A 57,671-nucleotide genomic window follows, 5' to 3' on the forward strand; every position below is an offset into this window, starting at 1 on the left:
ATCTGGCCCAAGCCATGAACGAAAGCTGCCGCGCAGTCGCGCCTGACGTGGACGAGTTCGCATTGGCAGGGCTGACGCCACTGCCCTCGGAGCAGGTTGCGCCGCCGCGTGTGGCGCAGAGCCCGGTGAGCATGGAATGCCGCTGCACACAGATCGTGCGCCTGCGCGATGCAGCCGGTAGCGACACCAATGGCTGGCTGGTCCTGGGAGAAGTGGTCGCGGTGCATATCGATACGCGACTGCTCGTCGACGGTGTCTACGACACTGCCGCGAGCGACACCATCCTGCGCGGCGGCGGACCGGCCGACTATTTCCGGATCAGCGCCGAGCAACGCTTCCGCATGCCGCGCCCCGCCTGAGCCCTCACCCCGCCGCCCCACGGGACAGCAGCAACGGCAACGACGAGGCCAGCATGGCAACGCCGGAAGCCGTCAACAGGCCGAGGACGATCTGCCGGAAACGCGCCTCACTGATGCCGATGTACAGCTTCGCCCCCAGCAGCGTTGGCAGCAGCATCGCCGGCGCGACGATGGCGAAGTACGGCAGCATCTGCCGGGTGACCATGCCGGTGCCGACATAGATGGCCATGGTCACCGCCAGCATCGCCAGGTTGAAGTTCTGGATGACCGCGCGCTGCGCGTCCTTGCCGAAGCCGCGCAGCGTGCTCCACAACGTCGGTACCGGCCCGGCGAAACCACCGATGCCGCTGAGCACGCCCCCGGCCATGCCGGCCAATGCATCGCCAAAACGACCACCCACGGTGACAGGCGGCAGCGAACGCGCCATCAACATCACAGGGCACCACAGCGCGAGGAATCCTCCCAGCAACGCCTTGAACCAGACCATGTCCAGCTGCGGCAGCACCAGCACCCCCAGCGGAATGCCCGCCAGGCCACCGAGCACGAACGGCAGCAGCAGGCGCAGGTTGAAGCCACGGCGAACGGTGAACACCGCCAGCAACTGGCCGACCAGCGCACCGAACACCGACAACGTTGCCGCGAGCCGAGGATCCAGCCCCCACGCCCAGAACGACATCGCGACCATGCCGAACGCGAACCCCGACAGCCCCTGCACGAAGCCAGCGACAACGGCGCCCAATGCAACCAGCAGATACACCGACTCCATCCCCGCTCCTCGCCGCTGTCGTGCAACTACTCTGCCGCACCCGATGGTGCAGCGTAGTGGGCGGCCAGGTGATCGACCAGCGCGCGCACTTTCGGCGCCAGCGCGCGTGCATGTGGGTACAGCGCGAAATAGCAGCGTGGGCCGCCGTGCCAGTGGGGCAGCACGCGGATCAGGCGACCACTGCGCAGATCCTCCTGCACGGTAAGTGCGGTGAACAGGGTGATGCCCAGGCCCGCCAGTGTGGCGGCGTACAACGCCGGTGTCGCATCCACACGCAGACGTTGACCGGCCTCGACTGCAGCGATGACGCCTTTCGGCCCGTGCAGTTGCCACGGCACGGTCGCTGCGGTCGGGCTGAATGCCAGCAAGGCGTGCCGCTGCAGATCAGCCACCTGCCTCGGCAATCCCTGGCGCGCGAGATAGGCGGGTGCGGCGACGAGAATGCGCGGACAACGCGCAAGCTCCCGAGCGACCAGCTGACTGTCCGGCAGCGCAGGCGCGATGCGCAGGGCGAGATCGAACCCGCCCCCGACCACGTCGACGAGTTGATCGTCGGCGGACAGATCCAGCGCCACCTGGGGGTAGCGCTGCAGGAACGAAGGCAACCAGTGCGGCAGCTCCTGGCTGGCGACCACCTGCGGCACGCTGATCCGCAATCGACCGCTGGGCTGCGCCTGACCGGCGCGTGCGCGGTCGTCGGCGGCATCCAGGCGATCAAGCAACGCTACCGCCTCCCGATGGTAGTCGCGTCCGGCTTCGGTCAGCGACAGGCGCCGGCTGTTGCGATCCAGCAAGCGCACCTGCAGGTGCTCCTCCAGTTGCCGCAGTTGCCGCGATATCGCCGAATGGGTGGTGCCCAGGCGCTCAGCGGCTGCGGTGAAGCTGCCAGCATCGACGATCGCACGCAATGCACGCAGGGCAACGAAATGATCCATCGGCGGGCAACTCCGGTTGGCGGGACCCGCTGGGTGCGGACCCCGCCAGCTTATCAAGCACCATCGGCAGCCTTGTGCACCGGCAATGCAAGCAGCGCATCGGTGGTCATGACATCGCCAAAGACATCGTCGATCTGTGCCAGCGATGCCTCATGCAGCGCCCGATGACCGATCGTCTGGCCATTGGCCAGGTCCAGATCACGGCTGGCAACGGCATCGGAGGCCACGATCACCCGGTAGCCGCGCGGCGCCGCAGCGGCATCGCGTGCAGCACCGGCAACGCAGGCATGGGTCTGCAGGCCGGTGACGATCAGGGTATCGATACCGGCATCCTGCAGCGCCTTGTCCAATACCGCTGCCGAAGCGCCCGCGAACACGCTGACGTTGTCCTTCTGCACCACGGCTTCGCCCTTGCGCGGCTGCATGTCACGGTGGAAGGCGGCATTGACGCTGCCCTGCGCGAACAGCGGCGCGCCGGCCGGCAGCACATGCTGCACATGGATCACGCGGATGCCGTGGGCATCGGCGAAGTCGACCACGCGGCGCGCCTGGCGCAGCGCGGCCACGCCGTCGGGAATGACCATGCGGCCACCGGCAAACCCCGGTGCGGCGCTGGCATCGAAGTACTCATTCTGGAAATCGATCACCAGCACGGCGGTCTTTGCCGCATCCAAGGAGGCGATCGTCGGAGCGCCAGCCATGTGGCGGATGGTGGGATGGGCCGGTTCGGCAGCGACGACGGGGGCAACGGCGGCCATGCCGATCAGGCTGGCCAGCCCAAAGGCGGTGAAGTTCATGCAAGAGCTCCTGTGCGATGGAAAGTGGACACAGGATGCGGAGCACAGGACGCACGAACCAGCCATGTGCGGGAACATGATCTGTGCGGAACATGCACAGACAGTTGGTTGTAGAGTCGAGGCTACGAGGTCAGCTTTGCGCCATTGAGACGCACGATCATCGCGTGGTCTCGCCCCAGCACGACTTCGGCGGCGTTGTGGCCTGCGCGCACGGCACGCTTCAGGCCCACCGGGTACTTCACCGGTACCCCAGCCAGCGTATGGACGTGCTGGGCAGGAGGATGCCGGCTCCTGATGACGAACTCCGCGCAGAAGCCTTCCAACACATACACAGGCGCGCCTGCCGGGAACTCGATCAAGCGCAGCGACCGCGCCTCGGACTGCCGCAGGGTCCGGACCGGCGCCCCATGTTTCCGCAGCCGGCGCAACGCGCGCTGCGCACGGGACCAGGGCCAGTAGAAGACGAAGTAGGTGACCACACCCAGAACGTAAACGGCGGCCGCCGACAGGATCCACACAGCCGTTTCAGGCATCAACAAAACCCCGTCGGTGAAAAATGCGCGACTCGAAACGCAGACGGGCCGTACAAGGACGGCCCGTCTGCACCTACTACCGTCCTGCATGGACATCGCCTGCGGCGACATCCAGCAGCCGGCGCCTTACAGGCGGCTGGCGATCGCGCGGGCGAAACCCATCGTGTTGCCAGTGCCGCCGAGGTCGCCGGTCAGCGAATCCTTGGCTTCCAGCGTGGCGACGATGGCCTTGCGCAGACGCTCGGCATTTTCCGGCTGGCCGACATGGTCCAGCATCTGCGCGGCAGCCAGCAGCAGCGCGCACGGATTGGCCTTGCCCTGGCCGGCGATGTCCGGCGCGGTGCCGTGCACGGCTTCGAAGATCGCCGCGTCCTTGCCGATGTTGGCACCCGGGGCCAGGCCCAGGCCACCGACCAGACCGGCGCACAGGTCGGAAATGATGTCGCCGAACAGGTTGGTGGTGACGATGACGTCGAACTGTTCCGGACGCATCACCAGCTGCATGCAGCAGTTGTCGACGATCATTTCCTGGAACTCGATGTCCGGGTACTGCGCGGCCACTTCACGGGCGACATTCAGGAACAGGCCCGAGGTCGACTTGATGATGTTGGCCTTGTGCACGGCGGTGACCTTCTTGCGGCCGGTGCTCTTGGCCAGCTCGAAGGCGTAGCGCACGATGCGCTCGGAGCCCTTGCGGGTGATGCGGGTGCCGGAGAAGGCGGTCTCGCCGTCGGCCGACACTTCCTGGCCTTCGGCCAGGTACGCACCTTCGGTGTTCTCACGAACGGTGATCAGGTCGACGTTGTCGAAACGCGACTTGGTGTTCGGGAAGGTGTGGGCCGGACGCACGTTGGCGTACAGGTCGAAATGGCGGCGCAGGCTGACGTTGATCGAGGTGAAGCCACCACCGACCGGCGTGGTCAGCGGGCTCTTCAGCGCGACCTTGTTGCGCGCGATCGATTCCAGGGTCACCGCCGGCATCAGGTCGCCGTGCTTTTCCAGGGCCACCAGGCCGGCGTCGGCGTCTTCGTACTCCAGGCCAGTCTTGAGCTGGTCGAGCACGAACAGGGTGGCGTCCATGATTTCCGGGCCAATGCCGTCGCCGCGGATGACCGTAATTTTCTGCGTCATTGATCGATGTTCCGAACAGGGGGAAAAACGCCGTCCGGACGTGCCCGGAAACGCCGGCGCAAAGGAAGTTTCACCCGCAATTATGCCTTAGCCGGGCCCGGCTACCCAAGTAGACCATGGTCCTGACCCCGGCAAAGGCATAATTGCCCGCGCATTCCTCCTCTACCCCCGCCTGTCGGCGCGCCCCTTCAACAAGAAGGGGCTCCTGGACTGTTGGATTGCGGGGAAGGCCCCCCCCCCCCGCGGCCGGTAGTGCCGGGAAGGGCGCAAGGTCCCGGTTCCCGGTGTTCGTCAGGGTCAGTGCTCGTGCGCGGCCGGGGCGGCGGCGCCGCCTTCCAGCTGGTCGAGGAAGTCCACGGCGCGGCGCAGGTGCGGGATCACGATGGAGCCGCCGACCACCAGGCCGACCGAGAAGGTCTCGAAGAACTCCTCACGGGTAACCCCGGCGTCCTTGCACTGGGCCACGTGGTAGCTGATGCAGTCGTCGCAGCGCAGCACCATCGAGGCCACCAGCCCCAGCAGTTCCTTGGTCTTCACATCCAGCGCGCCGGCCTGGTAGGTCTGCGTGTCCAGCGCGAAGAAGCGGCGCACCACCTGGTTCGGCTCGCCCAGGATGCGTTCGTTCATGCGCTTGCGGAAGTCGGTGAACTCGGCAATCCGGTCCTTGCTGCCGTCGTCGGCCGCGCTCATGCCTGGCCCTGCCCGGCCAGCAGCGGCTCGAGCTTGCCTTCACGGTGCAGGGCCATCATGTCGTCGTAGCCGCCAACGTGGACGTCGCCCACGAAAATCTGCGGAACGCTGGTACGGCGGGTCTTGGCCATCATCTTCTCGCGCTCGACCGGGTCCAGGTCGATGCGGACCTCGGTCCATTGCTGGCCCTTGCTCTTGAGAAAATTCTTGGCGGCCACGCAGTACGGGCAGACGGCGGTGGAATAGATGGTGATGGCGGGGGTAGCGCCGGCGGACTGGGCTGTCACGGGAAACTCCACGATGGATCGACGGTCCATATATGGTACCGGTGCGCTGGAATTTCCACGCCACGCCCGCAACACTGTGGATTGATTAACGAATGGTTGCCCCCTGCCCTGCCACGCTGGACAGACCCTGCCCGAGGACCGACCGCTTGCGACCCCTGCTGCTCACCGCTGCCCTGACCCTGGCCCTGGCCGCCCCACTGGCGCAGGCGCAGGAGAAGCTGCCGGACATCGGCTCCTCGGCGGGCGAACTGCTGACCCCGGCCCGCCAGGCCGAGTACGGCGCGATGATGCTGCGCGAGCTGCGCAACTACGGCTACCTGCTGGACGATCCACTGGTCAACGACTGGCTGCAGACCATGGGCACCCGCCTTGGCTCCAACAGCGACCAGCCGCGCCAGCCCTACACGTTCTTCGTGATGAAGGACCGCCAGATCAACGCCTTCGCCACCCTCGGCGGCTATATCGGCGTCAATGCCGGCCTGGTGCTGACGGCCGAACGCGAGGACGAGGTGGCCGCGGTGCTGTCGCACGAAATCGCCCACGTCACCCAGCAGCACGTGCTGCGCGGGGTGGAGCGCGCCCAGCGCGACCAGATCCCGATCCTGCTGGGCATGCTGGCAGCGGTGGTCGCCGCCCAGGCCAGCAACAGCTCCTCCTCGGGCAATGCGACCATGGCGGCGATCAGCTCGGGTATGGGCCTGATGCAGCAACGGCAGATCGACTACACCCGCTCCAACGAATCCGAGGCCGACCGGCTGGGCATCCGCACGCTGTCGCGCAGCGGCTATGACGTGGACGCGATGGCCGGCTTCTTCGAGCGCATGTCCTCGGCGATGCGCGGCAACGATGGCGGCTACAGCGTTCCCGACTTCCTGCGCACCCACCCGGTCAACACCACCCGCATCAGCGAGGCCAAGGCCCGCGCCGAACAGATGAAGAAGGACACGGTGCTGCTGACAACCCGCACGCCCGGCGGCGAGCGCAGGGAACGGGTGGATCCTGCCGACCCGACCCTGGGCGATCCGCTGCTGCGCGGCATCAACCCGCTGCTGCCCAGCAGCGTGCTGCGGGTTCCGGTCGGCCAGCTCAGCCGTGGCGCCAGTGGCGATTTCAACTGGGCCCGCGAACGCCTGCGCGTACTCAGCGCCGACAGCCCGGCCGAACTGCAACGCGAGTACGCCGATCTTGCGCGGCGGCAGAAGGATGGCCTGGACGACGCTCAGCGTTACGGCCAGGCACTGGCCACGATGCGCGGCGGCCGCAGCGGCGCCAGCGAGGCCCGGCAGACGTTGACCGACCTGCTGAAGACCCACCCGGACAGCCTGTGGGTCGCCCTGGCCCTGGCCGAGGCGGAATCGCGCACCGGCCAATCCACCCAAGCCAATGCACGCTTCGAGCAGCTGCTGCACGAACACCCCAACAGCCGGCCGGTGGCCCTGACCTATGCCGAGATCCTGAACGAGCAGGGCGGCCAGGCCGCGGGGCAGCGCGCGCAGGCCATGCTGCGCCCACTGCTGTCGCAAAGCAGTAACGATCCGGTCTTCCAGCAGCGCTACGCCCGCGCCAGTGAACTGGCCGGTGACAGTGTCCGCGCCAGTGAAGCCTATGCCGAGGCAGCGTTCCTGAGCGGGCGCCCGGAACAGGCCCTGATGCAGCTGCAGGCACTCAAGCGCAACCCTGCCCTGGACTACATCGGCCGGGCCCGGGTGGATGCGCGGATCGAATCGATCACGCCCACCGTCCTGGAACTGCGCCGGCAAGGCATACAGGACCCGGACCTGGACCGCCGCTGAGTGCGGCATGACCGGCTGATGGCAGCAATGCCAGATGCCGGTCAGGTAGTCACAAACATGTCATCAAACCGTAGTCTACTGGCACCACTCCAGTAACTGAGCCCTACGGTGTCCTCGTGCAGAAACGCATCCTGATCGTCGATGACGAGCCCGCGATCCGCGAAATGGTCGCCTTCGCCCTTCGCAAGGGCGATTACGAACCTGTCCACGCCGGTGACGCCCGCGAGGCCCAGACCGCCATCGCCGACCGCGTCCCTGACCTGATCCTGCTCGACTGGATGCTGCCCGGCACCAGCGGCCTGGACCTGGCCCGGCGCTGGCGCAAGGAAACCCTGACCCGCGAAGTGCCGATCATCATGCTGACCGCACGCGGCGAAGAGAACGACCGCGTCGGCGGCCTCGAAGCCGGTGTGGACGACTACGTGGTCAAGCCGTTCTCGGCACGCGAACTGCTGGCCCGCATCCGTGCGGTCATGCGCCGCGCCCGCGAAGACGACGAGGATGGCAGCGTCGCGGTGGGCCCGATCCGCATCGATGGCGCCGCCCACCGCGTGTTCGCCAACGACCAGCCGGTGCCGATCGGCCCGACCGAGTACCGTCTGCTGCACTTCTTCATGACCCACCCAGAGCGCGTGTACACCCGTGCCCAGCTGCTGGATCACGTGTGGGGCGGCAGCGTGTATGTGGAAGAACGCACCATCGACGTGCATATCCGCCGCCTGCGCAAGACGCTGGAGCCATTCAACGCCGAGAACATGGTGCAGACCGTGCGCGGCGCAGGTTACCGCTTCTCCACCGCCACCTGAGTCTCGTCGTGCCGGCGCCGTGCACCCCACGGTGCCGGCGTCGGCAACTCTGCTATAACCCTCGGTTCACCTGCGTGAACCGCTGCAACCCACGACGAGACCGCAATGCCCCGCCACATCCGCTCTGCCTGGTTGAAGACACTGGCCACCGTTGCCACCGTGTTGCTGTTGGCCGGTCTGGTCGGATGGTTCACTGGCCACCTGTGGCTGTGCATCGCGCTGGCGGCACTGGCCACGCTGGTCTGGCACTACTGGCGGCTGCGCCGCGTGCTGCGCCGGCTGACCGCACGCCAGCGCTGGGATACCGCCGCCGAAGGCACCGGCGTCTGGAACGAGCTGGACCGTCTGCTGTACCGCAACCAGGTCGAGATGCGCGTGCGCAAGCGGCGCCTGCTGGACATGCTGCGTAGCTATCGTGCCGCGGCCGCTGCACTGCCCGACGCTGTGGTGGTGCTCGACCGCAACAGCCAGCGTGTGCAGTGGTTCAACGAAGCGGCCACTGCGCTGCTCGGCCTGCACCATCCCGGCGATCTGGGTGAAGCCCTGGTTGAACGCCTGCAACCGATGCCGCTGGCCCATTGGCTGGCCGGTGGCCGCAATGCCGAACCGATTCTGGACGTACCCTCGCCGGTCGATCCTGCGATCCGCCTGAACCTGCGCCTGATTCCCTATTCGTCCGACTACTGGCTGCTGATCGCGCGCGATGTCAGCAAGCTGCTGCGCCTGGAACAGGTGCGTCGCGACTTCGTGGCCAACGTTTCACATGAGCTGCGCACCCCGCTCACCGTGGTCCACGGTTACCTGGACATGATGGACCCGGAAGATTTCCCGGGAACCGGACCGATGCTGGAAGAGATGCGCAAGCAGAGCCAGCGCATGGCCCAGTTGGTGGAAGACCTGCTGACCCTGTCGCGACTGGAATCGCAGGAACACAGCGAGGCCGAGACGGTGGCCATGCAGCCCATGCTGGCCACCCTGCGCCGCGAAGCCGAGGCGCACAGCCAGGGCCGCCACCAGATCAGCATTGATGACCTGGCCGGCGTGGACCTGCAGGGCTCGACCAAGGAACTGCACAGCGCGTTTTCCAACCTGGTCACCAACGCGGTGCGCTACACCCCGGCCGGTGGCCGCATCGCGGTGGAGTTCCGCCGCGAGGGCGACGGCGCGGTACTGGCGGTGCGTGATACCGGCTACGGCATTCCCGCCACGCACCTGCCGCGCCTGACCGAACGTTTCTACCGTGTCTCCAGCAGCCGTTCGCGTGAAAGCGGCGGCACCGGCCTGGGCCTGTCGATCGTCAAGCACATCCTCGGTCTGCACCACGCACGTCTGGAAATCGACAGCGAAGTCGGCAAAGGCTCGGTGTTCGCCTGCCATTTCGATGCCGACCACGTGCGGCCGCGTGACTCCGCCCCCCTGACCTCCTTCGAAGAATGACGCCATGAGCAGCCTCGGATCCCTCCCCCTCCCTGTGAGCACGGACAGCGATCCGTTGCGCGACCCGGCGCTGTACATCAACCGCGAACTGTCACAGCTGGATTTCAACTTCCGCGTGCTGGCGCAGGCGATGGACCCGCAGGTACCTCTGCTGGAGCGCCTGCGCTTCATGTGCATCTCGTGCACCAACCTGGATGAATTCTTCGAGATCCGTGCCGCTGCGGTGCGCCATGCGCAGGAGTTCGGCCTGCCGCCGGCGCCGGATGGCATGAGCCCGCAGGCTATTCTCAATGCCATCCACGAGCGTGCCGCCGAGCTGGTGGACCAGCAGTACCGCTGCTGGAACCAGACGCTGCGTCCGGCCCTGATGGAGGCCGGCATCGGTGTACTGGGCCGCAATTCCTGGACCCACCGCCAGAAGCGCTGGCTGCGTGCCTACTTCCGCAACGAGATCATGCCGGTGCTGTCCCCGCTGGGCCTGGACCCGGTGCATCCGTTCCCGAAGATCCTCAACAAGTCGCTGAACATCGTGGTGGTGCTGAAGGGCACCGATGCATTCGGCCGCAGCGGCCACCTGGCCATCGTGCGTGCGCCGCGTTCACTGCCGCGGATCATCCAGCTGCCGGAAAAACTCGGCGGGTCGCAGAATTTCGTGTTCCTGTCTTCGGTGCTGTCCACCTTCGTGGACGAATTGTTCCCGGGGCTGGAAGTGCTGGGCGCCTATCAGTTCCGTGTCACCCGCAACTCCGAGCTGGTGGTGGACGAGGAGGAAGTGGAGAACCTGGCCCTGGCCCTGCGCGACGAGCTGGTGGACCGTGGCTACCGTCCTGCAGTGCGCCTGGAAATCGCCCACGACATGCCGCGCGACATCGTGCGCACCCTGCTGCAGAACTTCGGCCTGACCGAGAACGCGGTGTACCGCATCGATGGACCGGTCAACCTCAACCGCATCATCCAGCTGTACGACCTGATCGCGCAGCCGGACCTGAAGTATCCGCCGATGACCCCGCGCACCCTGCGCGACAGCGACGGCATCTTCGAGACCACCGCGCGCAAGGACCTGCTGCTGCACCACCCCTTCGACGCCTTCGCTGCAGTGCTGGACCTGATCCGTCAGGCCGCGCTCGATCCGAACGTGCTGGCGATCAAGCAGACCCTGTACCGCACCGGCAAGGATTCACTGATCGTCGACGCGCTGATCCAGGCCGCACGCGCCGGCAAGGACGTGACCGTGGTGGTCGAGCTGCGCGCGCGCTTCGATGAGGAAGCCAACCTGGGCCTGGCCGATCGGTTGCAGGAAGCCGGCGTGCAGGTGGTGTACGGCGTGGTCGGTTACAAGACCCACGCCAAGATGCTGCTGATCGTGCGCCGCGAAGGCCGCAAGCTGCGCCGCTACGTGCACCTGGGCACCGGCAACTACCACAGCGGTACCGCGCGCGCCTACACCGATCTGAGCCTGATCACGGCCGACGCCGACATCGGCAATGACGTGCACCTGCTGTTCCAGCAGTTGTCCGGGCTGGCGTCGAAGATGAAGCTCAAGCGCCTGCTGCAGTCACCCTTTACCCTGCACACCGGCATCCTGGCGAGGATCGAGCGCGAAACGCGCATCGCCGCGGCCGGGCGACCGGCGCGGATCATCGCCAAGATGAACGCCCTCAACGAAGCGCAGGTGATCCGTGCGCTGTACGCCGCCTCGCAGGCGGGTGTGCAGATCGACCTGATCATCCGTGGCGCCTGCACCCTTCGTCCGGGCGTACCCGGCGTGTCGGACAACATCCGCGTGCGTTCGATCGTCGGCCGCTTCCTGGAACACAGCCGGGTCTACTGGTTCGGTAACGACGGTGCGCCGGAGCTGTACTGCGCCAGCGCCGACTGGCTGGAACGCAACCTGCTGCGGCGCGTGGAAACCTGCTTCCCGATCCTGGACCCGGAACTGGCCAAGCGGGTCTACCGCGAAGTGCTGCAGAACTACCTGGACGACAACCTCAACGCCTGGGAACTGGATGCCGAGGGCATTTACCACAAGCGCGCACCGGCCCACGACGAAGCCCCGCATTCGGCGCAGATGGCATTGATGCAGGGACTCTGAGCCGGCAGGCGTCGACTTGGGTCGGCACCTTTGGACTCATCCACGCATGGCGTGGATCTACCGTGTCGACCAAGGTCGACACCCACCAACAGCAGGCCATGCCATTCCGACAGTTCGCAGGACTCTGTCGAAGGCGGGGTGGGTCCGGTTGCGGGGGTGTCCGCGGCATGGATGCCGCGGCCAAGCCCCCAAGGATGGGTTCACGGCGTCCCCCGCAACCGGACCCACCTCGCCATCCCACGGATACCCCGCTTTTGACGTTGACGTTGACGTTGCCTCTGCGGGTGCAGGGCGCAGCCCTGCCGCACTCCCCCCACAAAATGTGAAGGCCGCGCGGTGACGAGTACACCGCCCCTTCGGCTAACATTCGCCCATGCCGCATACCACCACGACTCCGCCCGCATTGCAGGATGGCGACCTGCTGGCCGCCATCGACCTTGGCTCCAATAGTTTCCACATGGTCATCGCGCGTTACACGCTTGGCCAGCTGCGGGTGATCGACCGCCTGCGCGAGACCGTGCGCATGGCCGATGGCCTGGACGGCAAGGGCGGACTCTCCGCCGCAGCGCGACAGCGCGCGCTGGAGTGCCTGGCCCGGTTCGGCCAGCGCATCCGCAACGTCCCGCCGCATCGCGTGCGCGCACTGGCCACCAATACCGTGCGCCAGCTGCGTTCGCCGCAGGCCTTCCTGATGCCGGCCGAAACCGCGCTCGGGCACGCCATCGAAGTGGTCAGCGGCCGCGAGGAAGCGCGCCTGATCTATCTGGGCGTGGCCCATGCGCAGCCCCCCAAGCCCGACCAGCACCGCCTGGTGATCGACATCGGCGGCGGCTCGACCGAGTTCATCATCGGCAAGGGCATGCAGACTCTGGAGCGCGAAAGCCTGCAGGCCGGCTGCATCGCCAGCACCCGACGCTTTTTCCCGGGCGGCAAACTCAGCAAGAAGCGCTGGAAGGATGCACTGGCCGAGATCGGCCGGGAGTTCCAGCCCTTCGCCAGCAAGTACCGCGCGCTGGGCTGGCAGGAAGCGCTGGGCTCGTCCGGCACCCACAAGGCCATCAGCGAGATCTGCGCGACGATGAAGCTGAGCAAGGGCGCGATCACCGCCGAGGCGTTGCCCCAGCTCCGCGATGAGCTGCTGAAGGCCAAGAAGATCGACGACATCGTGCTACCCGGCCTGTCCAGCGATCGCCGCCCGATCATCGCCGGCGGCATCCTGGTGCTGGAGGCGGCCTTCCAGGCCCTGGGCCTGCAGAAGCTGCTGGTCAGCAAGGCCGCGATGCGCGAAGGCATCCTCTATGACATCCTCGGCCGGGCCGGCGACAATGACCCGCGCGACGAATCGGTGGCCGCACTTACCCAGCGCTATGGCATCGATACGGTGCAGGCCGGCCGCGTGCAGGACACCGCACTGTCGTTGCTGGAGCAGGTGCAGGAACGCTGGAAGCTGGATGCCGATGACGCACGCATGCTCGGCTGGGCCGCGCGCCTGCATGAGCTGGGATTGATGATCGCGCACAGCGGCTATCACGTGCATGGCAGCTATGTACTGGAGAACTCGGACATCGCCGGCTTCTCGCGGCAGGAACAGCAGATGCTGGCGACGCTGGTGCGCACTCACCGCCGCGGCATCAGCAAGACCGCCTTCGATGCCATTCCCGAACGTCTGCTGCTGACGGCACGGCGCCTGGCTGCCCTGCTGCGCCTGGCGGTCCTGCTCAACCGTGCGCACGAAGACGCTCCACTGCCGGCGTTGGAGTTGACCGCCGACGACAGCCGCCTGTCGCTGATCGTGCCGCAGGCCTTCATCGATGCGCGGCCGCTGCTGCGCGCCGACCTGATCGGCGAGACCGAGGGCATCGCTGGACTGGGCATCCAGTTCCGTCCGTTCGTGGTGTAAGCAGGGCGTCGGGACGCCCGCCGCTGCCTGATTACAATTCGTTACAGTCCGCGCAATCGGCCACCAATTCCTGCTGCAACGCAGCAGCTGGTGGCGGGTGCGTGCGTCTCGCCCTGATGTAAACCCCTGCTTTTGTTCACGTTTGGTGAAGGCGCTTGATGTGTAACGACACAAATCGACACCCCCTCTTTACATAGCATTAACCAACGAGACTACTATCGGGTCATCGGCTCGGTCCTGGACCTGCTGATTCCTTCGACGCCCGCTTTGGCGTCCTTTGCACGACCCGAGAGAGAGAGCTCGTCATGACTTCACGCACCACCGCACTGGGGCAGGCCATCCGCTACGCCCTGGCAACCACCGCCACCCTGGCCGCCCTGCCGGCGTTCGCACAGAGCGGCAGCACTGCCTCGCCGACCAACCTGGACCGCATCGAGATCACCGGTTCGCGTATCCGCCAGGTCGACGTTGAAACCGCCCAGCCGGTGCTGGCGCTGAGCCGGATGGACATCGAGCGCCAAGGCTTCAGCTCGGTCTCGGACATCCTGCAGAACGTCACCGCGATGGGCACCCCGACCATCAGCCGCGCCAACGTGCTGACCGCCGGTGAGAATGCCGGTGGCACCTACGTGGACATGCGCGGCCTGGGCACCCAGCGCACGCTGGTACTGGTCAACGGCAAGCGCCTGGGCATCAGCACCTCCGGCTACCAGGACCTGTCGGTCCTGCCGGTGTCGGCGATCGAGCGCGTGGAGATCCTGAAGGACGGCGCCTCGGCCATCTATGGTTCCGACGCCATGGCCGGCGTGGTCAACATCATCACCCGCAGCAACGTCAGCGGCGTGACCGCCAATGTCTACCACGGCCAGTTCAGCGAGGGTGACGGTGCCCGCGACCGTGTCGACGTGGTTGCCGGCTGGTCCAATGACCGCTTCTCGGCCACCCTGGCACTGGAGCACTCCGAGGAAAAGGCCGTCTGGGCACGTGACCGCGGCTTCAGCCGTTACAGCAACACCGATCGTCACCCGACCGAAGGTTGGACCACGACCAGCCAGTGGGGCCAGTTCACCGGCCTGCGTGGTCCCGGTTGTACGGTCGCAGCCGGTTGCGGCTACTCGCTCAACCGTGGCGCCGACCCGACCAAGCCGGGCAACTACCACCTGACCGATCCGGCCGCATTCACCGGCGACACCAGCAACACCAACGATCAGATGCACCTGAGCTATCCGATCAAGCGCGATTCGGTGTTCTTCTCCGGCCAGGCCAACATCACCGACAACGTCCGCTTCAAGACCGAACTGGGCTACAACAAGCGCTCCTCGACCCGCGTCACCGCTGGCTATCCGCTGGCTTCCAACACGCTGGGCGCGACGGGTGCTGCGGGCAACATGTCCATCGACAGCTACTTCAACCCGTTCGGCAACAAGAACGGCTATGCGACGCCGACGTCGGTGGCGTGGAACCGCCGTACCTGGGAAATGCCGCGCGAAAGCACCAGCGAGCTGAAGACCTACCGCGCCGTCGCCGCTTTCGAAGGCACCTTCGACCTGGGCGAGCGCTACTTCGACTGGGAAGTGGGCTATCAGTACAGCAAGAACGAGCTGACCCAGCACACCACCGGCAACCTGCACAAGCAGCGTGTCATCGATGCAGTGGGCCCGTCCTACTTCAACAACGCCACCGGTAAGGTCGAGTGCGGCAGCGCTGCAGCTCCGAAGGCCAACTGCATGGTGTGGAATCCGCTGGTTCCCTACGGCGTACAGAACCCGTATGGCCTGGACGGCAACCAGGCCCTGCAGGACTGGCTGTTCCCCGCCGAGAACGCTACCGGTGAAACCACGACCAAGAACTGGTTCGCCAACCTGAGTGGCAGCTTGCTCACCCTGCCGGCAGGCGACCTCGGCTTCGCATTCGGCCTGGAAAACCGTGAAGAGAACGGCAAGTTCATTCCCGATGCCCTGGCCCAGACCGGCGCGACCACCAACCTGGCCGCTGGACCGACCGGCGGCTCGTACAAGGTGAAGGAAGCCTACCTGGAGTTGAACGTGCCGGTGCTGGCCGACCTGCCCGGCGCGCGTGAACTGAGCTTCAACGCAGCTACCCGCTACTCCGACTACAACACCTTCGGCGACACCCTCAACAGCAAGTTCGGCTTCAAGTGGAAGCCGATCGACCAGCTGCTGGTGCGTGGCACCTGGGCCGAGGGCTTCCGCTCGCCGACCATCAACGATCTGTACGGCGGCGGCTCGCAGACCTTCCCGACCTTCAGCGATCCCTGCGACAGCGTGTACGGCTCGGCCCGTTCCAACAGCGCCGTGCGTGCACGTTGCGCCCAGGACATTGCCAACATCGATACGTACCGCCAGCTGGACAGCACCAACAGGCCGACCAGCGGTTCGAGCGCGGCCAGCCCGGTGGCGTTCACCTCCGGCTCCAACCCGGACCTGCTGCCGGAAACCTCGACCAGCCGCACGCTGGGCGTGGTGTGGAGCCCCACCTTCATCAGCAACTTCAATGTGTCGCTGGACTGGTGGAAGATCCGCATCGACAACACCATCGTGTCCGACAGCTCGAACCAGATCCTGATCGACTGCTACGAGCAGAACATCGAGTCGCGTTGCGCGCGCTTCTCGCGTGATCCGGTCACCGGCATCGTCACGGGCCTGAAGTTCGGCAACCGCAACGCGGGCTTCGCCGAGACCGAAGGCTACGACATGGACGTCAGCTACCGTCTGGATACCGACTACGGCAAGCTGAGCACCTCGTGGTCGACCACCTACGTCAGCTCGAACATCAACCGTTCGTCCAATGACGTGGCCACCGTGCCGACCACCACCAACGGTATCGCCACCAACACCGGCATCGGCTTCCGCGTGCGCTCCAATGCCACCATCGGCTGGGACTACGAGAACTTCGGCGTCAGCTGGACGGCGCGTTACTACTCCGGTGTCAAGGAGCAGTGCCTGAGCCTGCCGAACCACCCGGACGAGTGCTCCGATCCGGGCGTGTACGCGCCTTGGTACAAGGGCGCCCGCAACTACAACGAGCGTGGTTCGGTGACCTTCAATGACGTGCAGGTGCGCTACAAGCTGCCGTGGAACGCCACCGTCTCGGTGGGTGCCAACAACGTGTTCAACCGTCTCGGCCCGGTGATGTACACCAAGCCGAACTCGGTGTACTCCTACTCGGGCAGCTTCGACATCGGCCGCTTCGTGTACATGCAGTACAAGCAGAGCTTCTGATCCACGCGCTGTCAGAACACCACGACCACGGCCCTTCGGGGCCGTGGTTTTTTGTGCCCTGAACTACGCAGGCAGCGCTCTGCCCGGCCGTCATCGTGCTGTCGCAAAGCGGTCATGTCGTCTACATCGGCAGGGCCGAGCATGCGTAAAACCGGAGGCCCGCCATGCGCTATGCCATCGTCACCGAAACCTACCCACCGGAGATCAACGGCGTCGCACTGACCGTGCAGGGCCTGGAGCAGGGATTGCGCGCCGCCGGCCACGAGGTCGACCTGATCCGTCCGCGACAGGTCAGCGAAGCGCTGGAGACGGCGCCGGGCACCTTGTTGGTACCGGGCGCGGCATTGCCGCGCTATCCCGGCCTGCGCTTCGGCCTGCCGGCACCGATCCGGTTGGGCAGGCACTGGCGGCAGCAGCGCCCGGATGCGATCTACGTGGCGACCGAGGGCCCGCTGGGCTGGTCGGCGCTGCGCACCGCACGGCGCCTCGGCATTCCGGTCGCTACCGGATTCCACACCCGCTTCGACGAATACCTGCCCGACTATGGCGTGGCGTGGCTGCAATCGGCGGCAATGCGCTGGATGCGTCGCTTCCACAACCAGGCTGACGCAACCCTCGTGCCCACCCGCGAACTGCAGGAATTCCTGACCGAGCAGGGCTTCGAGCGTGTGCGCCTGCTCGCGCGTGCGGTCGACAGCCAGCAGTTCGACCCGTCGCGGCGCGACCCGGCGCTGCGCGAGGAATGGGGCATCGATGGCACCGGCCTGGCAGCGATCTACGTCGGCCGCATCGCCGCCGAAAAGAATCTCGGCCTGGCGGTGAAGGCGTTCCGCAGGCTGCAGCAGGTACGCCCGAAAGCGCGTTTCATCTGGGTCGGCGATGGCCCGGCGCGCGAGAAGCTGGCGCATGAGAATCCCGATTTCATCTTCTGTGGCATCCAGCGCGGCGATGCCCTGGCCCGACATTTCGCCAGTGGCGACCTGTTCCTGTTCCCCAGCCGCAGCGAGACATTCGGCAACGTGACCCTGGAAAGCATGGCAAGCGGCCTGGCGACGGTCGCTTTCGACTACGGCGCGGCCCGCGAGTACCTGCGCAACGGCGAGAACGGTGCGGCAGTGGATGGCGACGAGCAGTTCGTGCAGGCAGCGGTTCAACTGGCTGCCGATGATGCCCTGCGCCGCGAACTGGGCGGCAACGCGGCACGGGCAATGAAGCGACTGCACCCACAGCAGGTGGTGGCGGAGTTTGAAGACCTGCTGGCGGAACTGGCCAGCGCGCGGAGGAGCGGACATGCGCACCACGCCGCTTGAACTGCTGGCAGGTCGCGAAGCCCGGTTGTGTCGGCGTGCCAACCACTACTGCCGACGTCGCCGCGTGCGGCGTGCCTTCTCGATCATCAGCCGGCTCGGCGATGGCGTGTTCTGGTACGTATTGATGGGTGCGCTGGTGCTCATTGATGGCTTCGACGGCCTGCGTGCATCGGTGCACATGGCCGCCACCGGGCTGGCCGCACTGCTGCTGTACAAGGGGTTGAAACGCTGGACCCGGCGGCCACGGCCGTACGCGGCCGACCTGCGTATCCGCGCCTGGGTGGCGCCGCTGGATGAGTTCAGTTTCCCATCCGGGCATACGCTGCATGCGGTGTCGTTCACCATCGTCGCGCTGGCCTATTACCCCTGGCTGGCACCGCTGCTGGTGCCGTTCACCTTTGGTGTGGGCCTGTCACGCGTGGTACTTGGCCTGCACTACCCAAGTGACGTTCTGGCTGCCACCGGCATCGCCGCACTGCTGGCCTCGGCCAGCCTGGCTTGGCTGCCGCTGCCGGTGTAGCCGGCACAGCCCTGCGCCAGCAGCGGAGTGATGCCCTAGAATGTCCGCATGACCACGTTGTTCATCTCCGATCTGCATCTGGACCCCAGCCGTCCGGCCATCACCGACCTGTTCCTGCGCTTCCTGCGCGAGGAAGCGCCCGGCGCCGATGCGCTGTACATCCTCGGCGATCTGTTCGAAGCCTGGATCGGCGATGACACTCCCTCGGCCGCTGCCGACGCGGTAGCCGATGCCCTGAAGGTGCTGTCCGACAACGGCGTGCCGGTCTTCTTCATCCGCGGAAACCGTGACTTCCTGCTGGGCGAAGACTATGCCCGCCGCGCGGGCCTGCGTATCCTCCCGGACCCGTGCATGATCGAGCTGTACGGTCGCCCGGTGCTGCTGCAGCACGGCGATCTGCTGTGCACCGATGACATTCCCTACCAGCAGTTCCGCGCACAGACCCGCGACCCGGTCTTCCAGGCGCAGTTCCTGTCGCAGCCGCTGGCCGCGCGCATCGCCTTCGCACAGAAAGCGCGCGATGCCAGCCAGGCGCGCCAGTCGGAAATGAAGCAGGGCGACCGTGCGCAGTTCGAAACCGTCACCGACGTGGCCCCGGCCGAAGTGGAAGCCACCTACGTGCGCCACGGCGTGGACACGATGATCCATGGCCACACCCATCGCCCGGCGATCCACAGCCTGCAGGCCGGCGGACGCAGCTGCACCCGCATCGTGCTGGGTGACTGGTACGAACAGGGTTCGGTGCTGCGCGTGGACGCCAACGGCTGGACCCTGGAAACGCTCAGCCGCGAATGATGGATCGCGGGGTGCCAACCAGGGTTGGCATCTACCAGAGCAGGTGAACACGCCCTGGTAGAAGCCGCCCCTGGTCGGCGCCTGGCCTCAGCGGAAGGCCGCGATGGTGGCCTTGGTATTGACCAGCACGCGCTGGTTGTCGGCACTGCTGGCGATACCCATCGGCACACCGTTGTAGCTGATGTTCGGATTGGACCAGTAATTCAGCCGCGGGCAGCCGGCCGAGCAGTCATAGGCCATGATCGTTCGCCAGCGCGATCCGCTGGCCGGTTCATAGCGATAGCCATGGCCATAGGCATACGGTGACGTGCTCGGATCACTGGCGATATCGTGCCGCGCGCTCTGCAGGTGGCCGATTTCATGGGCGAACGAGTAGTAGCCGGTGGCGCAATCCCAGTACACCGCGGCGAACGCAGTCGACGCGGTGGAGCCGATGCCCGACGCCAGACCGCAATAGCTGGTGTTGTTGATCAGCAGCACGCCGACGTCGGCGGCCGTGTTGTTGCGGCTGGTGTGGATGCTGTCCATGTAGCCGTCGCTGGTGCCACGGAAGCGCGACAGGTCCGTGGTGAAATTGCCGGACTCAGCGTAGCTGGTGGTTTCATAGCCGGCCAGCTGCAGGGTCAGGCCAACGTTGCTGTTGACGTAACCCTGGTTGGATTCGGCAACGGCCAGCTGCACCAGCGACTGCATGTTGCCACCGTAGGCGGCCACCGCAGCATTGGTCGCCACCACCAGCACGCGGATGGTCGCCGGACTTCCCGACGAGGCCTGCGCGGCGCCGAGTCGATCATTGGCCGGCATGGCGATCTTCGGCAACTGGTTGTAGTCGGCCGGATGGTCAGCCGGCATCCGCGATTCATCCACCTCGACCAGCACGTGGCGGTTGCCCAGCGGGCGCAGGCGATACAGTTTGCCGTCCTTGCGGATCGAGCCGGTCAGGGTATTGCCAGAGCGCACCAGGATCACCGAGTTGCCCGGATCGTCCTGGCCATTGGACGTGGCCGCCTGCAGGCGATCGGACGGCGCGCGCAACTGGCCGTACCAGACGCTGCCGCCATCCGGCAGCGCCTCGACCTTGCTGCGAACGGCCTGCACCTTCTGTCCAAGCAGCTCGAATTCCAGTTGCGGCTGCGCGGTGGCAGCGGCATCGACACGCACTTCCTGTACAGCGGCGGTGGACGGGGTGGCCAGCAACCGCCCCAGTGCCGGCTCACTGGTGGCCGATGCACGGCTGAGCACGGTGACCGGCTCGAACAGCGGCGCCGCACTGGCGGTCGCGGCTACCGACAATCCCAACAACAGACCACCTGTCGCTTTACTTATCGATCTGGACATCATCTTGTCGCTCCTTGGAGTGAAGTGGACAGCGTTGATGCAGCACGACCCGGGGTGCCGGGTTTGGCCATCAGGCCTGCGCGGGGCGTGTGAATTCAATAGATGAGGGGAATGAAAATCGCGATCTGTGATCAACCGCATCTGCGTTCAGTGAGGTCAAAAGCGTCACTGCACATCGCCAATACACAGCTTTCGCGCTACCGTGACACCGCCGCGACGGGGAATGCACATGGCACCAGGACAGCACAGCAGTGACATGACGGCTGATCCGGGCCTGCTGCGGATCGGCCTGTTCTTCGACGGTACCCGCAACAACGCGCACAACCTGGCGCAGGGGCACCGGCAGCCGCCGCGACCACGCCCTGCCCTGCTCCGCGCCGATGATGATTCGACCTACCAGAGCCGACTGACCAGCAGCTACGACAACGGCGCCACCAACATCGCGCGCCTGCATCAGCTGTATCCGGACAGCCGACGCACGCCTGGCAGCACGCCCTCGCTGGCGATCTATGTTGAAGGTGTCGGTACCCGTGACGACGCTGAGGACGACCTGATCGGCCTGGCCTTCGGCATCGGTGCCAGCGGCGTGCGGGCGAAAGTGCAGCGTGCACTGCAGGCGCTGCTGCCGGCGGCACTGTCGGCGCTTGCAGTGCAGTGGCGCGCGCCCCTGCACAGCGTGCAGCTGGATCTGTTCGGTTACTCGCGGGGCGCAGCCGCCGCGCGCGATGTGGCCAACAACCTGCGAGGGTGGGATGCCCCGCACTGGCGGCAGCTGCTGCAGCAGGCCGGGCTTTCGTGCAGCGCCGACTTCGCCCTGCTACGGCCGGCACTGCGCTTCATCGGCCTGTTCGACACAGTGGTCGCCGTCAACGGGGGACGCGCCGACGAGCAACCCCGCATCGCCCTGCCCGCAGGCATCGCCGAGGCGGTGTTGCAGCTCAGCGCGCGCGATGAGCATCGCCAGCACTATGCACTGACCACCGTGGCACCAGCCTATCCCGAGATCGCATTGCCTGGTGTGCACGCCAACATCGGCGGCGGCTACGACCAGGTGGAAGAAGGGCCCAAGCTGCTCAGCAGGCCGCGACGGCAGCAACTGCGCCGGCCCGGCGTGGAGGACTACCAGACGCCGCCACTGGCCCAGCTGCAGGCAACGACCGCCTACGCTGAAGCACAGGCCGACGCCGAACGCTGGCGGCAGCAGTTGGGGCTGAGTCCGAAGGAAGTCTGGGTCGATGTCTGGCACCAGTGGCAGCAGCAGCGACGCGCGGGCAGCCGCAGCGTGCTGATGTCGCCGGTGCTGTACGTCACCGCGGCAGTGGTGCTGCACCGACGCATCGATTGGCGCTATCAGCTGGTTGCACTGCAGGTGATGCAGAAGCACGCCATCGATGCCGGCGTGACCTGGACCGCTGATGCCGCCGAGGTGGCGGGGTGGGAGCTGCCCAGCGCGTTGCAGCCGATCGCTCGTCGCCTGATCGCCGGCCAGCCGCTGACCCCGACGCAGGAAGCGTTGCTGCGCCGCCGTTACCTGATGCAGTCCGCGCACTGGAATTTCGATGCACTGGGCGATACCGCGCTGACCTACGCCGCCGATGCTGGTGTCAGCGAGTTACCGTATCGACCCGGGCCGGGGTTGTTCTACATCAACCGGCCGACGGTGGATGGCAGGCGCGTGGTGTTGCCGAACGGGTGAAAGGGTGAAAGGCATCCACGCATGGCGTGGATCTACGCGATCCGTCCAGTAGATCCACGCCATGCGTGGATGAGGATCAACCGACGCGACTCAACCCGCCTGTTCGATCAGATTGGCGAGTTCATCCGCATCGAACCCGGCCAGCAGGCGCGCCTCGATATTGAACGGTCCGTGCAGGTAGCCCCCGGCATACTCGACCAGCAGTTCCTTGAAACGTGCGCGCGGTTCGACACCTGCGCGCTCGCAGTACCACCGGAACCAGCGCGATCCAGCGGCAACGTGGGCAACCTCCTCGCGCAGGATCACCTCCAGCACATCGGCGGTTTCACCATCGCCGACGTTGCGCAGCTTGTCGATCATGCCCGGGGTCACGTCCAGCCCACGTGCTTCCAGCACGCGCGGCACCAGCGCCATGCGCGCCAGGCCGTCGTGCGCGGTCTTCTCGCACATCTCCCACAGGCCGTTGTGGGCGGGGAAATCGGCGTAGTCGTGGCCATGCGCCAACAGGCGCTCGCGCAACAGCATGAAGTGGCGCGATTCATCGTCCGCGCAGCTCACCCAGTCGGCATGGAACGCAGCTGGCAGACCACGGAAGCGGTAGACCGCATCCCAGGCCAGGTCGATCGCATTGAGTTCGATATGGGCGATGGCGTGGATGAACGCGGCGCGCCCGGGTACCCCGCCCAGGCCGCGCCTCGGCACTTCACGCGGATGCACCATCATCAGCTGCGGCGGGCGGCCCGGCATGCGGATCGGATCCGCTGGCGGCACCTCGGCCGGCACGCTCAAGCGGCCGGCGCGGAACGCAGCGGCGTAGGCCTGGGTCAGTGCGACCTTGCGCAGGGGATCGGCTTCGGCCAGGCACTGCTGCGCGGCGCGCAGCAGATTGCCACCGACGTCGGGCACATCGTTCACCACCTGGATCTCAGGCGCGGCGCTTGTGCTTGGCGTCGTCCGAACGCAGCTGCTGGATGCGCTCGAAATAGCCCGGTTCGATGCCGGTCGGGTAATGGCCGTTGAAGCACGACGAATCGAAGTTGCGCAGCGCCGGATTGCCTTCGCTCACCGCCGCTTCCATGTCTTCGATGTCCTGGTAGATCAGCCAGTCGCAGCCCAGGTGGGCTTCGATTTCCTCGATGCTGCGATTGTGCGCGACCAGCTCTTCCGCCGCCGGCATGTCGATGCCGTAGATGTTCGGGTAACGCACCGGCGGCGCGGCGCTGGCCAGGTAGACCTTGCGTGCACCGGCGTCGCGCGCCATCTGCACGATCTGCTGGCTGGTGGTGCCACGCACGATCGAGTCGTCCACCAGCAGCACCACGCGGTTGCGGAATTCCAGGTGGATCGGGTTGAGCTTGCGACGCACCGACTTCACCCGTTCGCCCTGGCCCGGCATGATGAACGTGCGGCCGATGTAACGGTTCTTGATGAAGCCTTCGCGGTACTTCACCCCGAGCACGTTGGAGATCTCCAGCGCGGCATCGCGCGAGGTGTCCGGGATCGGGATGATGGTGTCGATGTCGTGATCCGGGCGCAGGCGCAGGATCTTCTCGCCCAGCTTGATGCCCATGCGCATGCGCGCCTTGTGCACCGATACGTTGTCGATCATCGAATCCGGGCGTGCGAAGTACACGTACTCGAAGATGCACGGGGTGTGTTCGGCCGGCTCGGCGCAGATTTCCGAGAACAGTTCGCCGCGCGCGGTGATCACCAGCGCTTCGCCCGGCTGCACGTCACGCACGCGCTGGAAGCCCAGCACGTCCAGCGCGGCCGACTCGGAGGCAACGATGTACTCGTCTCCCTCGGCGTGGCTGCGCTTGCCCAGCACCAGCGGACGGATGCCATGCGGATCGCGGAAGGCGACCAGGCCCAGGCCCAGCACCACGCTGACCACCGCGTAGCCGCCCTTGCAGCGACGGTGCACGCCGGCCACCGCGCGGATGGCGGCTTCCGGGCTGAGCTGGCGCTGCTGTTCCAGTTCGTAGGCGAACACGTTCAACAGCACTTCGCTGTCCGAATCGGTGTTGACGTTGCGGCGGTCCTGCTCGAACACCTGCTGGCGCAGGGCCTCGGTATTGATCAGGTTGCCGTTGTGGGCCAGCGCGATGCCATACGGCGAATTGACGTAGAACGGCTGCGCCTCATCCATGCCTTCCGAACCGGCGGTCGGGTAGCGCACATGGGCAATACCAACGCTGCCTTCCAACGTGGACATGGTGCGTGCGTCGAAGACATCGCGGACCAACCCGGTGGCCTTCTGCACCCGCAGGCGGCTGCCATTGACCGTGGCGATACCCGCCGCGTCCTGGCCGCGATGCTGGAGGACGGTCAAGCCGTCATACAACTGCCCGGCGACATTCTGGTTGCCGACGATTCCGACGATGCCACACATGATGCGAGGTCTCCGCTGGGCTGTGCCCAGTTACAAGGAAGGTGGCCGTGCCTGGCCAGAGTTGTCGCCGCGTCTGCGGTCGACATTGGCCGGATCGCCCGGCTCGATGCTGCCCGGTAGTGCTGGGGCGTCCGGGCGCACTTCGGCCGGATCATATGCCTCGCCCTGTTCCGCCTTCGCAGGCCGCAGCCATCCGCTGCCCGCCACTATCTGATCGAGAACGCCATTATCGCCTGTCGCCCCCGGCTTGCCCACTCCAACGCCAGCGCTCTTGCCCAGTTCCATCAACGCAGATGGGGACAGTGCGTCCATCGGCAAGGCCTTGGGCAGCAGATCGGCCCCCGGCACCTGCCACTGCGGCAGCTTGCTGTTCATCCAGCCCACGACAGGGTTCAGCACCGGACGCAGCGCCGAGCCACGCCAGGAGGGTTCGGCGGTCAGCGGGGTGAAGCCGGCCAGCAGCAGCAGCACGGCTGCGATGAGTCCGCCACGCACGGCGCCGAGGATCCCGCCCAGCAGGCGGTCCAGGCTGCCCAGCATGTTGCGGTGAACGATGGCCTTGATGACCATGCCGATCACGGCGACGACGATCATCACGCCGATGCCGACGCTCAGGTAACCACCGATGAAATGCTCGCCGCCGGGCGCGGCCGGTGCCGCCCACCAGCGCGCGGCGTCGTTGCCGAAGGCAAAGGCCGCCCAGGCAGCTACCAGCCACGATACGGTGCCGATGACAATGCCCACGAAGCCGCGCAGCAACCCGAGCAGGGTCGAGGCGGCGATCACGATCAGCAGCACCACGTCGATCATGGCGCCCCGCTCCTTCGGCGGCGCTGGCAACGGGGCCGCGTACAGGTCATGGGTGCGGTCGCACCATGCCGGCCACGCCGACCTTGGCGGCGACCTGCGCCTTCAACTGTTCGGCATCGGCGCGGTTGGCCACCGGCCCGACACGGACCCGGTGCAGGCTGCCCTTTTCGGTGCGCACCTGCTCGACGAAGGCGCTGAAACCTGCCGCGCGGACCTTGTCGCGCAGGGCGTTGGCGTCGTTGGCCTGGCCGAACGCGCCAAGCTGCACGGCAAAACCCACGCCGCTGGCGGCCGGTGCAGCCGGCGTAGTCGGCGGCGTGGCCGGCTTGCTGGCGGTGGTTTCCGGCTTGGGCTCGGGCTTCGGTTCCGGCTTGGCCACCGGCTTGGTAGCCGGCGGCGCTGCTGCGGTCGGCGTGCTCGGCGGCAGGCTTTCACTGCGCACCGGGTTGCCGGTCGCCGACGGCGTAGCCGCCGCGATCGGGGTACTGGCGCTCGGCGCGGGCGCCGGCGTACTGGCCACCGGTGCGCTGGTCGAGGGCTTCGCATCGAGGGTGATGACTTCTGCCTTCACGTCGGCACGGACCTTGACCGCCTGCAGCCGGCCCGCTTCGGCCTGGGCACGGTCGGCATACGGTCCAACGCGCACGCGCCAGGCCGGGCGACCGTTGATCGATGCGGTCTCGATGAAGCCCGGAAGCTGCGAGCGCTTCAGATAGGCGACCACCGCATCGGCATCGGCCTGGCTGCCGTAGGCGCCAAAGGTCACTGCGTAGTTGCCGGCGGCGACGGCTGGCGACGTGTCCACGGTCGGCGGTGCAGCCGGTGCGGCAGCCTCATCGACGGGACGCGCCTGGCCACTCTGCAGACCGGTGGCGCCACCGGCAGGCGCGACCAGCGGCAGTTCACGGGTCTCGAACTGGCCATCGGCCGGCGCATCGGGTGCAGCGATCGGCACATTGGCCACACCGCTGTCCGGCGCCGGGCCCTTGACGAGCATCGGCAGGAAGATGACGGCCAAGGCCACCAGGACGATGGCACCAATCAGACGCTGTTTCAGGGGCGTATCCACGTAGGGCAGGCGGCAGGCTGGACGTTGCGGTCGATTATACGGGTGCTGGACCGGACGGCGTCGGCAATGGCTGAACGGCGGTCAGGTGTGGGCCTGCAGCCATTGCAGCGCAGCGGCGGCAGTGTGGAAGGAACCGAACACCAGAACCCGATCACCTCGCTCGGCGCGCGCCAGCACCTGCGCCAGCGCCTGTTCGACCGTGTCGGCCAGCGTCGCAGTGGCTGCCGCGGTATCGGCCAAGCGCGTCTGCAGCTGCACCGCACTCTGGCCACGCGGGCCGTCCAGCCCGGCCAGGGTCCAGTCGCCCACCACGCCCTGCAGGGCCTGCACCACGCCGACAGCATCCTTGTCCTGCAGCGCGGCGTACACCGCCAGAGTGCGCCCGGGGGCGGCCTCGGCCTTCAGCGCGCGCGCCAGCTGGGCGGCCGCCTGCGGGTTGTGGCCGACATCGACGCGAACCTGCACGCCGTCGCGCTCGAACGCCTGCAGGCGCCCGGCAATGCGCGCCGCGGCCACGCCTGCGGCCCATGCCGCGCGCGGCACCGGCTTGTCCAGCGCACGCAGCGCAGCGATCGCCGCACCGGCGTTGGCCAGCTGGATCGGCCCGGCCAGCGCAGGGGTCGGCAACTCCAGGCGTGTGCCGACATCGCGCCAACGCCAACGCTGGGCGTCGATCGGTTCGTAGAAATAGTCGCTGCCACCGCGGATCGCGTTGGCACCTACCAGGTAGGCGCGCGCCAGCACGCTCGACGGCGGATCGGTCTCGCCCAGGATCACCGGCTTCCAGCCGCGGATGATGCCGGCCTTCTCGGCACCGATGGTCTCGCGGTCCTCGCCCAGCCATTCGGCGTGGTCGATATCCACGGTGGTGATCACCGACACATCGGCGTCGACAATGTTGACCGCATCCAGACGGCCACCCAGGCCGACTTCCAGCACGGCCAGATCGAGAGCGGCATCGGCGAACAACTGCAGCGCGGCCAGCGTGCCGTACTCGAAATAGGTCAGCGTCACATCGCCGCGCGCTGCCTCGACCGTATTGAACGCAGCGACCAGTGCAGCGTCGTCGACATCCTGGCCATCGACGCGCACGCGCTCGTTGTAGCGCAGCAGGTGCGGCGAGGTGTACGCACCGACCTTCCAGCCCGCAGCGCGCGCGATGGCTTCGATGAAGGCAACGGTGGAACCCTTGCCGTTGGTGCCACCGACCACGATGGTGTGCCTGGCCGGCGCGCCCAGGCCCATCGCGGTGGCAACGGTGCGCACGCGCTCCAGTCCCATGTCGATGGTGGCCGGGTGCTGGCGTTCAATGTAATCCAGCCATTCGGCCAGAGTGGTCGGGGTGTTCTTCACGGCAAGGCTTCCAACAGGTACAGGTGGTTCAGGACAGGAAATTCAGAGTGCGCGGTGCTTGGCTTCACCGAAGAACGGCGTGTGGTGGGCGCAGTCGTTCAGGCGCACCACTTCCAGGCTGTCCAGATCGGAACCTTCAAGCAGGTTGAGGGTGGTCGGTGCCTGGCGGAAGGTCCACAGCCGCGACAGCGGCAGGCCCAGCACCTTGCACAGGATCACCCGGTTGACCGCGTCGTGGGCGACCACCAGCAGGGTGTCATGCTCGCCAAGGCCATCAGCGGCACGGGCCAGGCCGCGCCAGCTGCGCTCCAGCACCAGGCGCAGCGATTCGCCGCCGGGCATCAGCACGGTATCGGGTTCTTCGCGCCAGGCCTGCAGGCGCGACGGGTCTTTTTCGTTGATTTCGCTGGCCAGCAGGCCTTCCCACTCACCGTGGGCGATTTCCTGCAGCTCCGGCTCGGTCAGCAGCATATCGGCACGTGCAGCGCCAAGGGCCAGCTGTGCGGTGCGCTGGGCGCGCGACAGCGGCGAGGCCACCGCACGGGTGATGTCCACCGACGCCAAACGGGCGCCAAGCGCCTGGGCCTGGGCTTCGCCGATGGGCGAAAGCGGAATATCGATCTGGCCTTGGTAGCGGCCTTCGGCGTTCCACGGCGTTTCGCCGTGACGGGCAAGCAGGATGCGCATGCGAACAAGGGGTCCTGGGGGAGGAGTTCCGGCGCAGTGTTCACATCCTGTGAAGTACGCGGAACAGGAATGATACCTGTTCGGCGGACCGGGCCGGTCGGGGCATGAAAAAACCCCGCGACCTGCGTCGCGGGGTTTCGGGTTTCCTGTGGATTCCGCCGGGCATGGCTCGGCGCTACCGGAGGCGGCCAGTAGATCCACGCCATGCGTGGATGCACCGCCCGGATGTGCATGCCGAGTTGCCGGCCAGCGGCCGGCACTACCGCAACCGGTTTATTTCACCAGGTTCAGTTCCTTGAGCAGCTGCGGCGCCGGCGCCACTTCCTGCATGATCCACTGCATGTAGCGGCTGTCGACCGCGATCATGCGGGTCATCACCGGGTCGAACACCCAGTTGGAGCTGACCGATTCCCAGTTGCCGTCGAAGGCCAGGCCGACCAGCTTGCCGTTGGCATCGAGCACCGGCGAACCGGAGTTGCCACCGGTGATGTCCAGGTTGGACAGGAAATTCACCGGCACCGAACCAATCCGCTTGTCTTCCAGGCCGCCATATCGCTTGGCCTTGACCGCATCCAGCAGTGCCTTCGGCGAGTCGAACGGATCTTCACCGGTTTCCTTCGCCGCAATACCTTCCAGGGTGGTGAACGGGGTGTACTTCACGCCGTCCTTGCCGTAACCCATGACGTTGCCGAAGGTGATGCGCAGCGACAGGTTGGCATCGGGATAGACGAACTCGCCCTGGCTCTTCTTGTAATCGGCCACGGCCTGCAGGTACAGCGGACGCGCGGTCAGCGATTCGCCTTCGCGGATCTTCTTCTGCTCTTCCTGCTTCAGCAGCGCCGGCATGACGGCCACGGCGTACTGGATGGCCGGATCACTGCTGGCTTCGAACGCAGCGCGGTCGGCCTTGAACCACTTCAAGCGGGTGTCGAGGCTGCCCAGCTCGGTGCCGCCCAGCTTGGTCACCAGCGACTTCACTGCAGCAGCATCGCTGCCGGCCAGCCACTTGTTCAGCACCTCGTTGTCGCGCTGCGCGGCCGGCAGGGCCACGTACTGGTCGAGCCAGTAGGCCTGCAGCTGCTGGTCCATCTTCGCCACGTAGCGGCGATCCATCTGCTTCAGGCTGCCCTCGATGGTGGTCAGGTCGCGTTCCTGGTAACCGGCTTCGCGCTCGGCATCGGGCTTGCTGCGCTCGATCGACAGGCGGTACAGGGTGATCGCCGCGCCAACGGCCGAGGTGTTGTTGAACTGGCCGACGAACAGGTCACGTTCGCGGGTGGACTTGCTGGTATCCAGATGCTTGAGCAGCTGCGCGTGTGCGGCCAGCGCCGGCTTGCCGGCAGCACCCTGCTTCTTCAGCCACGCCAGCACGGCGGCTTCTTCTGCCTGCTTCTGGCCGGCGGCGTCGATGCGCTTGAAGCCTTCCAGCTGGCCCAGGTAGTTCTTGGCCACGTTGTTCATGCTGGCGGCGGTGGCGGCGTACTTCACCTTGACATCGGCATCGGCCTTGCCGGCGTCGGCGATCATCTTCAGCACCGCGTTGTAGTGCTTGGCGATGGTCGGGTAGGTGAAGCTGGCGGTCTCGTTGAACTCACCGGCCAGCGCATAACGGTTGGTGCGGCCCGGGTAGCCGGCCACCATCACGAAGTCGTCGGCACCCAGCGGTGTATCGGCGAACTTCAGGAAGTGCTTGGGCTGGTAGGGCACGTTGTCGGCCGCGAACGCCGCCGGCTTGCCGTCCTTGCCGACGTAGGCGCGGTAGAACGAGAAATCGCCGGTGTGGCGCGGCCACATCCAGTTGTCGACGTCGCCGCCGAACTTGCCGACGCTGCCCGGAGGCGCGTAAACCAGGCGCACGTCCTTGATTTCCATGTTGCGGAACAGGCGGTAGGTGTTGCCGCCGGAGAAGCTGTACAGGCGGCAGCGGAAGCCGGCATCGGCTTCACAGGCGGCGACCTGGGCCTTGTCGAAGGCGTCCAGCGCGCGGCTGCGTGCCAGCGGGTCGTTGCCGGCGCCGGCGATGGCGGCCTTGGCCTGGGCGGTGACGTCGGTGATCTGGTCGAGCACGAACACGCGGGCGTTCGGGCCGGCGCTCAGTTCATCGCTGAGCTTGGGCGCGTTGAAGCCATCCTTGATCAGGTTCTTCTGCGCGGTCGAGTTCAGCTGGATCGCACCGTAGGCACAGTGGTGGTTGGTGACCACCAGGCCCTGCGGCGAGACAAAGCTGGCGGTGCAGCCGCCGAGGGCAACCACCGCGCCCATCGGGTCGCCGGTCAGGTTGGCCAGCTGTTCCGGGGACAGCTTGAGGCCGGCCTTCTGCAGCGGGCCGGCGATTTCCGGCAGCTGCTGCGGCACCCACATGCCTTCAGCGGCATGGGCGACCTGGACCAGCCCAAGGCTGGCGACGACGGAGAATGCAAGCAGGTTCGAGCGCATGGAGCGGCCCCTGGTAGTGGAACCTTCGATTGTAGCCCGCCACCCTGCCCCGCCCCGAACCCCGGAAGTCATGGGGCCCTCTTCGCTCCGCCGCGCGCGCGTTGGCCGCGCGCACGGAAACCGTCCTGAGGGGGCGTGATCACCCTGGCCGGGACCGTTGGCGCCAAGGATGGCGCCATCGAGCACCAAGGAGGGGCTTTTGCGTGTCCCGGCCAGGGTGACCACGCCCCCTCCCCTCAAATCAGGGAGGCGCTGCTGTTTGCAGGACGTTCGAAACGCCCGCCTGCGTGCAGCTTTCGTTCCACCAATGCACCCGCAGCGCAACATGGGAAATCCGCGTGGCGCCCTATAATCCGCGCTTTCCCCCTGATGAGTTCCACCCCGATGGCGCAGCAAACGATGAAGGCCCTGGTCAAGCGCGAAGCAGCCAAGGGCATCTGGATGGAAGAGGTTCCGGTGCCGACCCCGGGCCCGAACCAGGTGTTGATCAAGCTGGAGAAGACCGCGATCTGCGGCACCGACCTGCACATCTACCTGTGGGACGAGTGGAGCCAGCGCACGATCAAGCCGGGCCTGACCATCGGCCATGAATTCGTCGGCCGCATCGCCGAGATCGGCCCGGGCGTGACCGGCTACGAGATCGGCCAGCGCGTGTCGGCCGAAGGCCACATCGTCTGCGGTCACTGCCGCAACTGTCGCGGCGGTCGCCCGCACCTGTGCCCGAACACCGTCGGCATCGGCGTCAACGTCAACGGCGCGTTCGCCGAATACATGGTGATGCCGGCCAGCAACCTGTGGCCGATCCCCGACCAGATCCCGTCCGAACTGGCCGCGTTCTTCGACCCGTACGGCAATGCCGCGCACTGCGCGCTGGAATTCAACGTCATCGGCGAAGACGTGCTGATCACCGGCGCCGGCCCGATTGGCATCATCGCGGCGGGCATCTGCAAGCACATCGGTGCGCGCAACGTGGTGGTGACCGATGTCAACGATTTCCGCCTGAAGCTGGCCGCCGACATGGGTGCTACCCGCGTGGTCAACGTCGCCAACACGTCGCTGAAGGACGTGATGAAGGAGCTGCACATGGAGGGCTTCGACGTGGGCCTGGAAATGAGCGGCAACCCGCGCGCGTTCAACGACATGCTCGACTGCATGTACCACGGCGGCAAGATCGCCATGCTCGGCATCATGCCCAAGGGCGCCGGCTGCGACTGGGACAAGATCATCTTCAAGGGCCTGACCGTGCAGGGCATCTACGGCCGCAAGATGTACGAGACCTGGTACAAGATGACCCAGCTGGTGCTGTCCGGCTTCCCGCTCGGCAAGGTGATGACCCACCAGCTGCCGATCGACGATTTCCAGAAGGGCTTCGACCTGATGGAAGAAGGCAAGGCCGGCAAAGTGGTATTGAGCTGGAACTGATCCTTCGCCGCGCGCGATGGGTGGGTGCCGAGCTTGCTCGGCACACCTTGAAACTGAAAAAGGCGCCCGATGGGCGCCTTTTTCGTAAAAATGCGTGCCAGGCAAGCCTGGCACCTACCGTAACGCCTGCGGCGTTACTTGCCTACGGCGACGCTCAGCATCACCCGGCTGTGTGCCAGCTTGCCGGAGTTGTCGCGGCCATTGCCGTCGGTGCCGTAGTAACCCAGGCCGACATTGAACAGGCCGAACTGGCGGGCGACGCCGACGTTCCAGTCGGTGTAGTCCTTGGCGATACCGTCCTCGAAGGTGCTGCGACCGACGTTGGCGTTGAGCGTGAAGTCCTTCGGCAGGCCCCAGCTGCCACCCAGGCCGAAGTACCAGCCATCGGTGCTGCTGTTCCACACGTCATTGCTGTAGGCCACCGTCAGCTTGTAGGTGTCGTCCAGCGTGGTGGTGGTGATCAGCTCGTTGTAGTTCTGGTGGCTGGACTTGAGGTAGGTGTAACGGTTCAACAGCACGTCGAAGTTGACGCGCTCGGTCACGTCGACGCCGTAGCCGATCAGGTAGTCGATCTCGGTCTTCGGATCGCCGGCACCGAAGTCGACGCCCGAGCCCCATACGCCGGCATACAGGCCGACCGGGCTGGTGTAGGTGAAGCCGGCCTGCAGGGTCGGATCCTCATCGGTCTGCGACACACCACGGAACAGGTAATCGGAAACGGCGGTGACGTTCCAGCTGTACGGAGATTCGTTGTCCTGGGCGCTGGCGGCAAACGGCGCGAGGGTCAGGGCGGCGGCAATGGCGAGGCAGGCACGGGCGTGCTTCATGGGCGTCTCCGGTGGGGTCGGTGGCGTGGAAGGCGGGATCTGCAGCGGGCGCAGCGACCGGAGCCAGACAGCCCCGGTTCACGAATTTTTAACCCGTTTGCTATTGCGATGCAACATGTGCCGGCCATGGCGGTGCCCCGTCCGGCCCGGTCGGCAGCCGTCGATGCCCGGTAGAATCAGCGGTTTCCCGTGCTGAGCCGTGCCCACGCCATGACCGACTCCTCCGCCCTGACCCGCCACTATGCAGAGGAACTGGACGCCATCCGCGCCCAGGGCCTGTTCAAGTCCGAGCGGATCATCACCAGCCCGCAGTCCGCCGAGATCACCCTCGAAGACGGCCGCACCGTGCTGAACTTCTGCGCCAACAACTACCTCGGCCTGGCCGACCATCCGGACCTGATCCAGGCCGCGAAGGACGCGCTGGACAGCCACGGTTTCGGCATGGCCTCGGTGCGCTTCATCTGCGGCACCCAGGACCTGCACAAGCAGCTGGAAAAGCAGATCGCCGACTTCTTCGGCAAGCAGGACACCATCCTGTACGCGGCCTGCTTCGACGCCAACGGCGGCCTGTTCGAACCGCTGCTGGGCGAGAACGACGCGATCATCTCCGATGCGCTGAACCATGCTTCGATCATCGACGGGGTGCGCCTGTGCAAGGCCAAGCGCTTCCGCTACGCCAACTGCGACATGGCCGACCTGGAAGCGCAGCTGCAGGCCGCCGATGCCGCTGGCTGCAAGACCAAGCTGATCACCACCGACGGCGTGTTCTCGATGGATGGCTTCATCGCGCCGCTGGACGAAATCACCGCGCTGGCGAAGAAGTACAACGCGCTGGTGCACATCGACGAATGCCATGCCACCGGCTTCCTCGGCGCAACGGGCCGCGGCTCGGCCGAAGTCAAAGGCGTGCTGGAGAAGATCGACATCATCACCGGCACGTTGGGCAAGGCCATGGGCGGCGCGCTGGGTGGCTTCACCTGCGCCAGCGCCGAGGTGATCGAGCTGCTGCGCCAGCGTTCGCGCCCGTACCTGTTCTCCAACTCGTTGCCGCCGCACGTGGTCGCCGCCGGCATCAAGGCGTTCGAGATGCTGGCCGCGGCCGACGACCTGCGCGACACCCTGGCCGATAACACCACTTACTTCCGCGAGAAAATGACCGCTGCCGGCTTCGACGTGAAGCCGGGCGTGCATCCGATCAGCCCGGTGATGCTGTACGACGCACCGCTGGCGCAGAAGTTCGCCGAGCGCCTGCTGGAAGAAGGCATCTATGCGATCGGTTTCTTCTTCCCGGTGGTACCCAAGGGCCAGGCGCGCATCCGCACCCAGATCAGCGCCGCGCACAGCCGCGAGCATCTTGACCGCGCGATCGATGCGTTCACCCGCATCGGTATCGAGCTGGGCGTGATCAAGGGCTGATCACCGCCGGGGTCGGATCCCAACAGGTAGCGCCGGGCCATGCCCGGCGGTTTCCCGATAGCCGCGCCATGCGCTCGCCGGGCACGGCCCGGCGCTACCGAAATGACGCGCGACGCGCGTCATTTCTTTTTCTTCTTGCCCTTCGGTTCGTCCTTGCTGGCGACCACCACCGGCTTGGCGGCGGCATCCTGCCCATTGCCCTTGGCTACGCGGATGCCATTGGCTTTCATCCAGGCATCGAACTGGTCGGCGGTCATCTTCTGATCACCGTTGCTCATCATGAAGCGATAGCTGCCGCGGCCATCCAGTTCCGGGGTCTTTACTTCAACCACCGGGGTCTCGGCCGGGCGGTCGGCCTTGGCTGTCTTCTTGTGGCCGCCGCAGGCCGTCAACAGCACGATCGGCAACAACAGGCTGGCGCAGCGCAGGGTTTGCTTGAGGGTCGGGTGATACATGGGCAGGCTCCGTTCTGGACATTCGACAACCAGGCGCCCCCTACGCCTGGAACGGTGGCCGGCATCCGCCGGCCGTGGGCATCACTCAGCCCGGTGCAGCGGCCCCCAGCCGCTGCTGGTCGCTGACCTCCAGCGCCCGCCATTGGCCCTTGCCGAGATCGCCGAGCGTGAGCTCTCCGATCGCAACGCGGACCAGGCGCAGCACCTGCAGGTCGAAGGCCGCCAGCAGGCGACGGATATGGCGGTTGCGGCCCTCGTCGAGGACCACCTCCAACCAGGCGGTCTTGTCGCCGCTGCGCAGCACGCGCACGGCCAGGGCGAGGAGGAACTCACCCTCGTCTTCGACACCGGCGCGCAGCGCGGCCAGGGTGTCGTCATCGGGCAGGCGATCCACCTGCACGTGGTAGGTCTTCTGCGGGCCTGTGTCCGGATCGGTCAGGCGTGCGGCCCACTGCGGATCATTGCTGAACAGCAACAGGCCTTCACTGGCCTTGTCCAGGCGGCCGACCGGCGCGATCCACGGCAGGCCGGCGCCATCGAAGCAGCGGTACACGGTGTCGCGGCCACGCTCGTCCTGCACGGTGGTGACCACTCCGCGCGGCTTGTTGAGCATCAGGTAGAGGCGTTGCGGTGCACCCATCGGCTGGCCGTCGACCTCGATCGGCGGCGCCGGGTTGGCAATCGGGAATTCCGGGTCGCGGACGATGCGCCCGGCGACGCGGACACGCCCCTCGGCGATCCAGCGCGCGGCCTCGCTGCGCGAGCACACGCCAGCCTTGGACAGCACGCGCGCCAGGCCATGGCGCACGCCAGCGGAAACCGCAGGAGGATTCGCACGCCCACGCGCAGCGTGGGAGCGGGCAGCGGGGGCAGCAGGTGGGCGGCGTGTGCGCAAGCCTCTGCTCCCCGCCCGGCTTACTTCTTGTCGACCGGCTTGGTCTCAGCCGGCGCTTCGGTTGCGGCCGGGGTCGCTGCCGGAACCGGGCGTGCCTTGACCACGCGTACGCCACGCGCCTTCATCCAGGCGTCGAACTCCTCGGCGGTCATGCGCTTGCCGTTCTGGCTCATGTCGAAGCGCCACGGCGTGTTGTCGAATTCGGTCTGCGGCTTGTACGCGGCCGGATCATTCGGCTTCACGGCCGGCGCGCTCGGAATCGCCTTGGCGATGTTCTGGCAGCCATCGATGCGCAACCGCTGCAGCACCTGGTCCAGCGACTGCGACGGATCGTAGCTGCTGCCCAGCACGCCGCTGGCCATGCCCAGCTGGCTGCTGCGGATATACAGCTCGTCGGCCACCGGGGCAACGGCCGTGGCCGGCAACGGCAGCGGCGAAGCGCTGGTGTTGACCGAGCAATCGACCGCAGCGTGAGCAGCAGGAACCAGGGCCAGCGCCAGAACGGCAGCCGATGCAGAGCGCAGCATGAGGGCATCCACGGAAGGAAGTGACGCGGCGAGTTTAGCAATGCGGCGTCATCTTTCAAGCGCCACTTTCAATGAATACGGCAACTCATTGGTTTCATGGGCAAATTGCCGACGAACGGTCGTCACTCAAGCGCTGATTCATCATTCCGGATCGCACAAACAACAAGACCCGGCCGAAGCCGGGTCCTGCTGTGTCTTACTGGCAGAGCGTCAGAACTTAGTTCTGGACGTTCAGCTCGGTACGACGGTTCTTGGCGCGACCTTCCGGATTGTCCGAACCATCCGGGTTGGTGTTCGGCGCAATCGGACGGCTCTCGCCGTAGCCGATCGGACCGGCCAGACGGCCAGCGTCGACGCCGTTCTTGGTCAGGTAGTTGTACACCGCGGTGGCGCGGCGCTCGGACAGCTTCTGGTTGTAAGCGTCGGTACCCTTCGAGTCGGTGTGACCGGCAACTTCAACGCGCAGATCCGGGTAACGCTTCAGGATCTCGGTGGCTTCGCTCAGGATGGCCACAGCGTCCGGACGCAGGTTCGACTTGTCGAAGTCGAAGTTCACGCCCTTCAGGTCGATCGAGACCGGCACCGGGCAACCGTCCGGACCGATGGTCTGACCCGGCTGCGAGTTCGGGCACTTGTCGTCGCAGTTGTTGACGCCGTCACCGTCGTCATCCAGGTCGGCGCAGCTCGGGGCAACCGGAGCCGGTGCCGGAGCAGCAGCCACCGGGGCCGGGCCCAGCGGGATCACGACGCCGACCGAAGCCAGCACGTCGCCGAACCAGCTTTCGTCGCGCGCGGCGATGCTCTGGTCGTCGAAGTCAGCGCGGTAGGCCACTTCGGCGCGGACAGCAACGCGCTTGTCGAAGGTGGTCTGCAGGCCGACGCCCAGCTTGGCAGCCAGGTTGCCGTCCTTGCGGTCAGCCGGGCCGTTCGGGCCAGCGGCGTACTCTTCTTCCGACTTCTGGTAGCCCAGGCCGCCCACGATGTAGGGGTTCCAGCCGCGGCCTTCCTTGATGAAGTGGCGACGCAGATCGAACGACACGCCGTACTGCGACCAGTTCTGATCCTGGTTGGCGTCGAAGTTCGGGTTCTGGTAGTTCAGCTCACCATCCAGCGACCAGTTCGGGCTGATGAACTTGCCCAGACCCAGGGTCACGAACGGAGCGTCGTTGGTCAGACGGTCGTTATCCTGGAAGTTGAAGCCGGCCGAACCGGTCAGGTACCAGCGGTCATCGAACTCCTGCGCCGACGCAGCCTGGGCGAAAGCCAGACCGCCCAGCAGCGCGGCAGTAAGGATCTTCTTGTTCATTGAGTACAGCTCCTATTTCGGGGGTATGAAACCGGTAGAGGCATGGGCCAGCACTACTGCGTCGATGTTCAGACAGCCGATTCAGCACGCCACCGCCGCGAACATTATGCTCAGGCGGGTGAAGGTCATGTTAACAGTCCCGTAACATGTGAAGCGTCGTGCACGACCGGCTACCGGCCCGACGTTGAAACCCTATACAGGATGATGAAAATCCGCAAGACCCACGCACCACAAGGGTTTGGATGGGTTTAAGAGCCAGATACGACAGTTTTGACGAGGGCTGTCGCAACGCGGTTCAGCGCGCGCCCATCGAGGTGAGGAACCTTATGATGCAGACAGGAACCGAGCTGGAGCCGCAATGAAAGCCGTCGCCCTGTCCCGTGAATCCGCCCCTGCCCTGCGCGACCTGGTGCTGCCACCGCCGCAGCCGCCTCGTGGCCGCGACCTGCTGATCCGTGTCGAAGCAGTTTCCGTCAATCCCGTGGATGGGAAGCTGCGGACAGGCACTTCGGCCGCGTCGCTGGATACTCCGCGCATCCTCGGCTGGGATGCGGCAGGCGTCGTTGAAGCCATGGGCGAGGAGGCCAGCCTGTTCGCCTCCGGTGACGAGGTCTATTACGCCGGAGATGTCACCCGGCTTGGCTGCAACGCGCAGTATCAGCTGGTGGATGAGCGACTGGTGGCGCGCAAACCGACCACCCTCGACTTCGCCGAAGCGGCCGCGCTGCCGCTGACCACCCTGACCGCCTGGGAACTGCTGTTCCAGCGCATGCCCCTGCAGCTGGATGACCGCCGCCACGCCGGCCAGCGCCTGCTGGTGATCGGCGGTGCCGGCGGCGTCGGCTCGATGGCGATCCAGCTGGGCCAGCACGCAGGCTTCGAGGTCATTGCAACCGCGTCGCGTGAAGCGTCGATCGACTGGTGCCGGCGGATGGGCGCCCAGCATGTCGTCGACCACCGGCAACCGCTGCTGCCACAGCTGCAGGCGCTTGGCATCGACGACGTGCAGGTGGCCCTCAACCTGGCCGACACCGACCACTACTGGGACGAACTGGGCGAGCTGCTGGCACCACAAGGACATGTCGGCCTGATCGTCGAACCGCGCGGCCCGCTGCGCATCGGCGATCCCTACAAAGCCAAGTGCATCGGCATCCATTGGGAATTCATGTTCGCCCGCGCGCGCTTTGCCACCGCCGACCGTATCGAGCAGCACCGCATCCTCAACCGCGCCGCCAGCATGATCGATGCAGGCCAGTTGCGCGGCACGCTGAGCGAGGTACTGGGGCCGATCAATGCGGCCAACCTGGAAGCTGCCCATCAGCGCCTGGCCGGCGGCCGCACCATCGGCAAGCTGGCGCTGGCCGGCTGGGGCGACTGACGCGTCATGCAGAGCCGAGCCCATGCTCGGCTGCTTTGCCTGGCACCGCCAGCCGAGCATGGGCTCGGCTCTACAGATTCCGTCTGTGGCGGCGTATTGGCCGACATCTGTATCTATGGCGGCGGATAAATCGGGATTACGTTGGGAACAGATCCTCCTCTCCCCGAGCCTGTCATGCCCACCGCCCTGCCCCTGCGCTTGCTGCAACTGATCATCGGCCTGTTCCTCTACGGCTTCGGTGCCTCGCTGATGATCCGCGCTGCGATCGGTGTCGCGCCGTGGGATGTGCTGTCACAGGGCATTGCTGCACAGACTCCGTTGTCGTTTGGCCTGGCCACCAACGTGATCGGCGCACTGGTGCTGCTGTTGTGGTGGCCGCTGCGACAGAAGCCTGGTGTCGGCACGGTACTCAACGTGATGCTGATCGGCCCCTCGGCCCAGTTCGGGCTGTGGCTGTTGCCCCCGGCTGTCGGCCTGGGCTGGCAGGTGGCGATGTTCTGCGCCGGCATGCTGCTGGTGGCGCTGGCCACTGGCCTGTACATCGGTGCGAGGCTCGGCCCTGGACCGCGTGATGGCCTGATGACCGGGCTGCATGCACGTACCGGCTGGCCGATCTGGAAGGTCCGCAGCCTGATTGAAGGCAGCGTGCTGCTGCTGGGCTGGTGGCTGGGCGGCAATGTCGGGCTCGGCACCCTCGCCTTCGCCCTGCTGATCGGTCCGCTGTGCGGGGTGACGCTGGGCTGGTTCGGGATTGGCCGGCCGCTGCCGGTGGGTAGCGCCGGGCCGCGCCCGGCGAGCGCGCAGCGCGGCCACGGGTAGCCGGGTCGCCGGGCATGGCCTGGCGCCACCGATTCGCCAGCCCTTGCCCCGGGCGCCATTTCGCGGCACCCTTCGCGCTTCCGTACGCAAGCGTATCGACATGTCGCCAGCCAACGAAAGCGCCTATCCCCACCTGTTCGCCCCGCTGGACCTGGGCTTCACCCAGCTGCGCAACCGGGTGCTGATGGGCTCGATGCACACCGGCCTGGAAGATCGCGCCCGCGACTTCCCGCGGCTGGCCGCCTACTTCGCCGAACGCGCTGAAGGCGGCGTCGGCCTGATCGTCACCGGCGGCTTTGCGCCCAACGTGGTGGGCTGGCTGAAGCCGTTCGGCGGCAAGCTGTCCTGGCCGTGGGAAGTGCGTCCGCATCGGCAGCTGACCGCCGCCGCGCACCAGCACGGCGCGAAGATCTGCCTTCAGCTGCTGCACGCCGGGCGCTATGCCTATCATCCGTTGTCGGTGGCACCGTCGAAGCTGAAGGCGCCGATCAATCCGTTCACCCCGCGCGCCTTGTCGGCCAGCGGCGTCGAGCGGCACATCGCCGACTACGCACGCAGCGCCAAGCTGGCCCGCGAGGCCGGCTACGACGGCGTGGAAGTGATGGGCTCGGAGGGCTACCTCATCAACGAGTTCATCGCTCCGCGTACCAACAAGCGCAACGACCGCTGGGGCGGTGATGCCGCGCAGCGCATGCGCTTCGCGGTCGAGATCGTGCGCCGCATCCGTGAGGCGTGCGGCCCGGATTTCATCATCATCTACCGTCTGTCGCTGGTCGACCTGGTCGAAGACGGCAGCAACTGGGAAGAGATCGTGCAGCAGGCCCAGGCCATCGAAGCCGCTGGCGCCACGATCATCAACTCCGGTATCGGCTGGCACGAAGCGCGCATTCCAACCATCGCCACGTCGGTACCGCGTGGCGCGTTCGCCGCTGTCACCGCCAAGCTGAAGCCGCATGTGAAGGTGCCGCTGGTGGCGACCAACCGCATCAACATGCCCGATGTCGCCGAGCGCATCCTCGCCGATGGCGGCGCCGACATGGTGTCGCTGGCACGCCCGCTGCTGGCCGATCCGCAATGGCCGAACAAGGCCCGCGCCGGCCGCGCCGAGGCCATCAACACCTGCATCGCCTGCAACCAGGCCTGCCTGGACCACGTGTTCGAGAACAAGCTGGCCAGTTGCCTGGTCAACCCCCGTGCCGCCCACGAGACCGAGCTGGTCTACCGCCCCACCACCGCGCCGAAGAAAGTGGCCGTGGTCGGCGCCGGTCCAGCCGGCCTGGCCTGCGCCACGGTCGCTGCCGAACGCGGCCACCAGGTCACCCTGTTCGACGCCAGCGAGGAGATCGGTGGCCAGTTCAACGTGGCCAAACGCATTCCCGGCAAGGAAGAGTTCCACGAGACCCTGCGCTACTTCCGCCACAAGCTGGCCGAGACTGGCGTGCAGTTGCGCCTGGGCACCCGTGCCGACGCTGCCAGCCTGGCTGGCTTCGATGAGGTCGTGCTCGCCACCGGCATCGTGCCGCGCAAGGTCGACTTCCCCGGTGCCGACCACGCCAAGGTGGTCAACTACCTGGACGTGCTGCTGGGCCGGGTCGAGGTCGGTGGCAGTGCCGCCATCATCGGCGCCGGTGGCATCGGCTTCGATGTCGGTGAGTTCCTTGCCCATGATGGCCCTTCGCCATCGCTGGACCCGCAGCGCTGGATGGCCGAATGGGGCGTGGATGCCACCTTCGAGGCCCGCGGCGCACTGGCACGGCCGGCCGTGGAGGCATCTCCCCGCAAGCTGTGGCTGCTGCAGCGCAGCGCCGGCAAGCCCGGTGCGCGCCTGGGCAAGACCACCGGCTGGATCCACCGCGCCACGCTGAAAGCCAAGGGCGTGCGCATGCTCGGTGGTGTCGAGTACCTGGGCGTGGACGATGCGGGCCTGCGCATCCGCGTCGACGGCAGCGAACAACTGCTGCCGGTCGACCACGTGGTGATCTGTGCCGGGCAGGAACCGCAGCGCGCGCTGCAGGCCGAGCTGCAGGCAGCGGGCATCGCCGCACAGCTGATCGGCGGTGCCGATGTAGCGGCCGAATTGGATGCCAAGCGCGCCATTGACCAAGGCAGCCGCGTCGCCGCCGCGCTCTGATGTGCACCTGAATGGGGGCCGGAATGTGATTTCCGTCACTGGCCCCCAAGCTGAATGTCAAGCCGGACGATTCAGGATGCGTTCGGCAATGCCCCCCTACCTTGCGCCATCTTTCCGCTCACCAGCCAGTTTCCGGTGAGCCGGTGCGGACCCCGCCGATCGATCCACGATCGTGTTCTTGGGGCCGCCCACGGGGCAGCCCCGATGGCTGCCTCCCCATGACGCCAAGTCGTACCCCGCCTCCAGCAGCCCGCGCTGCCGGAACCGCTAGGTGCGTCCCACACGGAGCAAGGAGTTATATGAAACTGGCCTGGATTCTCTGGCTGTCGCAGTTGTTGCCGCAGCCGGCCGCTGATTCATTGTGTTTGAGCACCACCGTCTACCTGGAAGCCCGCGACCAGACCCTGCGTGGCCAGCAGGCCGTGGCCGAGGTTGCCCTGCGTCGCCTCGACAGCGGCCTCTGGGGCGACTCGATGTGCCAGGTGGTGACCGCGCGCAAGCAGTTCGCCCCCACCATCGTCTCCCCCGGCACCCAGCTGGGCAACGATGCGGCCTGGAGTGAAGCGATGGACGTGGCCTTCGACGCCGAGCGCAACTGGGCGCTGCCGGCCGGCGAGCGCCGCGAGATCGTGCCCGGTGCCAGCCACTTCGCTGCGCTGGCGATTGCCAGCCCGAACTGGCGCAACGCCTACCAGGTGGCCACCATCGGCGATCACACCTTCTACAAGGTGCAGAACCTCAAGCCCCGGCAATCGTAACGATCCGTTGCTGGCGGCAGCGTTGCCGCGCTCCGGTGGGCTCTGGGATAGTGGGCGTTTCCCGCCCCACCCGCCTGGAGTTCCCATGAAGCTGTACAGCAAGCCCGGTGCCTGTTCCACCGCCGACCACATCGCCCTGCAGTGGACCGGCCAGCCGTTCGAGGTCGAACTGCTGAACAAGGACACCCTGAAGGGTCCGGAATTCCTCAAGATCAATCCGGCCGGCGCCGTACCGGCAGTCGTCGATGGCGACTTCGTACTGCTGCAGAACGCGGCGATCATGGGCTACATCGCCGACAGCTACCCGCAGGCAGGCCTCGGCGGTGATGGCAGCCCGCGCCAGCGCGCTGAAGCCACCCGCTGGCTGGCCTTCGTCAACTCCGACGTGCACCCGGCGTTCTCGCCGCTGTTCTCGCCGGGCAAGTTCATCGCCGATGAAGGCCAGTACGACGCGATCCGCGCCGCTGCGCACAAGCGCCTGCGCGCGCTGTTCGAGACCGCCGACAAGCAGCTGGCCGACAAGCCGTGGCTGGCCGGTTTCCGCAGCTTCGCCGATCCCTACTTCTACATCACCCTGCGCTGGGCGGCCGGCACCAAGGTCGACCTGTCGGGCCTGGACAACCTGGCGGCCTACAAGGCGCGCATGGATGCCGATCCGGGCGTGCAGGCGGTACTGAAGGCCGAAGGCCTGGCCTGATGCAACCGGGGCCGGAGCCGTTCGCATCGCGAACGGCTCCGACTCCATCTGCTCCATCAGCGCGGTCAGCCGATTTCGCGGATCACGTCTCCCTTTGCGTCGCGCAGGAACGTCGGCACCACTTCAACCTGCAGCGTGCTCGACACTGTGTAGGTCCCGCGTTGCGGCCGCACCTCATGCCAGGCCTGCAACGCCGCATCGTCCAGCACCCAGCGTACGTTGTGGCCGTCGACCATGGCGGCGCCGTTGGTGGCAGGCGTGAATTCCCATTGCCGTTCGCGGCTGACCAGCGTCAGTGACTTGCCGTGGCGCAGCCGCAACGGCAGCAGTTCCCCCACACTGCCGACCTGCCCGGCCCCCAGCACCAGCGTGGTGATACCCGCCGTCTGCCGCCAGTCCAGCGTTTCGATGAACAACATGCCGGTACTGGATCCCTCGCGCTCGCTGCCGGCCTTCGCTTGCGCCGCCAGCGCCGGATCGTCCAGCAGGTTGCCGCGATGCAGATCGGTGATCCACAGCGGCATCGCCGGCTCCAGCACCTGCAGCACACCGCGCGTCGACCAGCGCTTGATCGCATCCATTTCCTCGTCGGTCAGCCCCACCACCTGCAGGAACTGCAACTGTCCATTGGCAGTGTCGCGTGCGGGCAACTGCGGATCGGCAACGAACGCCAGATGGCAAAGACGGGTGTCGGTCTCCAGCGCGATCGGACCGTTGGCGTTGAGGTGGTGCCCATCCTCGAACACATTGCCGCTGCTGAACACATAGCGCGCCAGATTCTGCAGCAGATTCATCGGCCATGCCGGCGGCGTGCTGCCTGCATCCTCACCCTTGTCTGCAGCCAGGCGGAACGTCAGCTCGAAGCCGTAGCCACTGGTGGCCGCATCGCTGCTTTCCTTTGCATAAAGTTCGGACAGACCGTAGGTGACGTAGTGCCAATGCGGAACCGGTGCTTCCACCCAGTACACGCTGATGCCGTCGAGCGGATCCTGGCCACCCAGGGTGTACGGCAGCGCGGTACCGAAGTGACGCGGTTCCTGGCCGGCGTACAGCGGTGCCAGCGCGGCATTGATCGCATCCCAACCGGGGGTATCGGTGTCGTCCTGCATGCGGGGCTCCTGGGCGGAAAATGAGCGCACCACTTTACTCCGCGCGTCAGCCGGGCATGACCCCGGCAGAGACGGGCGCCAGCGACACCTGGACCTCCTGCCACCAGCGCTGTGCCAGCGCCGGACTGCGCGCTTTGCCGATCGCGGCGATCATTTCGGGGCACAGTCGCTCCAAGGTGATCGCGTCATTGCATCGCTCGATCTTCAACTGCATGAAGTAGCCCTTCAGACCAAGATGGCGGCGCACGGCATCGCTCATCGCGTCGTACAGCTGCTGGTAAAGCGCCGGATCCTGCTCGCGGCCGCTGCAGAGCCCGCGCTGCGGGGCAGGCTCGGCCCTGCCGCCGACCACTTCGATCAGGCCAAGTGCGGCCAGCTGTTCCAGCGCGTCCTGCGGCGCGCGCAGTCCTTCAAACATGCTGCGCAGTTCGCTTTCATCACGCTGGCCGTCAACCATCAACAGGATCGAGCGCAGCGCTGCCGGCAGGCGCCGGGCGCGGTCTTCGATCTCCTGGCGGCCAGCGGCCGTCTTGGCATGCAGCAGTGCCATAGCTCCCCCCTTCTCGATGCGATGCCTGCGTGCCCTTGCGGGCACGCTCCCCGTGGCGAGCTTAGCGCACCGGTGGCGGCGAGGAAGCTGCGCTGCAGCACCGTTGGATCTCTGTAGAGCCGAGCCCATGCTCGGCTGCGTGTACCTGACCCGGGCAGCCGAGCATGGGCTCGGCTCTACAGGACCGGGTCAACGCCCCAGCGCGCGGCGGATCTCTTCCAGCGCGCCCGGATCGTCCAGCGTCGACAGATCGCCGGGATCGCGCTGCTCGGCCAATGCCTGCAGCGAGCGCCGCAACAGCTTGCCCGAGCGGGTCTTGGGCAGAGCATTGACCACGTGCACATGCGCCGGCCGCGCCACCGCGCCCAGCGACGTGGTCACCGTGGCCATCATCTCGGCCACCACCGCAGCCGGGTCTTCGCCACCCAGGCCCTGCTTGAGGGTCACGAACACCAGCGGCACCTGCCCCTTCAGCTCGTCCTTCACCCCGATCACGGCTGCTTCGGCCACGCGCGGGTGACTGGAGATGGCCTCTTCAATCTCACGTGTGCCCAGACGGTGCCCGGCAACGTTGATCACATCGTCGGTGCGGCCCAGGATGAAGGTGTAGCCATCGTCGTCGCGGATGGCCCAGTCCAGCGAGCTGTACAGCAGTTCCTTGAAGTGGCTGAAGTAGCTCTGCAGGAAGCGGCTGTCGTCATTCCAGACGGTACTCATGCAGCCCGGCGGCAACGGCGGCGTCATCACCAGCACGCCCTTCTGCCCGGCCGCCACTTCTTCACCGGTGTTCTCATCGATCACTTTCATCCGGTAGCCGAGATTGGGGAACCCCGGTGAGCCGAACCGCACCGGCTTCATGTCCAGGCCGGGCAGCAGGGTCAGCGCCGGCCAACCGGTTTCGGTCTGCCAGTAGTTGTCGATGATCGGCTTACCCAGCGCGTCGCTGATCCAGTGCGCGGTGGGTTCGTCCAGCGGCTCGCCAGCCAGGAACAGATACTTCAACGCATCCAGGTCGTGCCGGTGGATGAAATCGGCATCGTGCTTCTTCAGCACGCGGATCGCCGTCGGCGAAGAGAACATCGTACGCACGCTGTACTGCTCGCACAGCGCCCACCAGATGCCCGGATCGGGGTTGGTCGGCAGCCCTTCGTACAGCAGCGAGGTGCAGCCGCCGATCAGCGGGCCGTACACGTTGTAGGAGTGGCCCACGGCCCAGCCGACATCGGAGGTGGAGAACATCACCTGCCCCGGCTTGCAATCGAACACGGTCTGCATCGACTGCGCCATCGCTACCGCGTAGCCACCGACATCGCGCTGCACGCCCTTCGGCTTGCCGGTGGTGCCGGAGGTGTACAGCAGATAGCTGGGTTCGCTCGACTCCAGCCATTGCACCGGCACATCGGTTTCGCCGATCTGCGCACGCAAGGTGGCGTACTCGACGTCACGCCCTTCGATACGTGGCTCGGCCGGGTCCAGCCCGCGCGAAACGATCAGCACGTGCGGCGGCGGATTGCTGGCTTCCGCACAAGCGGCATCGACCATCGCCTTGTACGGAATGAGTTTGCCACCGCGCATGCCGGCATCGGCGGCGATCAGCAGCTTCGGCTTGGCATCGTCGATGCGCAGCGCGAGGTTGTGCGCGGCGAAGCCACCGAACACCACCGAGTGCACCGCGCCGATGCGTGCACAGGCAAGCATGGCGAACACCGCTTCGGCCATGTTCGGCATGTAGATGACCACGCGGTCGCCGTGACCGACACCGAGGTGCTTGAGCACGGCGGCGAAGTCGTTCACTTCGCGATACAGCTGGCGATAGGTGATTTCGCGGGTGCTGTCGGTTTCGGTGGAGATGGCGACCAGTGCGAGCTGGTCCGGGCGATCGGCCAGATGCCGGTCGACGGCGTTGTAGCAGAGATTGGTTTCGCCGCCGACGAACCAGCGCCGGAACGGCGGGTTGCTGTAGTCGAGCACCTGTTGTGGTGGCGTGTGCCAATGGATGCGCTTGGCTTCCTCGCCCCAGAATGCCTCCGGCTCGTCGATCGAGCGGCGGTAGGTTTCCTCGTAGTTCATGACGCAGCCCTCCCAGACAAAGTCATGGCTTCGAGCATAGTCCGGCGCTGGCGCGCGGGCCGCCCTACCTTGGTAGGGGGTGGGGTTTGTTCTGCAGGGCTTGCAGCCCTGCACCTGCAGAATCAACGTCAACGTCAACGTCAACGTCAAAAGCCGGGCTACTGAAGGATGGCGGGGCGGGTCCGGTTGCGGGGGACGCCGTGAATACGTCCCTGTAGGCTCGGTCGCGCCATCCATGGCGCTCACGCCCCCGCAACCGGACCCACCCCGCCTTCGACAATTTCCCACCGCTGTTGGGCTGCTGTTGGTGGGTGTCGACCTTGGTCGACACGTAGATCCACGCCATGCGTGGATGCTTTTCGATGAACTATCGAAATATTTGATTCCGATGGATTTGATCCACGCAAAGCGTGGATGGACCATCCGTCACCGGGAATCTGTCGAAGGTGGGGCGGTGTCGGATTGCGGGGTGTCAGCCGCATGGATGCGGCTGCCAAGCCTACAGGGACGTACTTGCGGCGTCCCCGTAATCCGACACCGCCCCGCCACACCACGGAATGCAGCTGTTGATGTTGCTGTTGCTGTTGCTTCGGCGGGTGCAGGGCGCAGCCCTGCCGATACACCACTCTCTAGAACGGAGTCGCAGACTCGAACGCGAGCGCTTCGCCCGTCAGCGGATGGGTGAACTGCAGCTTCCGCGCATGCAGGTGCACGCGCTGCGCCGCCACCGCGCCATACAGCACGTCGCCGACGATGGGATGACCGAGGCTCGCCATGTGCAGCCGCAACTGGTGACTGCGGCCCGTGACCGGTTCCAGTTCAACGCGCGTGCGTTGCACCGCGATGTCACGCGACAGCACGCGCCAACGTGTAAGTGCAGGTTTGCCACGTTGGTGGTCGATCATCTGCTTCGGGCGGTTCGGCCAGTCGACGATCAACGGCAGGTCCACTTCACCCGCATCCCCTTCAAGCAGCCCCTGCACGATGGCTTCGTAACGCTTGCCCACCTGGCGCTTCTCGAACTGCGTTGACAGCGCCACCTGCATGTCCTTGCCGCGCGCGTGCAGCAGCAGGCCGGAGGTGACCTGGTCCAGGCGATGCACGGTCAGCGCGTCGGGATACACCGCCCGCAGGCGCGCGACCACGCAATCCTGGTTCTCCTCCGAGCGGCCGGGCACGGACAGCAGACCGGCAGGCTTTTCGGCCACCAGCAGCGCGTCGTCGATGTAGTGCAGATGGATCATGCGGTTCCGTACCCGTTCAAACAAAAACGGGGAAGCCGAAGCTTCCCCGCTTTCTGCGTACCGACCAACGGTCGGTACCTACCTTGCTGGTGAAGGTACCGAGCAACGGTCGGTACCTACCGGCCGAAGCCCGTATCAGCCCAGCAGGTGGGCGACGCCGGCGCGCTCTTCTTCCAGCTCGGCCAGGGTCTTGTCGATGTACTTCTGGCTGAAGTCGTCGACCGGCAGGTCCTTGACCAGGGTGTACTCACCGTTTTCGGTGGTCACCGCAAAGCCGAAGATCACGCCTTCCGGAATGCCGTAGGAACCGTCGGACGGCACGCCCATGGTGACCCACTTGCCGTTGCTGCCCAGCACCCAGTCACGCACGTGGTCGATCGCTGCGTTGGCGGCCGAAGCAGCCGAGGACGAGCCACGGGCTTCGATGATCGCCGCGCCGCGCTTGCCGACGGTCGGGATGAAGGTGTTGGCGTTCCACTCTTGGTCGTTGATCGCATCGGCGATCGACGCACCATCGGCGGTGGCGAAACGGTAGTCCGGGTACATGGTCGGGCTGTGGTTGCCCCACACGACCAGCTTCTCCATGCCGGCGACCGGCTTGCCGAGCTTGGTCGACAGCTGGCTCAGCGCACGGTTGTGGTCCAGGCGCAGCATGGCGGTGAAGTTGCGCGGGTTCAGGTCCGGCGCCGACTTCATGGCGATGTAGGCGTTGGTGTTGGCCGGGTTGCCGACCACCAGCACCTTCACGTCACGCTTGGCGACCTTGTTCAGTGCAGCGCCCTGGGCGGTGAAGATCTTGGCGTTTTCCAGCAGCAGATCCTTGCGCTCCATGCCCGGGCCGCGCGGACGTGCGCCGACCAGCAGGGCGATGTCGGCGTCCTTGAAGGCGACTTCAGCGTCGTCGGTGCCGACCATGCCGGCCAGCAGCGGGAAGGCGCAGTCTTCCAGTTCCATCATCACGCCCTTCAGGGCGGCCTGGGCCTTGTCGACCGGCAGCTCCAGCAGCTGCAGGATGACCGGCTGGTCCTTGCCCAGCATTTCGCCGGAGGCGATGCGGAACAGCAGGGCGTAGCCGATCTGGCCGGCGGCGCCGGTCACGGCAACACGAACAGGTGCTTTCATGGGGATTTCCTCTGCTAAGAAGCGTAGTGCCGGCCGCTGGCCGGCTAAGTAGCGATGGGGGAATGGCCGCACGGGCGGGGACAGGCCTGGCGGGGCGGCCGCAACATGCAAACGGCCCCCTTCGCAGGGGGCCGTCCGGGTACGGGATCAGGCGGGAAAGAGCTTGTTCCACTCACCCACGCGCTCAGCCTGGGCGGCGAGCAGAGCGTCGGTGTCGCCTTCCAGGGTGATCGAATGGATCACGTCGCCCTGCTTGACCGAATCGACGATCGCCTGGCCTTCCAGGACCTGGCCGAACACGGTGTGCTTGCCGTCCAGCCAATCGGTCTTGATGTGGGTGATGAAGAACTGGCTGCCATTGGTGTTCGGGCCGGCGTTGGCCATCGACAGCGAGCCGACCTGGTGCTTCACACCATTCTTCTCGTCTTCGAACTTGTAGCCCGGGCCGCCGGTGCCACGACCCTGCGGGCAACCGCCCTGGATCATGAAATCGGGGATCACGCGGTGGAAGATCAGGCCGTCATAGAAGCCGCGCTTGACCAGGTTCACGAAGTTGGCGACCGTCAGCGGCGCCTTGTCGGCGAACAGCTCGACCTTGATCGGGCCCTGGGTGGTGTCGAAAGTGGCGATGAGGGACATGCAGATCCTTGGGATGCGGGGTGTGTAATCAGCCCCATAAGGATACACCTCCCCCGTGGCGTGGGCGGCTTCGACCATCGGCGCAGGCAGGGTCTTCAGCCCGCGGACGGGCAGCGCCGGGGCCCAGGCTGAATGGGGACCTCAGCAGGTCTGAAATCCAGGTTTTCGCCAATCGTCAAGTTCGACGTATAATGTTGGACTTCTTTTTCCAAATCCGGCGCCGACTGGCCCCCTTTCGTATGTCCATCGAAAATCTTCGCAACATCGCCATCGTCGCTCACGTCGACCATGGCAAGACCACCCTGGTCGACCAGCTGCTGAAGCAGTCCGGCACCCTGTCCGAGCGTACCGTCCTCGCCGAGCGCGTGATGGACAGCAACGACCAGGAAAAGGAACGCGGCATCACCATCCTGGCCAAGAACACGGCCATCACCTGGGAAGACAAGAAGACCGGTATCAAGAACCGGATCAACATCGTCGACACCCCCGGACACGCCGACTTCGGCGGCGAGGTCGAGCGCGTGCTGTCGATGGTCGACACCGTGCTGATCCTGGTCGACGCGATGGACGGCCCGATGCCGCAGACCCGCTTCGTCACCCAGAAGGCCTTCGCGATGGGCTTCAAGCCGATCGTCGTGGTCAACAAGGTCGACCGTCCGGGCTCGCGTCCGGAGTGGGTGATCGACCAGGTCTTCGACCTGTTCGACAAGCTCGGCGCCACCAATGAGCAGCTCGACTTCCCGATCGTCTACGCCTCGGCCCTGAACGGCTACGCCGGCCTGGAAGACACCGTGCGTGACGGCGACATGACCCCGCTGTACGAAGCGATCATGCAGCATGCACCGAAGCCGGAAGTGGATCCGGAAGGTCCGTTCCAGATGCGCATCAGCCAGCTGGACTACAACAACTTCGTGGGCGTGATCGGCATCGGCCGCATCCAGCGCGGCACCCTGAAGAAGAACATGCAGGTCGCGGTGATCGACCGTGAAGGCAAGAAGCGCAACGGCAAGGTCGCGCAGGTGCTGGGCTTCCTGGGCCTGGAGCGCATCGAGCAGGACACCGCCGAAGCCGGTGACATCGTCGCCATCTCCGGTATTCCGGAACTGACCATCTCCGACACCCTGTGCCACCCGGAAACCCCGGAAGCGCTGCCGGCACTGACCGTCGACGAGCCGACCATCTCGATGACCTTCCAGGTCAACAACTCGCCGTTCGCCGGCAACAAGGACCTGTCCGGTGGCAAGTTCCTGACCAGCCGCCAGATCAAGGACCGCCTGGACCGCGAGCAGGTCCACAACGTGGCCCTGAAGGTCGAACAGCTGGAAGACGCCGACAAGTTCCTGGTCTCCGGCCGTGGCGAACTGCACCTGTCGGTGCTGATCGAGAACATGCGTCGTGAAGGCTACGAGCTGGCCGTGTCGCGTCCGGAAGTGATCATCAAGCAGATCGACGGCCAGGCCATGGAGCCGATCGAGCAGCTGGTGGTGGACATCGAAGAAGTCCACCAGGGCGGCGTGATGGAAAAGCTGGGCACCCGCAAGGGCCAGCTGAAGAACATGGAATCGGACGGCAAGGGCCGTGTGCGCCTGGAATACCAGATCCCGGCCCGTGGCCTGATCGGCTTCCAGAACGAGTTCAAGACCCTCACCCAGGGTTCGGGCCTGCTGTTCCACGTGTTCGACCATTACGGTCCGAAGGAACAGGGCGCGATCGCCAAGCGCATCAACGGTGTGATGATCGCCAATGCCCCGGGTACCACCCCGGCGTACTCGCTCGGCCCGCTGCAGGAACGCGGCAAGCTGTTCGCTGCTGAAGGCGACAACGTGTATGAAGGTCAGCTGGTCGGCATCCACTCCAAGGACAACGACCTGACCGTCAACGCGATCAAGACCAAGCCGCTGACCAACATGCGCGCTTCGGGCAAGGACGATGCGATCCAGCTGACCCCGGCGATCAAGTACTCGCTGGAACAGGCCCTGGACTTCATCGAGGACGACGAGCTGGTCGAGATCACCCCGAAGGAGATCCGTCTGCGCAAGAAGTTCCTGACCGAAAGCGACCGCAAGAAGAACTCGCGCGGCGGCTGATCCAGCGAACCGTGAGCCAGAACGGCTACAACCCGGATCCGCATCGGCATCCGGGACTCCATGTCATCGCCTTGCTCGAAGCGAGCAAGGCGATGCTGGCGTTGTTGGCGGCTACCGGACTGGAAATCCTCGGTCCGCAGCCGCTCCGCAACGGCGTCAATGCCCTGATCCGGCGTTTCAGCCTGGACCCGGATCACGGCACCCTGCCCTCGTTGTTGAATGCCATCAGTCCCGACGCGGTGCACCTGGCCGCGGCGGCGATGATCGGCTACGGCCTGCTGCACCTGGTCGAAGCCTGGGGTCTGTGGAAAGCCAAGGCATGGGCCTCCTGGCTGGGCTGCCTGACCGCCTCCATCTACCTGCCCTTCGATATCTACGCGATCGTCCGCCATCCCGGCTGGGCCTCGTGGGCCGTGCTGGCGATCAACCTGATCGTCGTCTATGTGCTGGCGCGCGACCTGCGCAAGCGCCGCCGCTAAGCAGCCGCTACACTGGGGATCGGAGCCGTCGAAGCTGCCCCATGCGCCTGTCCTTGCCGCCCCTCCTGTCCTGTCTGATCGCCGCACTGCCTGCGGTGTTTGCTGCTGGCTGCAGCCCGGCCGCGTCCAGCGCCCACGCTGCCGAACCGGGCAGCAGCAACGTGCCCTTCGCCTACGCCGAGACCGACGTCTCCGACCTGCAGGCACGGATGGTCGCCGGCGAACTGGACAGCACCACCCTCACCCACGCCTACCTCAAGCGCATCGCCACGCTGGACCGTACCGGTCCGCGCCTGCGTGCGGTGATCGAGCTCAATCCCGATGCCCTGAAGGAAGCCGCCGAGCGTGATCGCGAGCGGCGTAACGGCCGCCTGCGCGGCCCCCTGCATGGCATCCCGATCCTGCTGAAGGACAACATCAACGCCGCGCCCATGGCCACCAGTGCCGGCTCGCTCGCCCTGCAGGGCTTCCGCCCCGGCGATGCCTACCTGGTCCGGCGCCTGCGCGAAGCGGGCGCGGTGGTGCTGGGCAAGACCAACCTCAGCGAGTGGGCCAACTTCCGCGGCAACGACTCCATCTCCGGCTGGAGCGCGCGCGGCGGCCAGACCCGCAATCCCTACCGCCTCAGTCATTCGCCCTGCGGTTCCAGCAGCGGCAGCGCGGTGGCCGTGGCCGCCAACCTCGCCAGCGTGGCAATCGGCACTGAAACCGATGGCAGCATCGTCTGCCCGGCGGCAGTCAACGGCGTGGTCGGTCTGAAGCCGACTGTCGGGCTGGTCAGCCGTGAAGGCATCATCCCGATCTCCTTCAGCCAGGACACCGCCGGCCCGATGACCCGCAGCGTCGCCGACGCCGCCGCCGTGCTGACCGCTATCGCCGGCCGTGATGACGCCGATCCCGCCACCGCGACCATGCCTGGCCGCGCGGTCTACGACTACACCGCACGACTGGATCCGCAGGGCCTGCGCGGCAAGCGCATCGGCCTGCTGCACACACCCCTGCTGACGTATCGCGGGATGCCACCGCTGGTTGAGCAGGCCGTCGCCGAGCTGCGTCGCGCCGGCGCGGTGGTGGTGCCGGTGGAACTGCCCAATCCGGGCGCCTGGGCCGATGCCGAGCGCATCGTCCTGCTGTACGAATTCAAGGCCGGACTGGAACGCTACTTCAGTACGTACCAGGCGCCACTGCGCAGCCTGTCCGGGCTGATCGCCTTCAACGAGGCGCACAAAGGCCAGGAACTGGGCCAGTTCGGCCAGGAGCTGCTGCAGGAAGCCGAGGCGACCCCTGGCCTGGCAGATCCCGCCTACATCCGCGCGCGCAGCGATGCGCGGCGGCTGGCGGGCCCGGAAGGCATCGACGCCGTGCTGGCATCGCAGAAGCTGGATGCGCTGGTCGCACCCACGACCGGTGTGGCCTGGCCCCTGCGCAGCACCGGCGATGACTTCCCCGGCGAGAGTTACAGTGTCGCCGCCGTCGCCGGCTACCCCAGCCTGAGCGTGCCCATGGGCCAGATCGATGGCCTGCCGGCGGGGCTGTTGTTCATGGGCACGGCCTGGAGCGAACCGAAGTTGATCGAAATGGCCTACGCGTATGAGCAGCGCACCCGCGCCCGGCGCCCGCCGCGCTTTGATACCGATACGCTTATCGAATCCGGCGATCCCTGAGCTGGCTCTTGGTCGCGCCGGGCCATGCCCGGCGGCCTGAGGGTCACCGCTGCGCTCGCCGGGCATGGCCCGGCGCTACCGTTCTGGGCCCGGCTCCACCGGCGCAATGGCCGCCTCACCATCCTCCGCACCCGGCGAGCGCACATCGGCGCTGCCTGCACGCTGCATCCGCGGCATATCCAGTTCGTCGTCCCGCTGCAGGCGCGCACGCACCTGCGGCAGCGATTGCGGATGTTCACGGGCGAGGAAATCCAGCATGCGCTCGCGCACCAGGCAGCGCAGGTCGAATGCATCACCGGAACTGCGCGCGCTGACCAGCAGCCGCACCTGGATCGCGCGCTCGCTGGTTTCGGTCACCTGGGTCACGCACACCCGCCCATCCCACAGCGGCTGGCCCTGGCAGATGCGCTCCAGCTCGGCACGGATCGCCGCGATCGGTGCCCGGTAGTCCAGCCACAGGAAGGCCGTGCCGAGCAGATCGGCGCTGCGCCGCGTCCAGTTCTGGAACGGGTGCTCGATGAACCAGGTCAACGGCACCACCATGCGCCGCTCGTCCCAGATGCGCACCACCACGTAGCTGCTGCCGATCTCCTCGATGCGGCCCCACTCACCTTCCACGATCACCACATCATCCAGGCGGATCGGCTGCGTCACTGCGATCTGCAGACCGGCGATGAGGTTGCCGAACACCGGCTTGGCGGCGATACCCGCCACCAGGCCGATCAGGCCCGCCGAGGCCAGCAGCGCGGTACCGATCTTCTGCACCATCGGGAAGGTCAACAGCACCAGCGAGGCACCGAGCACGATGATGCCGCCCATCAACACGCGACTGAGCACCCGTGTCTGGGTCTGGATGCGGCGTGCCTCCAGGTTGTCGGAGACATCGATGGGATGGCTGCGCAGGATCGCGCGTTCACCCGCGGCGACCGCACGCACCAGCAACCAGATGAAACACGCGGTCAACGCGATGTGCAGCACATGCTGCAGATTACCCAGCACAGGATCCTGCAGCGGCGTGGCCTGCAGCGCAGGAATCAACAGCAGCAGCGGCCATGCGGTGGCCATTGGCAGCCCAAGCACACGCCCGATGCGGGCGCGCCGACGATCACGACCTTTCAGCCGGTGGTAGATCCACAGGATCAACCACGCGCCGATGCCACCCACCACTGCTGCCAATCCCAACGGCCATGCATAGGCCTGTGCGCTTTGCCAGTGCACCGTTGCCACCTCCACTCGAACAGCCAAGCGGACAGCCTCGCGCATGGCGCATGAGCGTCACGTCAGTCGTTCGTAAGAAGGGTGTTGGTCGGCAGGGCTTGCAGCCCTGCACCTGCTGCGAGCCGAAGCAACAGCAACAGCCGAAGCAGAAGCGGGTTTCCTGTGGGATGGCGGGATGGGTCCGGTTGCGGGGGACGCCGTGAATCCGTCCATGGAGGCTCGGTCGCCGCTTGCTCGTGTGCGCTGTCCTGCGCACACGGCAAGACCGGGGTTGGGCGTCCTGCCCAACCCGCCCGAGGCATGCCTCGGGCCCATGCGGCTCACGCCCCCGCAACCGGACCCACCCCGCCTTCGACAGATCTCCGCGATCTGCAGTAGATCCACGCCATGCGTGGATGAATCTCCATCGGAATCGAATATTTCGAACTGGAATCCAAAAGCATCCACGCATGGCGTGGATCTACCGTGTCGACCAAGGTCGACACCTACCAACAGCCGCCGGAATCTGTCAGAGGCGGGGCGGTGTGGGTGGGCAGGACCGTTGGCGCCATGGATGGCGCCATCGAGCCCCCATGGACGGGTTTACGGCGTGTCCTGACCACCCACACCGCCCCGCCATCCCACGGAATGCCCGCTTCTGCCGTTGCTGTTGCTCTTGCCTCGGCAGGTGCAGGGCTGCAAGCCCTGCCGAAAAACCCTTACCGCACCTGCTCCTGCTTGCGCACGATCGCCATCGCAATCTCCAGCGACTGCTCGTAGTTCAACCGCGGGTCCACGGTCGAACGATACGCACGCTCCAGGTCACGCTCGGTCAGTTCGCGCGCACCGCCGGTGCATTCGGTCACATCCTCACCGGTCAGCTCCAGATGCACGCCGCCCAGGCGGGTGCCTGCAGCCGCGTGCAGGTCGAACGACATCTCCACCTCACCACGCACGTTGTCGAAGCGCCGCGTCTTGAAGCCGTTGGCCGTGCTCTCGGTATTGCCGTGCATCGCATCGCACACCCACAGCACACGACGACCATCGCGCTTGACCGCGTCCAGCAGCGGCGGCAGCTTCTGCGCGATCTGCGCCGCGCCCATGCGATGGATGAAGCTGAGACGGCCCGGCTCGTCATCCGGATTGAGCACATCGATCAGGCGCAGCAGCTGGTCCGGCGTCACCGACGGGCCGACCTTGATCGCGATCGGGTTGCGCACGCCACGCAGGTACTCCACATGTGCACCGTCCAGCGCGGCGGTACGCATGCCGATCCACGGATAGTGCGTGCTCAGGTTCAACCAGCCCTGCTGGCGCGGCACCTGTCGGGTCAGCGCCTGTTCGTAGGGCAGCAGCAGCGCCTCATGCGAGGTGTAGAAATCGATGCGGTTGAGGTTGTGCACGCGGGCCCCGGCCAGGGTCTCCATGAAGTGCACGGCATCGCCGATCGAGGCGACCATCTTCTGGTACTCGGCGGCCAACGGCGAATGGCTTACCCATTCCAGGTTCCAGTATTCGGGATGGTGCAGATCGGCGAAGCCGCCATCGATCAGCGCCCGCACGAAGTTCATCGTCATCGCCGAATGCGCGTGGGCCTGCAGCATCCGCTTCGGATCGGGCAGGCGCGCCGCTTCGGTGAAGGCCGGCGCATTGATGACATCGCCACGGTAGCTGGGCAGGGTCACGCCATCACGGGTCTCGGTAT

Annotated in this window: 49 protein-coding genes (2 of these 49 only partly in view); 21 read left to right on the forward strand and 28 right to left on the reverse strand. The window is 66.2% G+C overall.

Annotated elements, in window-relative coordinates; translation table 11 throughout:
- Positions 1-359 carry the 3' portion of a flavin reductase family protein gene (locus HUT07_RS15195; protein WP_176021620.1) on the forward strand. The gene continues 274 nt to the left of window position 1, outside the view, so only the last 359 of its 633 coding nucleotides appear in the window; its start codon lies beyond the left edge, outside the window; the stop codon is at positions 357-359.
- Positions 360-363: 4 nt separating this feature from the next.
- Here HUT07_RS15195 and HUT07_RS15200 read toward each other — a convergent pair whose 3' ends face one another.
- The 7 genes from HUT07_RS15200 to grxC form a co-directional block, all read right to left on the reverse strand.
- Positions 364-1,125 carry a sulfite exporter TauE/SafE family protein gene (locus HUT07_RS15200; protein ID WP_176021621.1) on the reverse strand — a complete coding sequence of 254 codons (762 nt, stop codon included), beginning with the start codon at positions 1,123-1,125 and terminating at the stop codon, positions 364-366.
- Positions 1,126-1,151: 26 nt separating this feature from the next.
- On the reverse strand, positions 1,152-2,060 hold the full coding sequence (locus tag HUT07_RS15205; RefSeq protein WP_176021622.1) for a LysR family transcriptional regulator: 909 nt from the start codon (positions 2,058-2,060) through the stop codon (positions 1,152-1,154).
- A 53-nt stretch (positions 2,061-2,113) separates the two neighbouring features.
- The gene (locus HUT07_RS15210; RefSeq protein WP_176021623.1) at positions 2,114-2,857 is read right to left on the reverse strand and encodes a cysteine hydrolase; all 744 of its coding nucleotides are present in this window, start codon (positions 2,855-2,857) and stop codon (positions 2,114-2,116) included.
- Positions 2,858-2,979: 122 nt separating this feature from the next.
- The gene (locus tag HUT07_RS15215) at positions 2,980-3,375 is read right to left on the reverse strand and encodes a hypothetical protein (protein ID WP_176021624.1); all 396 of its coding nucleotides are present in this window, start codon (positions 3,373-3,375) and stop codon (positions 2,980-2,982) included.
- A 141-nt stretch (positions 3,376-3,516) separates the two neighbouring features.
- Complete coding sequence (locus HUT07_RS15220; RefSeq protein ID WP_176021625.1) at positions 3,517-4,521, reverse strand: isocitrate dehydrogenase; 1,005 nt, start codon at positions 4,519-4,521, stop codon at positions 3,517-3,519.
- A 297-nt stretch (positions 4,522-4,818) separates the two neighbouring features.
- Entirely contained in the window at positions 4,819-5,211 is a 393-nt protein-coding gene (locus HUT07_RS15225; RefSeq protein WP_005408260.1) for a carboxymuconolactone decarboxylase family protein, read from the reverse strand.
- Entirely contained in the window at positions 5,208-5,498 is a 291-nt protein-coding gene (gene grxC, locus HUT07_RS15230; protein WP_025878124.1) for a glutaredoxin 3, read from the reverse strand. The genes HUT07_RS15225 and grxC overlap by 4 nt, the downstream gene beginning before the upstream one ends.
- A gap of 92 nt (positions 5,499-5,590) precedes the next feature.
- Between grxC and HUT07_RS15235 the strand changes: the two genes are divergently transcribed.
- From HUT07_RS15235 to lpxH, 9 genes are all read left to right on the forward strand, one after another.
- Positions 5,591-7,291: a M48 family metalloprotease gene (locus HUT07_RS15235; protein ID WP_176021626.1), complete on the forward strand. Its 1,701-nt coding sequence runs from the start codon at positions 5,591-5,593 to the stop codon at positions 7,289-7,291.
- Between the two features lie 116 nt (positions 7,292-7,407).
- Entirely contained in the window at positions 7,408-8,097 is a 690-nt protein-coding gene (phoB, locus tag HUT07_RS15240) for a phosphate regulon transcriptional regulator PhoB (protein ID WP_005408258.1), read from the forward strand.
- 105 nt (positions 8,098-8,202) lie between these two features.
- The gene (phoR, locus tag HUT07_RS15245) at positions 8,203-9,534 is read left to right on the forward strand and encodes a phosphate regulon sensor histidine kinase PhoR (RefSeq protein WP_176021627.1); all 1,332 of its coding nucleotides are present in this window, start codon (positions 8,203-8,205) and stop codon (positions 9,532-9,534) included.
- 4 nt (positions 9,535-9,538) lie between these two features.
- Complete coding sequence (gene ppk1, locus HUT07_RS15250) at positions 9,539-11,626, forward strand: polyphosphate kinase 1 (protein WP_176021628.1); 2,088 nt, start codon at positions 9,539-9,541, stop codon at positions 11,624-11,626.
- A gap of 373 nt (positions 11,627-11,999) precedes the next feature.
- Positions 12,000-13,526, forward strand: a complete 1,527-nt coding sequence (ppx, locus tag HUT07_RS15255) for an exopolyphosphatase (protein WP_176021629.1) — start codon at positions 12,000-12,002, stop codon at positions 13,524-13,526.
- A gap of 305 nt (positions 13,527-13,831) precedes the next feature.
- Positions 13,832-16,768, forward strand: coding sequence for a TonB-dependent receptor (locus HUT07_RS15260; RefSeq protein ID WP_176021630.1), 2,937 nt, complete (start codon positions 13,832-13,834; stop codon positions 16,766-16,768).
- Between the two features lie 164 nt (positions 16,769-16,932).
- On the forward strand, positions 16,933-18,078 hold the full coding sequence (locus HUT07_RS15265) for a glycosyltransferase family 1 protein (protein ID WP_176021631.1): 1,146 nt from the start codon (positions 16,933-16,935) through the stop codon (positions 18,076-18,078).
- Complete coding sequence (locus HUT07_RS15270) at positions 18,059-18,598, forward strand: phosphatase PAP2 family protein (RefSeq protein ID WP_176021632.1); 540 nt, start codon at positions 18,059-18,061, stop codon at positions 18,596-18,598. Before HUT07_RS15265 ends, HUT07_RS15270 begins: the two co-directional genes overlap by 20 nt.
- A 48-nt stretch (positions 18,599-18,646) precedes the next feature.
- Positions 18,647-19,393: a UDP-2,3-diacylglucosamine diphosphatase gene (gene lpxH / locus HUT07_RS15275; protein WP_176021633.1), complete on the forward strand. Its 747-nt coding sequence runs from the start codon at positions 18,647-18,649 to the stop codon at positions 19,391-19,393.
- An 87-nt stretch (positions 19,394-19,480) separates the two neighbouring features.
- Here the strand turns inward: lpxH and HUT07_RS15280 are convergent, their stop codons facing one another.
- A complete protein-coding gene (locus HUT07_RS15280) occupies positions 19,481-20,734 on the reverse strand; it encodes a M12 family metallo-peptidase (RefSeq protein WP_176021634.1) in 1,254 nt (417 codons plus the stop codon).
- Positions 20,735-20,954: 220 nt separating this feature from the next.
- Between HUT07_RS15280 and HUT07_RS15285 the strand changes: the two genes are divergently transcribed.
- A complete protein-coding gene (locus HUT07_RS15285; protein ID WP_176021635.1) occupies positions 20,955-22,427 on the forward strand; it encodes a DUF2235 domain-containing protein in 1,473 nt (490 codons plus the stop codon).
- 90 nt (positions 22,428-22,517) lie between these two features.
- On the opposite strand, the gene HUT07_RS15290 is transcribed toward HUT07_RS15285, so the two are convergent.
- The 7 genes from HUT07_RS15290 to HUT07_RS15320 all read right to left on the reverse strand — a co-directional run bounded on the left by HUT07_RS15290 (position 22,518) and on the right by HUT07_RS15320 (position 31,174).
- The gene (locus HUT07_RS15290) at positions 22,518-23,342 is read right to left on the reverse strand and encodes a ferritin-like domain-containing protein (protein ID WP_176021636.1); all 825 of its coding nucleotides are present in this window, start codon (positions 23,340-23,342) and stop codon (positions 22,518-22,520) included.
- Positions 23,343-23,352: 10 nt separating this feature from the next.
- Entirely contained in the window at positions 23,353-24,819 is a 1,467-nt protein-coding gene (gene purF / locus HUT07_RS15295) for an amidophosphoribosyltransferase (RefSeq protein WP_176021637.1), read from the reverse strand.
- A gap of 30 nt (positions 24,820-24,849) precedes the next feature.
- Complete coding sequence (locus HUT07_RS15300) at positions 24,850-25,629, reverse strand: CvpA family protein (protein ID WP_176021638.1); 780 nt, start codon at positions 25,627-25,629, stop codon at positions 24,850-24,852.
- Between the two features lie 46 nt (positions 25,630-25,675).
- Positions 25,676-26,698, reverse strand: a complete 1,023-nt coding sequence (locus tag HUT07_RS15305) for an SPOR domain-containing protein (RefSeq protein ID WP_176021639.1) — start codon at positions 26,696-26,698, stop codon at positions 25,676-25,678.
- Between the two features lie 81 nt (positions 26,699-26,779).
- On the reverse strand, positions 26,780-28,051 hold the full coding sequence (gene folC, locus HUT07_RS15310) for a bifunctional tetrahydrofolate synthase/dihydrofolate synthase (protein ID WP_176021640.1): 1,272 nt from the start codon (positions 28,049-28,051) through the stop codon (positions 26,780-26,782).
- Between the two features lie 42 nt (positions 28,052-28,093).
- On the reverse strand, positions 28,094-28,738 hold the full coding sequence (locus tag HUT07_RS15315) for a histidine phosphatase family protein (protein ID WP_176021641.1): 645 nt from the start codon (positions 28,736-28,738) through the stop codon (positions 28,094-28,096).
- A 273-nt stretch (positions 28,739-29,011) separates the two neighbouring features.
- Complete coding sequence (locus HUT07_RS15320; RefSeq protein WP_176021642.1) at positions 29,012-31,174, reverse strand: S46 family peptidase; 2,163 nt, start codon at positions 31,172-31,174, stop codon at positions 29,012-29,014.
- Between the two features lie 399 nt (positions 31,175-31,573).
- Here HUT07_RS15320 and tdh point away from each other — a divergent pair, with 399 nt between their 5' ends.
- The gene (tdh, locus tag HUT07_RS15325; RefSeq protein ID WP_032952044.1) at positions 31,574-32,596 is read left to right on the forward strand and encodes an L-threonine 3-dehydrogenase; all 1,023 of its coding nucleotides are present in this window, start codon (positions 31,574-31,576) and stop codon (positions 32,594-32,596) included.
- 134 nt (positions 32,597-32,730) lie between these two features.
- On the opposite strand, the gene HUT07_RS15330 is transcribed toward tdh, so the two are convergent.
- Positions 32,731-33,423 (reverse strand): TorF family putative porin, encoded by a 693-nt coding sequence (locus tag HUT07_RS15330; RefSeq protein ID WP_176021643.1) that lies wholly within the window; start codon positions 33,421-33,423, stop codon positions 32,731-32,733.
- 210 nt (positions 33,424-33,633) lie between these two features.
- Here HUT07_RS15330 and kbl point away from each other — a divergent pair, with 210 nt between their 5' ends.
- Positions 33,634-34,839 (forward strand): glycine C-acetyltransferase, encoded by a 1,206-nt coding sequence (gene kbl, locus HUT07_RS15335; protein ID WP_176021644.1) that lies wholly within the window; start codon positions 33,634-33,636, stop codon positions 34,837-34,839.
- Between the two features lie 119 nt (positions 34,840-34,958).
- Here kbl and HUT07_RS15340 read toward each other — a convergent pair whose 3' ends face one another.
- The 4 genes from HUT07_RS15340 to HUT07_RS15355 form a co-directional block, all read right to left on the reverse strand.
- A complete protein-coding gene (locus tag HUT07_RS15340) occupies positions 34,959-35,294 on the reverse strand; it encodes a hypothetical protein (RefSeq protein ID WP_176021645.1) in 336 nt (111 codons plus the stop codon).
- 85 nt (positions 35,295-35,379) lie between these two features.
- Entirely contained in the window at positions 35,380-36,102 is a 723-nt protein-coding gene (locus HUT07_RS15345) for a pseudouridine synthase (protein WP_176021646.1), read from the reverse strand.
- Positions 36,103-36,209: 107 nt separating this feature from the next.
- The gene (locus HUT07_RS15350; RefSeq protein WP_176021647.1) at positions 36,210-36,716 is read right to left on the reverse strand and encodes a hypothetical protein; all 507 of its coding nucleotides are present in this window, start codon (positions 36,714-36,716) and stop codon (positions 36,210-36,212) included.
- Positions 36,717-36,933: 217 nt separating this feature from the next.
- A complete protein-coding gene (locus HUT07_RS15355) occupies positions 36,934-38,022 on the reverse strand; it encodes an OmpA family protein (RefSeq protein ID WP_176021648.1) in 1,089 nt (362 codons plus the stop codon).
- A gap of 358 nt (positions 38,023-38,380) precedes the next feature.
- Between HUT07_RS15355 and HUT07_RS15360 the strand changes: the two genes are divergently transcribed.
- From HUT07_RS15360 to HUT07_RS15380, 5 genes are all read left to right on the forward strand, one after another.
- The gene (locus HUT07_RS15360; RefSeq protein WP_176021649.1) at positions 38,381-39,400 is read left to right on the forward strand and encodes a zinc-binding alcohol dehydrogenase family protein; all 1,020 of its coding nucleotides are present in this window, start codon (positions 38,381-38,383) and stop codon (positions 39,398-39,400) included.
- A 174-nt stretch (positions 39,401-39,574) separates the two neighbouring features.
- Complete coding sequence (locus tag HUT07_RS15365) at positions 39,575-40,219, forward strand: hypothetical protein (protein ID WP_176021650.1); 645 nt, start codon at positions 39,575-39,577, stop codon at positions 40,217-40,219.
- Between the two features lie 100 nt (positions 40,220-40,319).
- Positions 40,320-42,350 carry an NADPH-dependent 2,4-dienoyl-CoA reductase gene (locus tag HUT07_RS15370; protein ID WP_176021651.1) on the forward strand — a complete coding sequence of 677 codons (2,031 nt, stop codon included), beginning with the start codon at positions 40,320-40,322 and terminating at the stop codon, positions 42,348-42,350.
- 299 nt (positions 42,351-42,649) lie between these two features.
- A complete protein-coding gene (locus HUT07_RS15375) occupies positions 42,650-43,108 on the forward strand; it encodes a cell wall hydrolase (RefSeq protein ID WP_025878087.1) in 459 nt (152 codons plus the stop codon).
- Between the two features lie 85 nt (positions 43,109-43,193).
- Positions 43,194-43,805 (forward strand): glutathione S-transferase N-terminal domain-containing protein, encoded by a 612-nt coding sequence (locus HUT07_RS15380; RefSeq protein WP_176021652.1) that lies wholly within the window; start codon positions 43,194-43,196, stop codon positions 43,803-43,805.
- A gap of 65 nt (positions 43,806-43,870) precedes the next feature.
- On the opposite strand, the gene HUT07_RS15385 is transcribed toward HUT07_RS15380, so the two are convergent.
- The 6 genes from HUT07_RS15385 to HUT07_RS15410 form a co-directional block, all read right to left on the reverse strand.
- A complete protein-coding gene (locus HUT07_RS15385; RefSeq protein WP_176021653.1) occupies positions 43,871-44,914 on the reverse strand; it encodes a suppressor of fused domain protein in 1,044 nt (347 codons plus the stop codon).
- A gap of 46 nt (positions 44,915-44,960) precedes the next feature.
- On the reverse strand, positions 44,961-45,464 hold the full coding sequence (locus HUT07_RS15390; protein ID WP_176021654.1) for a hypothetical protein: 504 nt from the start codon (positions 45,462-45,464) through the stop codon (positions 44,961-44,963).
- Between the two features lie 189 nt (positions 45,465-45,653).
- Positions 45,654-47,534 carry a propionate--CoA ligase gene (prpE, locus tag HUT07_RS15395; RefSeq protein WP_176021655.1) on the reverse strand — a complete coding sequence of 627 codons (1,881 nt, stop codon included), beginning with the start codon at positions 47,532-47,534 and terminating at the stop codon, positions 45,654-45,656.
- 629 nt (positions 47,535-48,163) lie between these two features.
- Positions 48,164-48,778, reverse strand: coding sequence for an RluA family pseudouridine synthase (locus HUT07_RS15400; protein ID WP_176021656.1), 615 nt, complete (start codon positions 48,776-48,778; stop codon positions 48,164-48,166).
- A gap of 135 nt (positions 48,779-48,913) precedes the next feature.
- On the reverse strand, positions 48,914-49,900 hold the full coding sequence (locus tag HUT07_RS15405; RefSeq protein ID WP_025879435.1) for a malate dehydrogenase: 987 nt from the start codon (positions 49,898-49,900) through the stop codon (positions 48,914-48,916).
- 147 nt (positions 49,901-50,047) lie between these two features.
- A complete protein-coding gene (locus HUT07_RS15410; protein ID WP_176021657.1) occupies positions 50,048-50,539 on the reverse strand; it encodes a peptidylprolyl isomerase in 492 nt (163 codons plus the stop codon).
- Positions 50,540-50,778: 239 nt separating this feature from the next.
- Between HUT07_RS15410 and typA the strand changes: the two genes are divergently transcribed.
- The 3 genes from typA to HUT07_RS15425 are packed head-to-tail and all read left to right on the forward strand — an operon-like array spanning position 50,779 to position 54,769.
- On the forward strand, positions 50,779-52,626 hold the full coding sequence (gene typA / locus HUT07_RS15415; protein ID WP_025879437.1) for a translational GTPase TypA: 1,848 nt from the start codon (positions 50,779-50,781) through the stop codon (positions 52,624-52,626).
- An 11-nt stretch (positions 52,627-52,637) separates the two neighbouring features.
- Positions 52,638-53,105 (forward strand): DUF2127 domain-containing protein, encoded by a 468-nt coding sequence (locus HUT07_RS15420; protein WP_176021658.1) that lies wholly within the window; start codon positions 52,638-52,640, stop codon positions 53,103-53,105.
- Between the two features lie 41 nt (positions 53,106-53,146).
- On the forward strand, positions 53,147-54,769 hold the full coding sequence (locus tag HUT07_RS15425) for an amidase (RefSeq protein WP_176021659.1): 1,623 nt from the start codon (positions 53,147-53,149) through the stop codon (positions 54,767-54,769).
- A gap of 75 nt (positions 54,770-54,844) precedes the next feature.
- On the opposite strand, the gene HUT07_RS15430 is transcribed toward HUT07_RS15425, so the two are convergent.
- Together HUT07_RS15430 and HUT07_RS15435 are read right to left on the reverse strand one after the other, a co-directional pair.
- Entirely contained in the window at positions 54,845-56,032 is a 1,188-nt protein-coding gene (locus HUT07_RS15430; RefSeq protein ID WP_254898880.1) for a mechanosensitive ion channel family protein, read from the reverse strand.
- A gap of 653 nt (positions 56,033-56,685) precedes the next feature.
- On the reverse strand, positions 56,686-57,671 hold the 3' portion of the coding sequence (locus tag HUT07_RS15435; protein WP_176021660.1) for a 3-deoxy-7-phosphoheptulonate synthase class II. It continues 406 nt past the right edge of the window; the window shows 986 of its 1,392 coding nt (coding positions 407-1,392); its start codon lies off the right edge, out of view; it ends in the stop codon at positions 56,686-56,688.

Origin of the sequence: Stenotrophomonas sp. NA06056 (assembly GCF_013364355.1) — a bacterium.
GTDB lineage: Bacteria > Pseudomonadota > Gammaproteobacteria > Xanthomonadales > Xanthomonadaceae > Stenotrophomonas.

Excerpts from the sequence above, each read along its gene's own strand:
- HUT07_RS15270 (WP_176021632.1), top strand. The coding sequence starts at position 18,059 with ATGCGCACCACGCCGCTTGAACTGCTGGCAGGTCGCGAAGCCCGGTTG.
- HUT07_RS15220 (WP_176021625.1), bottom strand. The coding sequence starts at position 4,521 with ATGACGCAGAAAATTACGGTCATCCGCGGCGACGGCATTGGCCCGGAA.
- HUT07_RS15375 (WP_025878087.1), top strand. The coding sequence starts at position 42,650 with ATGAAACTGGCCTGGATTCTCTGGCTGTCGCAGTTGTTGCCGCAGCCG.
- HUT07_RS15370 (WP_176021651.1), top strand. The coding sequence starts at position 40,320 with ATGTCGCCAGCCAACGAAAGCGCCTATCCCCACCTGTTCGCCCCGCTG.
- HUT07_RS15200 (WP_176021621.1), bottom strand. The coding sequence starts at position 1,125 with ATGGAGTCGGTGTATCTGCTGGTTGCATTGGGCGCCGTTGTCGCTGGC.
- HUT07_RS15350 (WP_176021647.1), bottom strand. The coding sequence starts at position 36,716 with ATGCTGCGCTCTGCATCGGCTGCCGTTCTGGCGCTGGCCCTGGTTCCT.
- HUT07_RS15340 (WP_176021645.1), bottom strand. The coding sequence starts at position 35,294 with ATGTATCACCCGACCCTCAAGCAAACCCTGCGCTGCGCCAGCCTGTTG.
- HUT07_RS15330 (WP_176021643.1), bottom strand. The coding sequence starts at position 33,423 with ATGAAGCACGCCCGTGCCTGCCTCGCCATTGCCGCCGCCCTGACCCTC.
- HUT07_RS15280 (WP_176021634.1), bottom strand. The coding sequence starts at position 20,734 with ATGATGTCCAGATCGATAAGTAAAGCGACAGGTGGTCTGTTGTTGGGA.
- lpxH (WP_176021633.1), top strand. The coding sequence starts at position 18,647 with ATGACCACGTTGTTCATCTCCGATCTGCATCTGGACCCCAGCCGTCCG.
- HUT07_RS15355 (WP_176021648.1), bottom strand. The coding sequence starts at position 38,022 with ATGAACAAGAAGATCCTTACTGCCGCGCTGCTGGGCGGTCTGGCTTTC.
- HUT07_RS15300 (WP_176021638.1), bottom strand. The coding sequence starts at position 25,629 with ATGATCGACGTGGTGCTGCTGATCGTGATCGCCGCCTCGACCCTGCTC.
- HUT07_RS15380 (WP_176021652.1), top strand. The coding sequence starts at position 43,194 with ATGAAGCTGTACAGCAAGCCCGGTGCCTGTTCCACCGCCGACCACATC.
- HUT07_RS15425 (WP_176021659.1), top strand. The coding sequence starts at position 53,147 with ATGCGCCTGTCCTTGCCGCCCCTCCTGTCCTGTCTGATCGCCGCACTG.
- HUT07_RS15235 (WP_176021626.1), top strand. The coding sequence starts at position 5,591 with ATGGTTGCCCCCTGCCCTGCCACGCTGGACAGACCCTGCCCGAGGACC.
- ppx (WP_176021629.1), top strand. The coding sequence starts at position 12,000 with ATGCCGCATACCACCACGACTCCGCCCGCATTGCAGGATGGCGACCTG.
- phoR (WP_176021627.1), top strand. The coding sequence starts at position 8,203 with ATGCCCCGCCACATCCGCTCTGCCTGGTTGAAGACACTGGCCACCGTT.
- HUT07_RS15205 (WP_176021622.1), bottom strand. The coding sequence starts at position 2,060 with ATGGATCATTTCGTTGCCCTGCGTGCATTGCGTGCGATCGTCGATGCT.
- typA (WP_025879437.1), top strand. The coding sequence starts at position 50,779 with ATGTCCATCGAAAATCTTCGCAACATCGCCATCGTCGCTCACGTCGAC.
- HUT07_RS15410 (WP_176021657.1), bottom strand. The coding sequence starts at position 50,539 with ATGTCCCTCATCGCCACTTTCGACACCACCCAGGGCCCGATCAAGGTC.
- HUT07_RS15315 (WP_176021641.1), bottom strand. The coding sequence starts at position 28,738 with ATGCGCATCCTGCTTGCCCGTCACGGCGAAACGCCGTGGAACGCCGAA.
- HUT07_RS15285 (WP_176021635.1), top strand. The coding sequence starts at position 20,955 with ATGCACATGGCACCAGGACAGCACAGCAGTGACATGACGGCTGATCCG.
- HUT07_RS15385 (WP_176021653.1), bottom strand. The coding sequence starts at position 44,914 with ATGCAGGACGACACCGATACCCCCGGTTGGGATGCGATCAATGCCGCG.
- HUT07_RS15365 (WP_176021650.1), top strand. The coding sequence starts at position 39,575 with ATGCCCACCGCCCTGCCCCTGCGCTTGCTGCAACTGATCATCGGCCTG.
- purF (WP_176021637.1), bottom strand. The coding sequence starts at position 24,819 with ATGTGTGGCATCGTCGGAATCGTCGGCAACCAGAATGTCGCCGGGCAG.
- HUT07_RS15430 (WP_254898880.1), bottom strand. The coding sequence starts at position 56,032 with ATGCGCGAGGCTGTCCGCTTGGCTGTTCGAGTGGAGGTGGCAACGGTG.
- HUT07_RS15320 (WP_176021642.1), bottom strand. The coding sequence starts at position 31,174 with ATGCGCTCGAACCTGCTTGCATTCTCCGTCGTCGCCAGCCTTGGGCTG.
- kbl (WP_176021644.1), top strand. The coding sequence starts at position 33,634 with ATGACCGACTCCTCCGCCCTGACCCGCCACTATGCAGAGGAACTGGAC.
- tdh (WP_032952044.1), top strand. The coding sequence starts at position 31,574 with ATGAAGGCCCTGGTCAAGCGCGAAGCAGCCAAGGGCATCTGGATGGAA.
- HUT07_RS15260 (WP_176021630.1), top strand. The coding sequence starts at position 13,832 with ATGACTTCACGCACCACCGCACTGGGGCAGGCCATCCGCTACGCCCTG.
- HUT07_RS15405 (WP_025879435.1), bottom strand. The coding sequence starts at position 49,900 with ATGAAAGCACCTGTTCGTGTTGCCGTGACCGGCGCCGCCGGCCAGATC.
- HUT07_RS15265 (WP_176021631.1), top strand. The coding sequence starts at position 16,933 with ATGCGCTATGCCATCGTCACCGAAACCTACCCACCGGAGATCAACGGC.
- HUT07_RS15390 (WP_176021654.1), bottom strand. The coding sequence starts at position 45,464 with ATGGCACTGCTGCATGCCAAGACGGCCGCTGGCCGCCAGGAGATCGAA.
- ppk1 (WP_176021628.1), top strand. The coding sequence starts at position 9,539 with ATGAGCAGCCTCGGATCCCTCCCCCTCCCTGTGAGCACGGACAGCGAT.
- HUT07_RS15400 (WP_176021656.1), bottom strand. The coding sequence starts at position 48,778 with ATGATCCATCTGCACTACATCGACGACGCGCTGCTGGTGGCCGAAAAG.
- prpE (WP_176021655.1), bottom strand. The coding sequence starts at position 47,534 with ATGAACTACGAGGAAACCTACCGCCGCTCGATCGACGAGCCGGAGGCA.
- HUT07_RS15360 (WP_176021649.1), top strand. The coding sequence starts at position 38,381 with ATGAAAGCCGTCGCCCTGTCCCGTGAATCCGCCCCTGCCCTGCGCGAC.
- HUT07_RS15225 (WP_005408260.1), bottom strand. The coding sequence starts at position 5,211 with ATGAGCGCGGCCGACGACGGCAGCAAGGACCGGATTGCCGAGTTCACC.
- HUT07_RS15210 (WP_176021623.1), bottom strand. The coding sequence starts at position 2,857 with ATGAACTTCACCGCCTTTGGGCTGGCCAGCCTGATCGGCATGGCCGCC.